Below are 57,671 nucleotides of genomic sequence, written 5' to 3'. Positions count from 1 at the left end.
AGATGGAAGTGAATTTCGCGGCCTCGCCACTGCTGCGTTCGATCCGGAGAAAATACAGCCTACTGTTTCCAATCCCGAAGATTTTGACGCTTTCTGGGCAAATGCAAAAAAAGAGCTCGCCACCGTTCCGATGGATGCAAAAATGACCCTGATCCCCGAGCGATGCACAGAAAAAACGAATGTATATCACCTGAGCTTACAGAATACCCGGCCTGGCGTGCGCGTTTACGGCATTTTGAGTATCCCAAAGAAAGATGGTAAATACCCGGCGCTACTGCGCGTCCCGGGCGCGGGTGTCCGCGCGTACTACGGCGATGCGGTTACTGCTGACAAAGATATCATTACACTCGAAATCGGTATTCACGGCATTCCGGTTACTATGGACCCGTCGGTTTACCTGGACATGGGACAAGGCGTTTTGAATGGATATCCGGCTTATAATCTGGATGATAAGGACAAATTTTACTATAAAAGAGTCTACCTCGGCTGCGTACGCGCAAATGATTTTCTGGTAAGCCTGCCGCAGTTTGATGGTAGTAATCTGGCAGTGACCGGCGGGAGTCAGGGCGGCGCTCTGTCTATTATAACAGCTGGCCTGGACCCTCGGGTAAAATGGCTGGGCGCATTTTATCCCGCATTGAGCGATGTAACGGGTTACCTCCACGGGCGCGCCGGCGGCTGGCCTCATTATTTCGATAAAAATGGTGTCAAAACAAATAATACAAAGGAAAAGCTGGCCACTGTGGGTTATTATGATGTGGTAAATTTTGCACGGAGAGTAAAGGTGCCCGGATTGTACATCTGGGGTTTTAACGATGAAACCTGCCCTCCTACTTCCATGTATTCTGCATATAACGTCACTACTGCCCCAAAAGAACTTAAACTATATCAGGATACCGGCCACTGGACTTACCAGGACGAAAAAGACGCGATGAATAACTGGCTGATCCGAAAGTTGAAAGGGAAGTGAGGGGAGCTAGTGATTGGGTGATGGGGTGATGGGGTCAATGAGTCATTGGGTCATTGGGGCATTGGGGCATTGGGGCATTGGGTCATTGGGTCATTGGGTCATTGGGTCATTGGGTCATTGGGTCATTGGGTCATTGGGTTATTGGGTCATTGGGTCATTGGGTCATTGGGTCATTGGGTCATTGGGTCATTGGGTCATTGGGTCATTGGGTCATTGGGTTAGGAAGTCTTGAATAGAGGAAGAAGTTTCAAAAAAAGCCTAATAATTGATGACACCTAATGACCACTAATGACAATAAGACTACTAATGACTATAAATGACCACTATTGACCACCAATGACCATTATTGACCACTACTAACAATCCCAGAACGCCGTACCTGACGATTAGAACTAAAAATGACATTTAAAAATATGGATCGTAGAACCTTTATTGAAAAATCCGCGCTTGCAGGTGCTGCATTTTCTTCGCTTCCGCTTTTGACCGCACTTAAAAGAGCAGCGCCTTACAAAACTGCGCTTATCGGTGCTGGCTGGTGGGGTACCAATATCCTGCGCTGTGCTATTCAGGCTGGCGAGTCGAAACTGGTGGCGATTTGTGACGTGGATCAGAATCAACTGAAAACCTGTGCGGAAGTATTTTCCAAACTTACGCCTGATAAGCCAAAGCTCTATGGTGACTATCGGGAAATGCTTTTGAAAGAGAAACCCGAAATCGTGATCGTAGCCACGCCTGATCACTGGCATGCGCTTTGTTGCATCGCGGCTATCGAATCGGGCGCGCATGTTTATGTAGAAAAACCGATTTCGCATACGATCAGGGAAGGACGCGCGATGGTGAATGCCACGCGTAAACACGGGAAAATCGTGCAGGTAGGCACACACAGGAGGGTTTCGCCACATAATGTATCGGGAATGGAATTCCTGAAATCCGGCAAAGCAGGCAAAGTTGGAATGGCACGCGCTTTTGTACATTACGGCGGCGGACCAGGCCAGAAGACGCCCGATCAGGAACCACCGCAAGGTCTCGACTGGGATTTCTATTGCGGACCGGCGCCGCTGGTGCCTTACAACAAGACGATCACTCCAAGAGGTTTTCGTAATTATTTGAATTTCGCAAACGGAACATTAGGAGACTGGGGCATTCACTGGTTGGATCAGGTACTGTGGTGGTCGGAGCAGAAATATCCGAAAAAGATTTATTCAACAGGCGGCCGCGCGATCCGGCAGGACAGCACCGACGCACCGGACCATCAGGTAGCGGTTTACGATTTTGACGGATTTACGCTGGAATGGGAACACCGGACTTTCGCCGGCAACAATGCGGAGAAAACGCATCCTCAACAGGCGGTAGGCGTTTATTTTTACGGAACCGAAGGTACATTCCACATGGGCTGGCTCGACGGCTGGACATTCTACCCAACAAACCCGAATAAGCCGATCATTCACGAGGACGCAAAGCTGAACAAGCCGGACGACCAGAACATTCAGGAATTGTGGGCCAACTTTTTAGATTCCATTAAAACCAACAAGCCTCCGGTTTGTGAAATTGAAATTGGTCAGCGCTCCACAAATGTGGCCCTGCTCGGAATGCTTTCTTATAAATTAGGAAGAAGCATTATCTGGGATGGAGAGAAAGAAGTAATCGAAGGAGATGCAGAAGCGAATAAGTTGCTCAGCCGCGATTACAGGGGGGAATGGAAGTATCCTAAGGGGTGACGGGGGTGTCATTGGTGGTCATTAGTTGTCATTTGTGGTCATTTGTTGTTATTCCATGTGAAGCAACAAATGACTATAATGACAACAAATGACTATTAATGACATCAAATGACCAACTCTTACTACGATGACCAAAGCTACCATCACTTTCAATCAGTGGTGTCAGTCAATCTTAACCACTTCTGCCGGAATATTGTACTGGTCGATAATTTCGCGGGTGAAGCGGACGTGACCGCGTGGGGCCATCAGGTATAACTTGGCTCCCTTCATTCCTGCAAGCTCGCTCAGCAGCTTCCACTTTGAGATACTTCCGCGAAGCTGATCCGTTTTCATGGAGACTTCCAGATAGTGCCGGTTAAACATGTTGACTCCCGTAACGTCAGGCGTAAACTTGGCATTATCTGCTGCCCTTTCGTAAGACTTCGGGGTTTCGTATCCTTCCATGTTTGCCTGGATATCCTTAAACCCGTGGGCCTTTGCCCACTTTACCACTTGTGGTATGAATAACTCCTTTTCCATAATGCTGTGCATGATAAATGTTTTTCCGTGCTAAAAAAACAAGGAAAAAATTTTTAAAAAATCGGGCTAAATTGTGATGAGGAAGATTTATAAATGCCGAAAGATAGCTGGCAAAATATAGAACTATGTACGAATATACGGATTTTTAGGGCTCTGATCCAAATTTCCCCGGAAATAAAGTTAGTCATCCAGTTCATCCAGAAAGTTATTATAAGCTCTCAACAGCTCAGAAAGCGCTTTCGCGTTGCCTTGAATTCGCGCTAATTCCACACCCTTCTGATAAAACTCCTCCGCTTTCTCGGGCTCCTCCGCCTCAGCAAAAAACGCACCGGCATGGTAATAGGTTGGGAGATAGCCGGGATGCTCTGTCAGGAGAATATTGAAATAATGTGATGCCTTCGAACGATCCGTTTTAGCGTACTCGATCGCGAGTGCATATATATTGAAAGGATCGTGCGGATCCTCTTCATAAAAAGCCAGTACATTGGGAAGTAAGGTGCCGCTCATTGCCTGATATTATGCTTGCATACTGTTTTGATTTCTTTTAATTTGCCCGCCAATGCTTTTATCACAAACTTACTACAGGTAACCAAATACTCATGAAAATTCTCGTTTGTATTACGAATGTACCCGATACGACTTCCAAAATAACATTCACCGATAGCGATACCAGGCTTAACAAAAATGGTGTGCAGTTTATCATTGGCCCTTACGATGATTACGCACTCGCCCGCGCAGTAGAGCTTAAGGAACAAACCGGAGGCTCATTAACCGTATTGCACGTAGGAGAAGCGGATGCCGAGCCGCAGATCCGCAAAGCCCTCGCAATCGGCGCAGATGATGCGGTACGTGTCAATGCGGAACCGCTGGATTCTTACTTTACCGCGGTGCAGATCGCCCATATTGCCAAACAGGAAAGCTATGATCTCATATTGATGGGCAGGGAGTCTATCGATTATAACAGCGGCGTTGTGCATGGACTTGTAGGTGAAATGCTGGGAATAGGCTCGTACTCCCCGGTCATGAAACTGGATATCTCCGGAAATAAGGTCACGATTGCCCGCGAAATTGAAAGTGGCAAAGAGATTTTAACGGCTTCCCTGCCCCTGGTTTTAGGCTGTCAGGAACCGATTGCCGACTGGAAAATCCCGAATATGCGCGGTATTATGACCGCCAGGACCAAGCCTTTGAAAGTCGTAGAACCTGTTTCCGTTGATGAAATGACGGTCCCTCAAAGCTATGCACAGCCGGCTCCCAAGGGTGCATGCAAAATGATCCCGGCCAGTGAAGCAAGTACGCTGATCCGCCTGCTGCAGACTGAAGCTAAAATCCTTTAATCTTCATCAAACCATTGACCTTTAAGCACAGAAATCATGTCAGTATTAATTTATATAGAACTGGACAACGGTTCAATCAAAAAAACATCCCTCGAAACCGTAGCCTACGGCGCAAAAGTGGCAGCCCAAACTGGCGGAAAAGCGATTGTACTTGCTATTGGAAAAGCTGATAGTGGCGAACTAGAAAAAGCAGGCGACTTCGGAGCCGAAAAAGTTTTGCACGCTTCGGATGAAAAACTCGCCCACGAAAACAGCATGGCTTATGCAGATTTGCTGGTCCAGGCTGCCGAAACGACCCAGAGCAAAATAATCGTCTTGCCGAAATCCGGTCTGGGTGATGCGATGGCGGCACGTGCCGCAGCGAAACTGAAAGCGGGGATCGTGTCCGGCGTGACTGCCTTGCCTGAAACCCAGGGTAGTTTTAACGTTACAAGAAGCATTTTTACCGGAAAGGCCTTCGCAACTGTGGAAATCAAGTCCGACATTAAAATCCTCGTAGTAAAAAAGAACGCGATAGAACTGGATGAATCTTCCGTAGGAACCGTCAAAGCGACGGTTGAAATCTTCACTCCTTCTTTGAGAGATACTGATTTTGAAGCGACTGTTGTGGAAGTTGAAAAAGCCAGTGGCGAGGTATCGCTAACCGAAGCGGACATCATCGTATCAGGCGGTCGCGGCATGAAAGGCCCCGAAAACTGGCAGCCACTCCTGGATCTCGCGAATGCATTAGGCGCAGCAACCGGCTGCTCCAAGCCCGTCTCAGACCTGGACTGGCGACCACATCACGAACATATTGGTCAAACCGGCATTAAGGTGGCCCCCAACCTCTATATTGCCTGCGGAATTTCCGGGGCGATCCAACATTTGGCCGGCGTGAACGGTTCCAAATGCATTGTTGTGATCAACAAAGATCCCGAGGCGCCTTTTTTCAAGGCAGCAGATTATGGCATCGTAGGTGACGTTTTTGAGATTTTACCGAAACTGACGGAAGCTGTGAAGGCGATTAAATAGCACTTTTGCCGGTTTTTTCGACAAAATGAATATTTGCTGAAATAAAACATTCAAGATAACCTTAGGAATCAGACCATTATCGGCTGATATTTTCGGCTAACCAGTCCGGAACCCGTTCTTAACCCGTGCCTGATTTTTTTATGCAGCACGGGTTATTTATTTTTGCATGAATTTTCCGCCCAGACGTAATTCACCACAACTGTTAACCATACTTGCGCATTAGTTTCAACGTGAAAAAAATCAAGTTAGAAATCCTGGGTCTTTCACCGAGCCAATCACAGGCCGGCTCCTTCGCTCTGGTACTCGGAGAGGAATTGGGCAACCGACGTTTGCCTATCATTATCGGAGTATTCGAAGCCCAGGCCATTGCCGTGCAGATAGAAAATATCGTCCCGAACCGTCCGATGACACACGATTTGTTCAAGTCTTTTGCCGACGGGATGAATTATACCTTGAAAGAAATCGTCATTTCTGACCTCAAAGAAGGTATTTTTTACGCCAAAATAGTCTGCACCGACGGTCTGAGAGAGGTTGAAATTGACGCTAGGCCTTCTGATGCAATCGCAATAGGGCTTCGTTTCGATATACCTACTTTTACTTATGAAGCCATTTTGTCAGAAGCCGGAATCGTGTCCAGCTCTTTATCCGATGAAGAAGATGAGGATGAAGACGCCATTAAGGAAACTGTGAAGGCGTCAGGCTCAAAAGATGTCATCCGCGACCTGCCGTTTGACGAACTTCAACGAATGCTGGACGAGGCTCTTTCAAAGGAAGATTATGAAAAAGCTGCTAAAATTCGTGATGAAATGGGCAGAAGAAACTGATTTTCCCGCCGCAGTAAGTTAAAAATAGTTAAGCGGACGCCGGGATGAGCCCCTTTTGAATTATAAATCCTTACTTTTGCCACCGTCCGTTTCTGTTAGATACCATCTAAAAAAGCGAAATCCAGAGCAGCTATGCCTAAAAAAAAGAAGATTGGAAGTTACCCGAATGCGATGATCGTGATGAGCCTCACGGCTGCTCTTTTCCTGATCGGTTTTTGCGGACTTCTCGTTATCCAATCTAAAAAACTGGTTTCCATCATCCGTCAGAACATTGAAGTCCGCATTTTCCTCGACAAAGAACTGACGAAAGCTGGCGAAGACTCGATTTTAAATGTCGTTAAGATCAGACCTTTCGTGCTCAACTCCGCCGACGTCAAACCGATCATTTTTGTCTCCAAAGAAGAAGCTGCGAAGGAATTTATTGAAGGCACGAAGGAGGATTTTGCGACATTCCTCGGTGAAAACCCGCTCAGGAATAGTTACCGTGTCAAAATTCACGAGGACTATTTTGAAGAAGCGAAACTGTCGCAGATCAAGCGTGATCTTGAAAAAATTCCCGGCGTATATGAGGTAGTGTACCAAGAAGATCTGGCAGATAACATTAACCGTAATGTTACCAAAATATACATTGTGCTGGCCAGCTTTGCATTGGTCATGCTGATTATCATTGTGTTGCTCGTCAATAACACCATCAAGCTCGCCATTTATTCGCAGCGTTTTCTGATCCGCAGTATGCAGCTTGTGGGCGCTACCAATGGTTTTATACAGCGCCCCTATGTGATGCGCGGGGCCATACAAGGATTAGTAGGCGGCATTTTGGCTGGTATTATGCTCATCGCTTTGCAGCAGCTTGCTGTCCGCAACGTGGAAGGACTGGCCATGTTACAGGAATATGACAAAATCGTCATCCTCGTGGCGATAGTACTTTCTCTGGGCGTATTAATCGGGGTATCAAGCACTTACCAATCACTTGCGCGGTACCTTCGTATGGCCCTGGACGATTTATATTGATATTCATTTTTAGACAAACGATACAATGATGAACAGCAAAAAAAGTGAACTGCCTTTCGCGTCTTCCAACTATGTGATGATGCTCACAGGCATCGCCGTCATTCTAGCCGGCTTTCTGATCATGAGTTTTGACGCTGAGGAATTTGGTTTCGGTTTTTTGGGATTGACACTAGGCCCTATCGTCACGATCATCGGCTTTATACTCGAGTTCTGGGCGATCCTACGTAAACCATCTGATTCATGAGTATTTGGCAGGCCATTATTTTAGCTATTGTTGAAGGAATAACTGAATTTCTGCCCGTTTCTTCCACCGGGCACATGATCATCGCCTCCTCGTTTATGGGGATCAGCCACCTGGAATTCACCAAAATGTTTACGGTCAATATCCAGTTCGGCGCAATTTTATCCGTTCTGGTGCTCTACTGGAAACGTTTTTTTCAAACTACCGACTTTTATTTCAAGCTGCTCGTGGCATTCCTCCCGGCGGCTGTGATCGGATTTCTCCTGAATGACTTTATTGACGCACTGTTGGAGAATGTTGTTGTCGTTGCAGTTTCACTACTGGTAGGTGGTATCATTCTGATATTCATTGACAGAATAGCAAATGATACGCGGGAGAAGCCAATTACTTTCGGGACTGCTTTGAAAATCGGTTTTTTTCAATGCATTGCGATGATTCCGGGCGTTTCACGTTCTGCATCTACCATTATCGGCGGTATGTTACAGGGCTTGTCAAGGAAACAAGCTGCTGAGTTCTCTTTCTTTCTTGCAGTACCAACCATGGCGGCGGCAGGAGGTTATAAACTTTTGAAAACCTACGATACGATTAAAGCGGAAGATATTCAGACACTATTAATCGGTAATCTGGTGGCTTTTGTCGTGGCAATGCTTGCGATTAAATTCTTTATCAGCTTTTTGACGAAATACGGTTTTAAGATCTTCGGGTACTACCGGATTATTCTCGGGCTGATATTGCTTGGGCTGATCGCTTCAGGGTACAAGCTCGACGTGGTTTAAGCCGCGCTCCTCACTATCTTAAAAAGAAATCTGCTTTGCAAATTGACACCAATACACCAGACGACGGGGAAGTAATCCTGATAAATAAACCTTTGACCTGGACTTCCTTTGACGTTGCCAACAAATTAAAAAGAGCCTATAAATTCAAAAAAATAGGTCACGCCGGCACGCTCGACCCGCTTGCGACGGGATTGCTTATTTTGTGTACGGGAAAAAAAACAAAGCAGATCGATACCTACCAGGCGCAGGAAAAAGAATATACCGGCACCTTTGTCATGGGCAAAACGACCCCTTCCGTTGATCTCGAAACCGAGTTCGATGCCGAATACCCCACAGACCATATCACGCCCGAAATACTTGAAGATGCCCGCGCAAAGCTCACAGGGCATATTGAACAGGTTCCTCCGATTTATTCCGCTGTGCGCGTAGACGGGGAGCGGCTTTACAAAAAAGCGAGGCGCGGAGAAGTTGCAGAAATCAAAAAACGCAATGTAGAGGTATCGCTGTTCGAAATAGATACCACCCTTTTCCCTTCCGTCAATTTTAGGATCATTTGTTCAAAAGGTACCTATATTCGTAGCATGGTTCGTGATTTCGGTGAACTGGCCGGAAGCGGCGCCTACCTGAGTGCATTGTGCAGAACAAGAATAGGCGCATTCGAACTAAAAGATGCATGGGATCTGACCGATTTCATTCATCAAAAACGAATTGCTTTGAAGTTAGAAGTGGACGAATGAAAATCTATCATAGCCTCGATTCCTTTTCCAAACTGGAATATGGCGTAGTCACAAGTGGCACCTTCGACGGTGTGCACCTCGGACATCAAAAAATACTTTCAAGATTGCTGGAAATCAGCCGGCAATCGGGTGGAGAATCGGTTGTACTCACCTTTTGGCCACATCCCAGGACAGTGGTATCGGAAGACAGTCAGGGACTTCAGCTACTATCTACGATTGACGAAAAGATCGAACTTTTTGCGCAACTTGGCATTCACCATTTAGCGATCGTCCCATTTACCCGCGCTTTCTCAGAATTGTCTTCCGATGAGTTTATTCAGCAAATCCTCGTAGGCAAGATCGGGACAAAAAAGCTGGTAATCGGATACGATCATCGGTTTGGGAGAAACCGGGAAGGTAGTTTTGAATTTCTTCAAAAGAACTGCTCAACTTACGGGTTCGAGGTCGAAGAAATCCCTCGTGAAGACATTGAGGATATGGCCATCAGTTCCTCCCGCATCCGTAAAGCATTGGTCACAGGGCACATTGACGAAGCAAACGGGCTGCTGGGGCGATCCTATACACTGTCCGGCACGGTCGTCAAAGGAAAGCAGCTGGGACGAACTATCGGATTCCCTACTGCCAACCTTTTTCTCCACGAATCATACAAGCTGGTTCCGATGAACGGTGTCTACATCATTTACGCAAACCATCAGGGAACCAGGTATGAAGGCATGCTGAACATCGGCGTACGTCCGACGGTGGACGGTACAATGCGAACGATTGAAGCCCATTTGTTTGGGTTTGATAAAGAAATATACGGTGAAGACCTGACGCTGGAATTACTGCATTACCTGCGGCCGGAGCAGAAATTCGACGGGCTGGATATGCTTGTGAAACAAATCCGGATAGATCGGGAAAGCGCGGTCTCATACTTTGCCAGATAGCTAAAATCCATAATATTAAAAGTAAAGCGTGTCGCAAGGCACGCTTTTATTGTTTTCAGCGAAAACGAAAACCCTATTTTATGAAGCAGTACGACGCAATTGTAATAGGCTCCGGCCAGGCAGGAACTCCCCTATCCAAAAAACTGGCTGAATCGGGTTTAAAAACGGCCATCATAGAGAAACGATTCGCGGGCGGCACCTGTGTAAACGATGGCTGCTCCCCTACCAAAGCAATGATTGCCTCCGCGAAAGCAGCCTGGGTAGCACGCAACAGCAGTAAGCTGGGGATTTCTGCGGCTCATGTCCAAATCGACTTCAAAAAGATCCGCGGGCGGAAAGATGAGATTGTAAAAAGCATGCGGACAAATCTGGAAAAAGGATTTAGGGAGACGGACAATCTGGAAGTGATATATGGGGAAGCGCGTTTTTCGGGAGAAAAGAAAATTATGGTGTCCCTGAAGAACGGGGGAAGCGAAGAGATCAGTGCAGATCTGATCTTTATCAATACCGGCCTGAGTCCCGTAATCCCTGATATTCCCGGCGTAGACGATATCGATTATCTGACTTCTACGAGCATGTTGGATATGGAAGAAGTACCTGAACATTTACTGATCCTGGGCAGCGGTTATATTGGTTTGGAGTTCGGTCAGATGTTTAGCCGGTTTGGCTCAAAAGTAACGATCATCGAACCTTCCGAGCGGATTATGAAGCATGAGGACGAAGATGTCGCGACTGAAATCACCGCCATTTTGGGCGAGGAAAATATCGAGATCCTCACAAACTCGGAGGTAACTGCATTCACAAAAAGCAGACAGAAAATTATCGCAAAAATCAAAAAACACGATCAGGAGCATTCCTGCGAATATTCTCATGTATTAATTGCAACAGGAAGAAAACCTAACACTGATAAACTAAACCTGGAAGCTACCGGCGTGGCAATGGATGATAAAGGATTCATTACTGTAAATAACTCGCTTGAAACTTCCGCAAAGGGAATTTATGCATTGGGTGATGTCAAAGGCGGCCTCGCATTCACGCACATCTCTTATGACGATTACAGAGTCGTATCTGCCAATGTGATTGATAAAAAGAAACTTACAATCAGCGGCCGGCAGCAGCCATACTGTATGTTCATCGACCCGCAGCTGGGACGTATTGGTATGACTGAACAGGAAGCGATTGAAAAAGGGTTGGAGATTGATGTTTATATGATCAGGAACGATAGTGTCGCACGCTCCATCGAAACCGGCGACACGCGTGGAATGATGAAAGCGGTTGTTGAAAAAAAGACCGGAAAGCTACTCGGTGCGGCGGTATTGGCCGAGCAAGGCGGCGAAGTAGTAACGATTCTGGAACTGGCGATAATGGGCGATGTCACGTTCGAAAAGCTGCGCGACGGCATATTTGCACACCCAACCTATGCCGAGTCTTTGAACAACCTGTTCATGTCGAAACCGCAATAAAACGCCTGTTAACTGGTAAAAGCGTCCATTTTTTCGCTTCTTGACTAATTGCAATTCTAATATTTTCGCGAGAGACTGTTTAAAAAATATGATCCGGGCCAGCCACATCAGCAAGAATTATGGAGCAATTGAGGCGGTCAGAGATATTTCGTTTGAGGTAAAAGAAGGAGAAACACTCATACTTCTTGGTACCAGCGGCTGCGGGAAAACGACCACGCTGAAAATGATCAACCGCCTCATTGAAGCCAGCTCCGGCAAAATCGAAATCGATGACAGAAATGTTTTTGAGCAAGACCTGCAAACGCTAAGGCGGACAATAGGATACGTTTCCCAAAACAACGGGCTTTTTCCCCACTTCACTGTCCGGGAAAATATTGGTATCGTACCCAAATTGCTGAAATGGGAGAAATCAGCTACTTCCCGCCATACCGACAGATTGCTGGAACAACTTAAGCTTCCTGTCGGGGAATTCGCAGGTAAATTCCCCGACGAACTCAGCGGCGGCCAGAAACAGCGCGTAGCAATAGCCCGGGCTTTAATCGCAGATCCGCCTGTACTACTGATGGACGAACCTTTCGGTGCGCTGGACCCTGTTACCAGAACCAATCTGAGACAGGAATTTCAAAATTTGCCAGAACTGAAAAGCAAAACGATTGTACTGGTCACGCACGATGTGCAGGAAGCATTTGAGCTGGGAGACCAGATATGCATCATGGATAAAGGTCAAATTATCCAATCGGGAAGTGCCGGCGACCTGCTTTTTAACCCCGTTAACAAATTTGTCAGCACATTCTTTGATCACCAGCGCCTTTTGCTCGAACTGAACGCTATCACATTCAGGGACATCTGGATGACTTTACCGAAAACCTGTATTGCAGGCCAGGCGGCGATTTCAGCAGATGAAAGCCTTTGGAAAGGAATGCAGGTAATGATCGAATCAGGGCTGGAAGAGCTGGTTGTTGCGGACGCAGAAGATGCCAGAATCGCAAGACAGTCAGCTATCTTTCAAGCAGTTAACCTACAACACGCCGCCAGATGACCGAACAGCAGAGTCTATTGGAGTTTGTGTCACAGCAATCCGACAAGTTGTTAAGCCAAACGATCGCGCACATTGGCCTGACTTTCGTTTCACTACTGGTTGCCGTATTGACAGGACTTCCGCTCGGCATTTGGATAGCGCGGAAAGAAAAACTCGCGTGGGTTGTACTTGGGATTGCGGGAATTTTACAAACAATTCCGAGCATCGCTTTGCTGGGCTTTTTAATCCCCGTTTTGGGGATAGGTCCTCTTCCGGCGATCACAGCCCTATTTCTTTATGCACTGCTTCCGATTATCCGCAACACCTATACAGGCATTCGCAACGTAGATTCAGCCGTAACAGAATCTGCGCGGGCACTCGGGATGAACCGCTGGCAGATACTGACAGCCGTTGAACTACCACTTGCATTGCCGGTGATACTGGCCGGGGTCCGGACAGCCGCTGTGATCAATGTAGGTGTGGCTACCCTGGCGGCATACATTGCCGCAGGCGGGCTGGGCGAATTTATTTTTGGCGGTATCGCATTGAACAATACCAATATGATACTGGCGGGCGCGATTCCTGCTGCGCTGCTGGCGATTGTGATTGATCTGCTGCTTTCATTAGTCCAAAAAATAAACCTGCAAAAGGCACGGCTGGTATTAGCAGTCTTGCCGCTCCTGATCGTCACATTGTCAGGTTTTTATCTGATTCCTTTCGCTGACGTCAGGCTCCTGGGCGGATTTACACCAGAATTTATGGGGAGAGAGGATGGGTATCTTGGCTTAAAATCGAAATATAAACTGGACATTCCGACAGTGGTGATCAGCGATGCCGTCATGTACAAAGCTGCGTTTGAAAAAAAACTGGATGTAATCAGCGGATACAGTACCGACGGGCGGTTGAAAGCATACGATCTGGTGACGCTTGAAGACGATCAGCATATTTTCCCTCCATACTATGCCTCACCACTGGTCCGCAGGGAAATACTTGAAAAGTACCCCGAGCTCCAACCTGCGCTCGACCAGCTTGCGGGAACGATCACCGACTCCATTATGACGGAACTGAATTATCGGGTCGATTACCTGAAAGAAACGCCGGAAAAAGTGGCTGCTGATTTTTTACGTTCAAAAGGACTTTACAAAAAGCCACGCAATGGAAATAAGGGTGAAATAAGGCTGGGATCGAAGATTTTCGCGGAGCAATATATCCTGATCAGCATCTACAAAATGTTGATTGAAGGAAACACGGAGCTGAAAACTGTGAGCCGCACCGGCCTGGGTGGAACAAAAATCTGCTTTGATGCATTGGCTAATAATGAAATTGATATGTACCCCGAATATACCGGCACCGCTTTGCTGGTGATACTCAAACCCTCCCGCAGGGATATTGGGGAGGTAAGCGGCGACCGGGAGAAGGCATTTGCATTTGTACAAAAGGAATTCGAAAAGCAATATCAAATGCAGTGGCTCAAACCGATCGGCTTCAATAATGCCTATGCACTGATGATGCGAAGGGAGCAGGCACAATCATTGCATATTAATACGATTACCGACTTAACAAATTATCTGGCTAATGACCAACCACCGCATTAGGGACGATTATCAAAGTGTGAGAAAATACAGTGAAGAACTGTGCGCCCCGCTTGAAACAGAAGATTATGTACCACAGCCTGTTCCATTTGTAAGTCCTCCAAAGTGGCACCTCGCACATTCCACATGGTTTTTCGAGACGTTCATTCTCAAACAATTCAAAGCCGGCTACCGGGAATACGATCCCGAGTTCAACTACCTTTTTAACAGCTATTACAACAACATCGGCGACCGCACACTCCGCACAGACAGGGGAAATGTGACCCGACCGACCATCAAAGCCGTTTATGCTTACCGCCAGCATGTCGATCGCTGCATGGAGGAGCTGCTTGAAACGGAAACCGACGACAACACTTTGTCACTGATCCGCCTCGGTCTGCACCACGAGCAGCAGCACCAGGAGTTGCTGGTAACCGATATCAAATACATTCTCGGCCACAACCCACTCTTTCCAGTTTACAGGGAAGGACACAACCTGCTTGCGGGAAAAAATACTGAAACCGGCTTTCTGAAAGCCAGCGAAGGCATTTACGATATCGGTTTTACAGGGAATGATTTCTGTTTTGACAATGAATTGGGACGGCATAAGGTATTCCTTCATGATTTCGAGATCAGCAAATCGCTGGTTACCAATGCCGAATACCTGGAATTCATGAATGCCGGTGGTTATTCGGATTTCAACCTTTGGCTGGATGAAGGATGGTCGTGGCTAAATGAGAACAACATTCAGTCACCCATGTACTGGCACCATATCCAGGGCGAATGGTATTACTATACGCTGGCCGGCTTGCAAAAGGTGGATCCGGACGCAATCATGGGCCACGTCAGCTTTTATGAAGCCGCCGCCTTTGCGCAGTGGAAACAAATGCGGCTGCCGACTGAATTTGAATGGGAAATTGCTTCCGTCAATCTGGACTGGGGCCAGCGCTGGGAATGGACAAACAGTGCGTACCTGCCTTACCCGGGCTTTTCCAAGGCGCCCGGCGCGGTGGGCGAGTACAACGGAAAGTTTATGGTGAACCAAATGGTATTGCGTGGCGCCTCTGTGGCAACCTCCCCAAATCACGCCAGAAGAACTTACCGAAATTTTTTTCACGCCCATGAACGCTGGCAATACACGGGTATCAGGTTAGTAAAATAATAGTTTAAAGCATTATATGTCAGACACTTCATTCGCAACAGATATACATCATGGCCTTTCGGCCCCATTAAAGCATATTTCCTCCAAATATTTTTACGACGATATCGGCAGCGGGATTTTTCAGGATATTATGAAAATGCCCGAATACTATCCTACTGCGTGTGAGTTCGAAATACTGTCGTTACAGGGGGAAGGTATTTTCAAGATGCTTGATTTCAAAAAGCCTTTTAGCGTCGTTGAATTTGGTGCAGGTGATGGCGTAAAAACCAGGCAGCTCTTAAAAAAACTGATTGAAAAAGGGGCGGATTTCTCCTACGTACCCATCGATATCTCTAAAAAAGCAATCGATGAGCTGATCGCCAACATGCATTTGCACCTGCCCGGCTTAAACATCGAACCGAAAGTCGGGAATTACTTTTCAATGATGGAAGAACTGTCGGGGTCGAGTGTTCCCTGTCTCTTTTTGTTTTTGGGAGGCAATATCGGCAATTACGAGCAGCCCGAAGTTGACAAACTTTTGAAAGATTTCAGAAGGAATATGAAGCCGGGTGATAAGTTGCTTACCGGTTTTGATTTGCAGAAAAACCCAGCTACTATCCGTTGCGCCTACGACGATCCGGCTGGCATTACCAAGGCATTCAATATCAATTTATTGAACAGGATCAACCGCGAGCTGGGCGGAACATTCAAGACCCGTCAGTTTGATTTCTATTCACATTACAACCCGCTGAATGGCGAGGTCAGAAGTTATCTGGTCAGCCTGATCCCGCAAAAAGTGTATGTAAAAGAAACCGGCGCCTTTTACGCATTCGAGAGGAATGAACTGATCTGGACAGAGCTTTCAAAGAAATATACTCTCACGGAAATCGAGCATACGGCAGCCAGGAACGGTTTTGCCGTGATGGAGCATTTCCTGGATTGCAAACACTATTTTGCCGACAGTCTCTGGACGGTAGCTTAATAAAAATAGGCAGGCTTTTTCGCGAAAGCCTGCCCGGTTCATTTCATCAAGAGCCCTTTCAACCTGAACCCACACATTCTGAAACCGGCCTTTTGCAGCGTGGCCTGAGATAGCTGGTTATTGATATTGCAGCGGGCGGCAGGTACCCTTTCTATTTTATACGCCAGTTTTTTCAATTCCTGGACGATCAGACTGCCGAAACCCATTTGCCTGTAACCCTCTTTCACGCTCATGTAAACGTCAGCATAAGGAAAGTTGTAATTCAGCATCAGCCCGCCGCCTGCCACTATTTTATCTTGCCAGACAAGTACATATTCACTGTCATCGCCGTCTGCCGGGTCGGAAGCCGACCTTTTTCGAAAAGCCGTGTCAGGCGATGAAAAAGAGGTTTCAAGGTGATCTTCAAAGAGAATTGCCTCGGCATGGATATCGCTGCAAAACATATATAACATGGAAGTCAGCAGCAGGTCGTTGCTCTGCGCTTCCACCAGCGTAGTACCGCTTGCGTTTTTGAATTCTGCAAATATCTCGCGGGCAAGGTTACGGTACTCTGCGATCAGGTAATATTCAAAAATCGTGTCACGGTCCTGCCGCCTGTCGGTACCCCACACCGATCCATAACCAGCTATTGCTCCGTCGACCGTGCAAAGCCAGGTGTCGGCCCAGCCGTAGTCATGACATTTGTTGCAGACGAACTGCATTTCATTCTCCCTCAGGAACATTTCCCGCAGATAAAGAATGTCGGCAAGACCGACTTTTGAAACCGCTACCTCCATCCGATTAGATATATTTTACTGTTTTTCAATGCTTTATAAAAGTTAAAGATTTTTTTTCTGATTTTTTTGAAACGCCTGAAAGCCTGCTGACATACTGCTGTCATTGCGCCATGTTTAGTTTGTAATGTAATCAAACTCTAAACAACCATTGACATGGAAACAAACAGCATTCAGGCCACTGACACCGAACTCACTGCAACGATTATCACCCCTGCGGAGTTGCTGGAACATTGGCAGGGCCATCGCAAGCTCAGCCGTAAGGTTATCGAAGCATTTCCTGAGGACCAGCTTTATGCTTTTTCGATTGGCGGTATGCGTCCTTTTGCCCAGCTGGCAATGGAAATGATCGTGCTCTCGGCACCTGGCATTCGTGGTATCGCATTCGGTGACTGGACATTCGGTGAACCTGCACTCGATTTCGAAACACCTCCCCCTGCCACCAAGGAAGAGCTCCTGACGTTGTGGGACCAGGTAACAGACTATATTAACCTGCTATGGCCACAGATCCCGCTTTCAAGATTTCATGAAGTAGACAAGGCATACGGTATGTACGAAGGTTCTATTTACTCATTGTTGCTCTACACCATCGACAACGAAATCCACCACAGGGGACAGGGCTATGTATACCTGCGTGCCCTGGGCATTGAGCCACCGGCATTCTGGGACCGGTAGTAACTTATAAAGCGTTGCCGGAGAGGTCAGTTTCGCAGCAATGCACAACTGATTTCTCCGGCGCAATGCTGCAATATTAGGAGTGGATATTTTTCTGGAATAATTTTAGTAAGTACCTTCGCAGACATCAATAGTCTGACACTTTTCAAATTAATTCCCGGAAAAATGAAATTCGCACGCATCGCTGGGGTCGTGGGCATCACACTGATCTCAGTAGCAATACAAGGATTCGCTCAGAAAAGACCAGCGCCAACCGGCCAGGTCCCCAAGGCATATACGGGGCAGCAAAGCAGCCCTTACGCAGGCTACCAACCCCGACCGACTGGCCAGATAGCGCCTGCTGCGGTAGGACAGTCACCGGCCAACCTGCCCAGACCGGCAGTCTCTACACAGCCACAGAGTCTCGGTTTTGAGCCTGGAAAAAGTGATATTACCGCAGAAGGTCAGGTGCCGAAAGTGAATTCCAACCAGGATCCGAGAACATTTCCAGAAAGATATCAGTCTACAACCACCACAGCGGTGGGGCAGACGACCACCGCAGTGGGAGAACAATTACTGCCGGCGCAAAATGGCCAGCCTGGCTCCTACCCTGCCCAATCGACACAAACCAATGTAACCACGCAAACCACACAGACAAATGGCGCTGCTGCCGGAACGCAAACCAGTACAGCGAATCAGCAAACTCCAGCCAGCCAGCCCGCCCAGGGTTCACAGCAGGTTCCAGCCCAAAACAGCCAGCCAGCGCAGCAACGGTCTCCTTCTCAGATTTCACCACAGCCTCAGTCGGCTGCACCGGCAGCGGCTCCCGGCGCGCCTAAAAGGATGGATCCCTGATTCGGGAGATAACAACATTATTAAAGTACCGGCCCGGCGGAAATCTCTTTCAGCCGGGTTTTTAATGCGTCACCATGAATGTTCCGGTCAACTACCCGGCCATCCGGGCCGAGCAGTATGGTTGTCGGGTAACCTTTAATTTTATAGGTTTCGACCAACTTATTGACGCTATCTGAAAGGATCTGCGGCCATTCCAGGTTGTTTTTGGCCAAAAATTTAGTCAGCCGCGGGCCGGTATCCTCGCCCACTATTCCTAAAAACTGAACCTGGCTTATATCGACCTCTTTATATATCTCCCGCAGTTCGGGAAGCTGCTGTACACATGGCCCACACCAGGTGCCCCAGAAATCGATGAATACATATTTCCCACTAAAATCCGAAAGTGCAATATCTGCGCCGGTTTTGAAATTTTTTGCCTTGAATGGTCTCATTGCATAACCTCTTTGCAGGGAATATTCGTCCAGATTTGCGGACTCGGTTTGCAATAGCAGAGAGCCGGTGCGCGGGTCGATGCCGAGGTTCCTGAATTTACTTTTGTTAAGCAAGGTGCCGAATTCGATGAGCTCGCCTTTTTCTACGCCATCCATAAATGCAGTCCGCGTCTTTGCATTCATTTCCTTTTGGGTAAAAATCCTGGATTCTTGAAAATTTCCGCTCGTAAAATTGTTTAGCAAAATCGTTTGCTCTTTACCCTTCCATTCAAATTTCGCTTTACCGTAGCGTGGGAATGCGTACCAGAACCTCTTCCACTTCTCGTCATCCACTGCATATTTCACGATCATAGGAATACTGTCTTTGACAATCCTTCCTCTCAGGAAACGCTCGTGTTGTACCATCACAATTTTTCTGTAAGCTCTAATCGAATCCCAGTTATACCTACCCTCATTGAGGTATATTTTTTCAGGATAGAATGCGGTTTCATCACTAAAATCCAGGTTATTATTGGTGTCGACCATTAATGCTATCCGGCCGGTTTTGTCTCTGCCTCTGACGGTATAAACAAAACATTTCAGTGGCTTTTTAGATAATGCAGCCTCATCGGGTTTCCATGCCCAGCTTTCCTGCAAGTCCTCGTACATTTCTTTGCTGATCTTTCCCTCGTGGAAATTCTGATAAACAAGTTGGCGCCCGTCCAGCCATGCCATACTTTTTACAACTGCCTCCCATTCTTTGGGGATCCCCCGGACGGGACGATAGGTAGGAACCCAGGGCGCACCCATTGGATCCTCCATCGTATGTTCAGCATGCAATATTGAAAATGTACCCTTAAACGGCCCAAACCCCTCTTCGATTTCAATAGGTACTTCTATCACCCCGCCTTCTTCTTTTTGGGATTTATTACAGCAAAGTAATGCGGGAATAATCAGCGTAAGCAGGATTTTCTTCATGGGACGTTTTGTTTAATTTAAAACAGAACTATTTGAATAAATTTAAGAAAAAATTCAATCCTAACATTATGATGTAACCGCAAGAGTCAAAAAAGCTGTCACATCTGCACCCTTAAATTGTCGCGTACTGCCTCCCCGATTCTCCCTAGGCAACCGTACTTTTGTATTATCAGAAAGAAATTAATTGAGATTTAAAGATGATGAAGACGTTCTATGCCGTTCTGGTCAATTCTCTCGTGGCTTCGCTGACTAATAATTTTGTCTGGTTCGCAGTTACTTTCTGGGTTTACCTTGAAACCAAATCGGTAATCGCTACTTCGGTGATGGCGGGCGTGTATCTTGCAACCGTGGCTGTTTCAGGCTTTTTTCTCGGCTCCATTGTAGATCGATACAAGAAAAAAACATCCATGATGCTCTCAGGCATTGCGACATTGATCCTGTATCTTCTGGCATTGATCATCTTCATGAGTACGCCGGAGCAGGCTTTTAAAAGCGATTCTAATATTAACCTGTGGATTTTCATTGTCCTGACGCTATTTGGGGCCATTACCGGCAATATCCGCTCCATCGCACTTTCAACGGTAGTGACGATCCTGATACCCGAAGACGGTCGCGACAAAGCAAACGGTCTGGTCGGTACCGCAAATGGCGTTTCATTTCTCATCGCCTCCATTTTCAGCGGGCTGGTGATCGGGTTTCTCGGAATCTTCTGGATGCTGGTGATAGCGATCGGCCTGACGGTGCTGGTGATCCTGCATTTAATGACCATACATATTCACGAAAAGGGCATCGTTCATGTTGAGCCGCATACACAAAGTGTTGATATTAAAGGTACAATACGCGTAGTAGCCCTGGTTCCGGGGCTCTTCGGACTAATCTTTTTCAACACCTTCAATAATTTTCTCGGCGGCGTATTTATGTCGTTGATGGACGCTTACGGGTTGTCGCTGGTCTCCGTCCAGGCCTGGGGAATTCTCTGGGGCGTACTCAGTCTGGGATTTATCGTTGGAGGCCTTGTTGTGGCTAAGAAAGGATTGGGCAGGAAACCCTTACGGACACTTTTTCTCGCCAATATCGTGATGTGGATCGTCACGGTCATCTTTCCGATACAGGCGTCGATCGAGTTACTCACAGCCGGGATGTTCATCTACTTATGTCTGATACCCGTTGTGGAGGCCACCGAACAGACCATCCTTCAAAAAGTGATACCACCGGAAAGACAGGGCCGGGTTTTTGGATTTGCACAAAGTATCGAGCAGGCCGCCTCCCCGGTCACCGCGTTCATGATCGGGCCAATAGCCAAATTCGTGTTCATCCCGTTCATGACCACAGGTGCGGGAGCGGGACTGATCGGTTCCTGGTTTGGGACCGGCGCGCCCCGCGGGCTGGCACTGCTATTTATTGCAACAGGCGTTATAGGATTGATCGTGACGCTGCTGGCCATGCAATCTGCTGCCTATCACGAACTTTCAAAAGTTTATAAAAAGCCAGAACCCGACACGGACGCCGTCGCCGTTCCGGGCTCCTGATCTTGCATTCAATTTTATCAATAACTACAAAACAGGATTATGTTTAAACCATCAAAAGTATTCAGCGGGTTTTCTGTCAATAATCTGCAGGAAGCCAGATCGTTTTACGAAAATACGCTTGGCCTGACAACCGAAGAGTCGGAAATGGGCACACTGGATATTACTGGCCCCGGTAACAATCATTTTATGGTCTATGAAAAGCCTAACCACACGCCAGCGACCTACACGGTATTAAATTTTATAGTTAACGACATTGAGGCAGCAGTGGCCGATCTTAAAAATAAAGGGGCAAAATTCGAAAGCTACGACCTTCCGGGTATAAAAACTGACGATGACAATATCGCCCGTGGAAACGGCCCGACCATTGCCTGGTTCACTGATCCTGCGGGCAATATACTTTCTGTTATTGAGGAGTAAACTGATTTTTCATTCAAACTAACCAAATATGGAAACCGTAGCAAGCAGCAAACTTTTTTCAATTTTGTCTTTGTATGATCTGCAAACCGGCCTTTTTAAGAATTCACTCGCTGGGATAGAAGAAAAAGATACGCATAACCGGCTCAATTCCCAGGCTAACCACATTGCGTGGCTGGCTGGGTCACTGGTGGAGCAGCGTTTCGAGATGGCACGGGAACTCGGCATCGAGAAGAGGCAGCAGGCAGACGATCTTTTCAGGGACAACCAGGGAATCAAAGGCGATGCCCGTTACCCCTCTCTGGACGTTTACAAAAAAGACTGGGAAGAAATTACGCCTATCCTGAAAGACGCACTTTCAAAAGTTTCGGACGAGGAACTGAAAAGGACGATTGACATGGGGCCGGAAATGAAATTCCCGCTTTATGAGCTCATCACGTTCACCAGCTACCGGGAAGCCAGCCTGATCGGACAAATCGCACTATACCGGCGTTTACTGGGTTATCCTGCGATGAGTTACATGTAACTTTGCACGAAACCAACTTTCAGAAAAGCATGAAGATATTTCAAACCGAGATCCGGCTGCGTGAAAAACGGAGAGGATTTCACCTTATTACCAACGAAATTCTTCATGCTTTTCCTGAAATTGGGCAGATCAATGCAGGTATGTGCCAGGTTTTTATCCAGCATACCTCCGCTTCGCTGACGATCAACGAAAATGCCGATCCAACCGTCAGAATTGATTTTGAAATGTTTTTCAACAAGTCTGTCCCGGAAAATGACCCCGATTACGAGCACGATTACGAAGGTTCCGACGACATGCCAGCACATCTTAAAGCGGCTTTGCTCGGAAGCTCTGTGATGATTCCGGTCCGGAAGGGAAAGCTTGCATTGGGCACCTGGCAGGGAATTTATCTGTGTGAGCACCGCGATTCGGGTGGCCCGAGGAACCTGGTACTGACAGCCTGGGGAGAATAGCAGCCGTTTTTAAAACTGGTCCGGCTCTCCCAGAAAAATATCGCTCGAACCACTCCGAGCCATTCTGAACCACTTCGGCTCAATACTGCTTAATTGTCACAATTACCCCCTTTTTCTGTCGCAAAATACATCCCTGATTTAGGGTATTTCCTGTTTAGTTTGTATTACTAAAAAAGCATCGCGCAAAACGCTTTGCGAGGGTTCCAAAACAATGACAGGATATGAACGACACGAGAAAGCCGGAGTTGGTATTGCTGGACAGGATTGTGGGAGACTGGCATACCAGCGGCACATTGAATACCGGAAACGGATCTTTAAATATCAAGGGCACAGACAGCTACCAATGGCTGCCCGGCGGTCATTTCCTCATGCACACAGTGGATGTGATGATGGGCGGCGACCGAAAGCAGAGCATAGAAATCATTGGATTCGATATCCTTTCTGGCACTTACCCTATGCACTTTTATGATGATCAGGGTGAGTCCGGGGTTATGCACGGCAGTTTTATTGGTGATGAATGGAATATCATTTCGCCGGAACTTCGGTTCAAAGGACATTTCAGCAACAACTATAACAAGCTGTCGGGTGTCTGGGAACATTGTACAGATAATAATTGGCAGCACCTGATGGATATACAGCTCCTCAGGGCCACACTTTAATATAATATTTTCGAAAATGGTAGAAGTATTCAAAACCAATGTATCGAAACGTCAGCAGGCGGATTTGCTTGTCGCCCTGATTGCCCGCACTTTCCCGCATTACCACGCATCGTTCGATCTCGAAGATTGCGACAAAATACTTAGAATTTCGTCGGTTGGCGGTGATATATGCGCTGCGGGCGTTGCGAGGTTCATGCAGGATTTCGGGTATGAGGCTGAAATTCTTAAGGACGAACTATGCTATCTTCCATCGATCATGGAACTGGGTTTCCAGCCGTTCCAAACCCACGAAAGCTGATTTTAACTTAAACCTAATCACTTATCACAATGAAAAAGACCAAGATCATTTACTGGGTATTAACCGGACTACTCGCCGCCATGATGGGCATTGGCGCTGTTTATGACCTGATCTCAGCGCCAGAAGCTGTCGCGCACATTACCCGGATCGGTTATCCCGAATACATTGTTCCGTTTTTAGGCGCGGCCAAGTTGTTGGGGGTGATCGCTATTCTGGTCCCCGGTTATCCGAGGATCAAAGAGTGGGCTTATGCGGGGCTGGCTTACGATCTGATCGGCGCATTCTATTCGCACGTGTCATTCGGAGACGGTGCCGACGTTTGGGGTGGCATGATACCGGGACTTCTTTTACTGGCAGCATCGTATTACTACTATCATAAAAGACAAAGCGAAGTATCACGTTCATACTAGCTGCATGTCTTCACGAGGTCATATCAAAAGCGCAGTTCCTAGGCGGACATTGCGCTTTTGTTGTATTTATTGCGATACTCGATCGGCGAAAGCCCGGTAATTTTTTTGAAAGTGCTGCGGAAAGCCTTGGTGTCCGTATAGCCCACTTCGTACATGAGTTCAGTCACGTTTTTACGGGTTACTTCAAAGCTCTTCTTGGCCGCCTCAATCTTTACCCGCTGTATATATTCCACGACTGAATTGGAAGTGGCTTTTTTAAACCGCCTCTCAAAACTCCTGCGCCCGATCGCGAACATTTCAGAAAGCTGGTCGACGGTTATCTTTTCCTGAAAACTTTTTTCAATAAAATCCTGCGCCTTTCTGATCACATCGTCTTCATGCTCTTTCTGGCCTGTGAACATGATAAAGGGTGACTGCGTATTGCGGTCGATCTCGATCATAAAAAACTTGGTCGTGTAGATCGCCATTTCCCTGTCAATGTATTTCTCGATCAGGTATACCAGCAAATTCCAGAAGGTATTGGCGCCTCCGCTGGTGTAGAGCCTGTTCTCATCGGTAATGACCCGGTTATCCATCAAATTCACATCCGGAAACATTCTTTTAAAGTCCGGGGCCGACATCCAGTGCGTTGTACAATTCCGGCCCGAAAGCAGGCCTGTGGCTGCAAGCAGAAAAGCGCCTACACAAAGACTGGCTACCTCCGACCCCTGCCGGTGCTGAGACGCAATCCATGGAAAAAAATCCTTATTGGATTCGATAACCGTATCCCTGTCGCCATTGACGGCCGGAATAATGATCAGGTCTGTACGTTGGAGGCTTTCGATTGTTACTTCGGGAGTCACTGCGAAAACACCGCCGTACTTCTGGACGTCCATGTTTATACCGACCGTTTGTACCTGAAAAGCGGGCTCCCTGCCCATAGCAGCCAGAAAATCGTTTACAAATAAAAAGAATTTGAACGGCCCCTCGATAGTCCCCAGGGCTACGTCGCCTCTTGGAACGAGTACAGATATATGCTTCATATTTCCAAAATTAGAAAATTATCTGTCGCGTTCAACCCCAAATCTGACAGTTTTGCCCCCTCTTTTTTCCTATTTAATCACATAAGTTTGCAATATACTTATTAACAAATGTATTAGACATGGAAACAAAACGTATTGAAGAAGCAATCTTGATCAACGCACCAGCTGAAAAAATCTGGCAGGTCATCACGGAAGACAAATACAACAGAGACTGGCTCATAGAATTCGGTGCAGGGAATATTGCCGATACAGACTGGCACGAAGGCAGCAAGGCACTTTTTATGGATGAATCCAAAAGCGGTATGGCAGGTGTGATTGAAGAAAGCCGGCCTTTCGAAAAAATTACAGTCGCCTACACCGGCATCGTTACCGACGGAGAAGAGGATTATGAAAGCGAAATGGCCCAACAAATGAATGGCTACCGGGAAGTGTATATCCTCGAAGAAAAAGGCGACGCAGTGCGGCTCAGCATTTCCTGCGATATGGATAAAGAGTACTATGACGATATGGCAGCGGCGTGGCGCAAGGCACTTGAAAAAATGAAGGAACTATCTGAAAATTTGTAATAGCCATGGAAATTCTAAGTAACGAGATGCTGGCAGAAGAACTGGAAAAAGCGACTGCCGACTATTTATCCGTCCTGAAATCCTTTAATCAGGAACAGGTAAACATCGTCCCATTCTCCGGCAGCTGGACCGCCGGACAAGTGACGGAACATCTGCTGAAATCCGAAACGGACCTGCCCGCACTGATCATGGGAGAAACAGCCCCCCTCGAACGTCCGCAGGGACAAATGGTGCCGCTGATAGAAGAAATTTTTCTGGATTTCAGTACAAAACTGCAGGCTCCGGATTTCAATATCCCTTCGGACGGCCCGCACGATCTGGCTGCGATAACGAACGATTTCAAAGCAGAAAGAGCCGCAATCACTGCCATAGCCAAATCAGAGGACCTGACACGCTTGTGTACTGAATTTCCATTTCCGGAGGCCGGCGAGTTTACGCGGTACGAGTGGATATACTTCGTGATTTGTCACTCCAAAAGGCACGCGCACCAGCTACGAAACATTCTTGAAAAAGTAACAGAAAAAGTTGCAGGCTAGAAGTTGAAAAGATTAATATCTTGCGGATTGTTACAAAAGAATCCAGACAATGATCCAAAAATTAGTTTTCAGCTTTATTATGCTTGCGTTCTCGTTGGCCGGTTATGCGCAATCCATTCCCAACAAAATTGCCCCATTCCAGATCAGGCTTACCAACGGTCAGCAATATACTTCCAGCCAGCTGGCAAAAGGCCCGACAGTCCTGATCTATTTTTCGCCGGACTGCGACCATTGTCAGGAGTTCACGAAGGATCTGGTAAAGAATTACAGTGTGGTGGCTAACAAGCAGGTGGTAATGGTCACTTTTCAGTCGATGGATATGCTGAAACCGTTTGTAAAACAATACAATCTTGCTGGTTACCCCAATATCAAGGTCGGAACAGAAGGCACTTCCTATCTGGTTCAGCGTTATTACCAGATCCGCTCGTTTCCATACATTGCTATCTATAACAAAGCTGGCAACCTGGTGAAAACCTACGAAGGCGAGCAACCGCATTCGGAGATTTTCAAAACATTGAAACAAACATTATAGGTAACATCCCGGGGGCGGTGGTTCATCCGTTCGCCGGGAACAATGCTTCATAGTGAGCCGAGGGAGCGAGAATGCCGCCACTCTCCGCATAAAATGAAGCGTCGGTAAGGTAAACACCTTTCTGTGTCTTTGTCCAGCTGCTGTTTGCCTTCGGATGGTAGCTCATCAGTTTGTCCCAATTCTTGTAGTACTGATGCCCGTTCGTCTCCTGTAAGCCGACCGTCATGCCCGGAAATGGCTGCAAACGTGCTGCGACGTTTTTGTTCCAGTCCACCAATATCGGGCTCACCGTCAGGTCTGCGCAAAAGCAGGGAACCTTTTTCTCGTAGGCCAGCTGGGTAATTTTCATGGTCATACTGAGTGTTTTGGCAATTGCCTTTACTGCAATGGCCGTGTAGCCGAGTTCTATTCTTTTCGCTGCGTCTTCAACAGTGTGCGCACTTTCATCAGCGGCGACACGAACGCCAATATCACCGACAAAAGCCTCATTACTTTCTTCAAAAGGCTCTTCAATCACCGCAATCTGTTCAAATGCACCAATTTTCTTGGCATGGTCCAGAAAACGGAGCAGCGTTTCCTTTTTCTCATACCGGCCATTTGCGTCAAAGTAATAGGGAATTTTGCCGTTTTTAGTGTAAGGCGTTTCAAAATGACCGATCGCCTTGTGCACCGCGGTCAGGAAAGCAATATCTTTTTCGATCATTTCATGCTGTGAACCGGCTGCGCCCGTTTTGAGCTTCATAATAAAGTACCCCTCCTCCGCAGCCTGCTTAATCCTTTCTGCGGTAGTTCCGACGCTGAATGAAGGAATACTCGCCACTTTCTCGTGCCTGTACGACAAGCCCGGTTTATAAGCTGCCGGCACGAGTTCGTCGAATTGTTTCAGGCCGTTTTCCTGAGCATACAGCAGCCAGGCTGCATTGTCGACGCTCACGAGTGCATTCAAAGCGAATGTTTTACGCAGGTCGGGATTTCCGGTTATTTTTTTCCCATAAGCCAGGACTTCGGGCAGGATATCGTCCAGCAAACTTACAGGATCCGTAAATGTGGTCCCTTTTAACATTTGGAGCGCTCTTTCACTCATTGCGTACATCAATGCATTCCCGGCACTTTCCGAATGGGCGGCAAATACTTTTGAATCAGACCACAGAACACCCTGTGTCCCTAAGCCTATTTTTCTGATGCCCGAGTCGGATTCCAGCATAGATATAGCCTGCCAGCTATCTGTTATCGCGCTTCCTTTAAACCGGTAGGGATTTAATGGCTCTCTTTCGAAATTCGAATCTACACGGCTGATCTTGATTTTCTTCATGTTCTTTTGGTCGGCAGAGAACTGCATTGCGGAAGTCGGTATGGCACCGGCTACTGCCAGTGTGGCTGCGCTTTTGGCAAAGTCGCGCCTGGTCATCAAATGGTTATTATTTTCGGGCATATGGTTTCTCTAATTCGAAAAAGAAAAGCGGCTAACAGGGCTTTGCTACCCTAGCTTCCAGGATACGGCGGCAATTTTTACTTTTTCAGATGCCTGATTGTACTGTTACTTTTTGACGAGTTTCAGGATCTTCCCACTGCTGTGGCTGCACAGGTAAAGCTCCTTTTCCGCATCTTCGCCAAATGCAGAAACCTGGAAAACCTTTTCCAGCAAGACCGCATTTCTTACCAGTTTACCATTTTGAGTTTCCAAAGCAAATACCCGCCCGCTCACATAATCCGCAAAAATGTACTTACCCTGCAATTCCGGAAGTCGCTTTCCGCGGTAAACAAAGCCTCCGGTGACCGAATGTTCTCCATTTGACTGCGGCAGGTCGAGTACCGGATCAATAAATCCTTCCTCGTCACAATCCTTGCCCGGCTTGTAACAATCAATGCTTTCTTTCCTGCGCCAGCCGTAATTACCACCTTTTGTGATGATATCAATCTCTTCTCTCTTGTTTTGCCCGACGTCCCCTGCCCAAAGCGTATTTGTCTCATCGTCAAAGCTGATGCGCCAGGGATTCCGCAGGCCGTATGCATAGATTTCCTCCCTGAATCTTTCCTTATTTCCTCTGAAAGGATTATCGGCAGGAATTCCATAATGTCCTTTTGCTGTCGAATTCACATCTACTCTTAATATCTTTCCCAGCCACGCGCCTTTATTTTGTCCGTTATTATTAGGATCGCCCCAAAACCCACCGTCCCCGGTCGACACGTACAAATAACCGTCTTTTCCAAACTTCACCGCGCCACCGTTATGATTATCCCAGGGTTGCTCGAAACGGAAAAGCACCGCCTCACTATTCGGATTTGCCTGATCCGGATTGGATTGGCTAACCTGAAAACGCGACACGATCGTTTCCAGCTTGCCTGAAACTTTACTTGTATAATTCAAGAAGAAATAGCCGTTTTTCTTAAAATCGGGGTGAAAAGCAATACCCAGCAAACCGGCTTCTCCGCCAAAGCTTACTTTTTTTCTGATATCCAGGAATACCTGTGCGCCGGCTGCATCACTTTTGTTGTCGAACACCCTGACCCTGCCTTCCTGTTCCAGTACAAACAACCGGTTACTGCCGTCATTCGCATGCGTAAGATCAACCGGCGATTCGAATTTTAACTTCGGAAAAGCTTCAACCGCGTGCCACGCCTGCTCCCGCACGGAAGCGCTGCATGCGAACAAAAGGGCCAATGCGGTGATGGTTTTGAGGGAAATTTTGAGCATACGCGGAAAAGCTGTTTAGTTCTCGTAATAAGCAGGCTGGCCCCAATCTCTAACTAATCCACCAAATGCGCATAGGCTGCTATGACCCTTGTGATCTCCTCAGATTGTCCCGGCGAGAGGCTTTCCTTCGGGTTGAGGGTCTGGATTCCTTCCAGCAAGCCCCTGCGGCGGAGTACTTCGTGTACGCCGGTGATGCAGCCGTGAAAATTGTTGGCAGGATCAAAAATGGCAGCATTCATGTCCGTCACTTCAATATTCGTGGTCAGCCAGGGCGCCAGGTCCGGATTGGGGGAGGCTAATGTCGCTTTGATATTTTTCAACAATTCAACGGACTTTCCGGTCCAAACAGCCCAATGTCCCAGTAACCCTCCGACAAAACGCTTTTCGACATGCTGTCCATTGACGTTAAACCGAAAAGTCGTCAACAGGTCTGCCACAATATTGTCGTCATTCCCGGTGTATAAAGCAATTGCATCTCTGCGCGACGAGTGGCAAACCGCCCGCACGACGTCCAGCGTCTGATATCTGTTGAACGCAGCCACTTTAATGGCACAAACATTTGGTATTTCCGCAAATTTCGACCAGAAATCAAAACTGTAAACCCGCCCGCCGATCGCTGCCTGCAAATAAAAACCGAACACGGGAATAATTTCCGACACGGCCCTGATGTGTTCAAGAATTGCTTCTTCCGCCTCGTTCCTGAATGCAGCCATACTGACCAGGCCCAGATCATAACCATATTTTTTTGCAATTTCAGCTTCTTTCAAAGCCTGGGGAGTCAGCCCGCATATTCCTGCAACCTTGATAAATGGTCGCGCAAGGTTAGCTTTCGCAATTTCGTCGGCGGTGACTTCCAGTACTTTTTCAAACAGGTTCACCTCCGGATCGCGGATTTCGAACTGGGTCGTATGCACACCGATCGCCACACCTCCGGCCCCGCTTTCCATGTAATACCTGGTCAGGCCGCGCTGGCGGTTTTCGTCAAATTGCAGAAAACTGTTGAGCGCCAGCGGATGCGCAGGAATAGCTGTTCCTTCCAGCAAAAGGCTTTTTATATCTTCTTTCAGCATGATTTGAGATCTTTTATTTGATTAAAACTGGCCTTTCCTTTCCTGGAAATGCGTCGGCTTGTTAATGGTTGCCCCGCCTTCTTTCAGCCAATCGGCAGTGATACCGATCATTTGTTTCAATGTGGTTCGCGGATAGCCGAACAACCGGAAAGATTCGGCCGCATTACTCAGCAATGCGGTCGGCTGTTCTTCGTTGACGAAAACGGGTACTTTGTCAAATAGCTGTCCGAATTCCATTGCCAGCCAGCGTAATGACACCGTCTCAGGGCCTGTAATGTTCAATAATTTCGCAGGAGCCTCACAATGCAGCAGCGAGCGGATCGCCATTTCGTTGGCGTCACCCTGCCAGATCACATTCACGTGTCCCATACTCACGTCGATCGGTTTGCCCGCAAGCACTGATTTCGCTATTTCAAGCAGTACACCATACCTGAAATCAATCGCATAATTCAATCTGTAAATAAGCAAAGGAGTACCGTAGACCGAGGAAAAGTGCTGGAACATCCGCTCGCGGCCGAGGCACGACTGTCCATATTCCCCGATCGGATCCGCCCGCAATGCTTCCGTGGCGCCGCCGGAAAGTACTGGTGTAAAGGGATAAACATTACCGGTAGAATAAACGACGATATTGGATTTCGCGAACTTTTGCGCAACCCGCCCGGGCAGGTAGGCATTCATGGCCCATGTGTAAGGCTCATTCCCGGAAGTACCGAACTTCGTACCTGCAAGGTAGAGTACATTTTTAACTTCCGGAAGGTCTTGCAGCTCTGCATCGTTCAGCAGATCGGCAGCTATTATTTCTATACCATCCTTTTCCAGGGATGCTGCCAGTCCGGCTTCCTGAAACCGGGAAACTGCTATTACGCGCTTATCAGTGCCGGCGAGGTCGATAGCCTGCTTCGTAAGCCTGGCAATACTCGGCCCGATCTTACCTCCCGCACCAAGGATCAGAATATCGCCATCCAGCTTTTTTACATCTTCAATTAGTGCTTGTGAAGGAGCAAGCCATTTTGCTTCCAGGGATTCAATTGCTGACATTATTTAAATAAGGGATTATTGAGAAATAGTTCTTTTACATTGATGATAGCCAACCCGAAAATGATCAGCAAACCAATCCCGGCTACTACTTTCACGAAGGGGCTGTTCACTTTATCGCCCATTATTTTTTGATCATTCGCGACCATATATAGGGCCGTCCCGATAAACGGGACAACGAAAATCGTGACGCTCTGCGCGAATACGATGAGCTCCAAAGGCAACTTGCCGAACCTGACCGCAATTCCTGCACCGACGATCATCACAACGGCCACGAGGTAACGAACCGGTTTTGAGCTAAAATTACTGCCCAGTCCAAGCGCATCTCCCAGCAGGGTACCTCCAACCGAAGCATTGCCGATCAACGATGAAAATGCCGCACCAAACAATCCCACCAGGAACAGGGTCGAAGCACTGCTGCCGAAAATAGGTTCCAGCGCTTTGGCCATATCAGAAGCAGAATTCACTGTTATTCCTTTCGGATTTAAAACCGCCGCTGCACAAATGATGACAACGCTGCAAAGTGCACCTAGCAGGATAATACCGGTAACACTGTCATTGCGCTGGCCGCGCAGTTCCGGCCGGATCCTGATCCGTTCCTGTATTAAATAGGATTGATACAGCGCACCTACGATAGAAAAGCAGGATGCTACGAAAGCGATGACAAGCCCCTGAGACCCCTCCGGAATGACAGGTACTGCAAAACCTTTCGCAATTTCCGACACATCCGGTTTCGACCAAAACAGGGTGGTGATGAAGCACAGTACCATCATCAGGATCAGGAAGATCATTGTTTTTTCGAGGACCTTATAAAAGCTTCGGAAAAACAGGAGACTGATCCCTATCAATGTAAAAACGATGATCCACGGAACCGGCGAGGTATGGTAAAGTTCACCAACAGCAATACCGACTCCAATCGAATTTCCTGCCTGAAAGGAAGCGGCCACCAGAAATACCCCGATTCCAATTGCCAGAGCAGCAGGCTGGCCCCATTTCTGCCTTACCAAACTGAGGAGAGACTGGCTGGTCGCTGCACCAATCCTGGTGGACATAGCGGTAAATACAGCCATGAAAAAGATAGCCACAACCACCAGCCATAACATGGAGTAACCATACACGGCGCCGAGTTTCGAAGTGATCGTCATCTTGCTTGGCCCGAAAACGAGCGCAGCGGTAATCATGCCAGGGCCCAGCGAGCCCAGCCATTTGAGGAATGGTGAGGATTTTTCTTTCAAAATTAAGTTCGGTCAGGAATAGATAGCGCAACATTTTATTCTAAACGGGTACGCTACCGTAAATATATACAAAGATTTGAATGTGCATCGCTTACAAAGTGTCTAGCCAATAAGAATCGTGCAACAAGAACACGCAATTCCGGTTTTTTTACCCATATTGAGGTCACTTAGCCGCCGCAAAATTTTATGACAAAAACATTTCTACCATTCCTATTACTCCTGGTAATAAACTGCAGCTATGCACAGCAGAGTGCGCCGCGGTTGATCGTTCGGGGAGACGACATGGGCTATTCGCATTCAGGCAATCTGGCCCTGCTCAAATGCTCGAAAGAAGGTATTCAAACCTCCATCGAAATCATTGTTCCTTCTCCTTGGTTTCCCGAAGCTGTTAAAATGTTACAGGAAAACCCTGGGATAGATGTGGGCATTCACCTGGCAATTACAAGTGAGTGGGATCACGTAAAATGGAGGCCGCTTACCGATTGTCCGAGTATCCGCGATGCCGACGGTTATTTCTTTCCAATGGTGCGACCCAATAAAAATTATCCGAAGGGATCCATCCAGGAAAACGACTGGAAACTGGCTGATATTGAAAAGGAATTCCGCGCCCAGATTGAAATGGCTTTGCGCAAACTTCCTAAAATCAGCCATTTATCTTCGCATATGGGCTGCACCGGATTAAGTCCCGAAGTGCGTGAGCTAACCAGACGCCTGGCAAAGGAATACAAAATACCGATCGACCCCGAGCCTGCCGATCTGACCTACACAACTTATGATGGTCCGAAAAAGACCTCAGAAGAAAAAATACAAAGCTTTATTAGTATGCTGGGAAAACTGCAACCCGGCAAAACCTATCTCTTCGTAGATCATCCAGGCCTGAACGACGCTGAATTACAAGCCATCAGCCATATCGGATACGAAGATGTCGCAGTCGATCGCCAGGGGGTGACAGATGTTTTCACAAGCGAGAAAGTCAAAGCTGCGGTTAAAGAAAGGGGAATTATCCTGATTCCTTACCGGGACCTGCCCCACTGAACCGGCAGCCAGCGCACCAGCAGACCTTTTTTCGCAGATATCTTTCATCTGCGGATATCTTGCATTTATCCCCGTTTAATTGGCCTTTATCACAAATCACATTCCGGTCAGTAAATCGTGTCGCATTTTTATGCTGTTAAAAACAATATCATGAAAATGACGAAATTTCTCCTTGCATTCGCCACGTTACTGGCTACACTTCAATCACCAGCTTTTGCACAATTTCCGGTCGGGGGTGCAGCGGCACCAAAAGCAAAGGCATTACCAGGTACAGCGGGAGACCAGACACCCAAAGGATCAGCAAAGATCAGCGGAACAGTCGCAGACTCCGCATCTTCCCAGCCCATCGAATTTGTGAGTATTGCACTTTACAACAAAGCCAACAACCAGGCCGTGGACGGAACGGTAGCCGACGAAAAAGGAAAATTCAGCCTTACGAAAATCGTGGAAGGCGAATACAAAGTGCTCCTTTCCTTTATAGGATATGGCGAAAAAACGATTGCCGGCATCAAGCTTGCAAAAGGACAGGAACTTGATCTCGGCACCATCAAGCTCAGCTCCAATACCAAAACGCTGAACGAAGTAACGGTCACCGGTCAGGCTGCGTTGATCGAGGAAAAGGTTGACCGCCTCGTTTACAATGCGGAAAAGGATATTACCGCAAAAGGTGGCGACGCAACGGATATTTTGCGTAAAGTCCCCCTGCTTACGGTCGATCTCGATGGAAATGTCTCCCTGAGGGGAAGTCAGAATATCCGTGTCCTGATCAATAATAAACCCAGCACGATCATCGCCAACAGTGTCGCCGACGCGTTGAAGCAAATCCCGGCAGACCAGATCAAAAGTGTTGAGGTAATCACAAGTCCCTCAGCAAAATACGATGCGGAAGGATCGGGCGGTATTATCAACATCATCACCAAAAAGAACAGCCTGCAAGGGTTGAACCTGAATGTAGACGCGGGCGTAGGTAACAGGGGATCCATGCTTTCGCTGAATGGTGGTTACCGCAAGGGAAAGGCAGGGTTCACGATCGGTGGATTTGGCCGGGGAATGTATAATACCATTACTAAAACTTCCCTGGAACAAACCAGTACCGTCGAAAATATCACAACGGTGACGCGCCAGACCGGAGATGGAAGCAGCCGCGGCTTGTTCGGTAATTACAATCTGGGTTTCGATTATGATATTGCTAAAAATCAAAGTCTCACAGCTGGTGTAAAATACGGCGTACGTAATTTCAGTAACCAGCAGGACCTGATGACGAGACTGTCCAAGACCGGCTCCATCGACGAAAATTCGCGCCGCGACGTGGATGCGAGAAATTTGTCGGGAACCGTGGATGTGAACCTGGATTACCTGCACACATTCAAACCACAGCAGGAATGGAGCATTTCGACACTTTACAGCCGCAACGATCTGACCAATGATTTTGATGCCAATATCATAGATGGTAACAACCAACTGTCGGAACGCCAGCGCAACCTTAACAAAAACCTGAACCAGGAATTTACTTTCCAGACTGATTATCAGACGCCTATTAAAAAGAACCAATTACTTGAATTTGGTGCAAAAGGCATCTTCCGGCAGGTAAACAGCGATTACAGCTTTTTGATAGCGGAAGCAGCCGGTGATTTCAAGCCGGAGACCGACCAGCCGGCAGGCGAACTTCAATACCAGCAGAATATTGCGGCGGGGTATACATCTTACACTTATACAACAAAGAACCGCTATACATTTAAAGGTGGCGCACGGTACGAGCATACTTTCATTGACGCCAGTACAAATGAAGGTACGGTTGGTGTCGGGAATTACGGCGTGCTGGTACCGAGCTTCAATGCTTCGAAAACGTTCAAGGGAACTACTGTGAAACTTGCTTACAACCGCAGGATCCAGCGGCCGGGATTGCAGCAGCTAAACCCTAATTTTAACTCGGCCAACCCGCAGAATATCACAATAGGTAACCCTGAACTGCGCCCCGAGCTGACCAACAATTTTGAAGTGGGCTTGTCCAAAAACATTAAAAAGACTTTCGTAAATGCCACTTTCTTCGGCAGGATCACCAACAATGCCATTTCACAGGTACGCCAGCCTTCCGACACCCTTGACGGTGCAATCGTGACCACCTACGAAAATATCGGTAAGCAGCACGCATACGGGACCAACATTTTCGCCAATATTGCAGCTACTTCCAAGATCAACTTCGGGATATTCCTGAATGCATTTTATACCAGGCTAACCGGCCAGACGCTGGGCCAGGATCGTAAACCAATTGAACTTTCCAATACCGGTTACAACGTCAGCGGCGGTGTGTTTTCGCAGGCTACCTTTAAAAATGGCTGGGGAGCGCAGGCTTTCGGGTTTATGCAGGGTAACCAGGTCCAGTTGCAGGGTATGCAGGGCGGGTTCGGTTTTTATACAGTGGGTGTAAAAAAGGAATTCGGCAACAAAAAAGGAAGCGTGGGCCTTGCCGCCGAAAACTTCCTGAGCAAACGTTTCAGGATGCATACCGAGCTTAATTCCATACAGTTCAACCAGGTAAACGATATTTATATGTACAACCGAGGTGTTCGTCTGACTTTCACTTACAAAATCGGTAAGATGACGATGGACCCACCTAAACGGAAAGCGAAATCAGTCAACAATGATGATGTGAAAAGTGAAGGCAGCGGTGGCGGCCAATCAGGGGGCGGTGCTCCGGCTGGCGGAGCGCCGAGATAATTTTCCTTTCGATCTGTTTTACAAACCTTTTTAACTTATAACTTTCATATGAAAACTAACAAACTATTCCTGGCCATTGCCGCAACCGTACTTTCGGCAGGCTCTTTTGCGCAGACCGTCGATGAGATCGTCGACAAGCATGTTACGGCTCTTGGCGGAATTGACAAGATAAAAGCGATCAACACACTGGTTATAGATCGTTCACTGGCGGTTCAGGGAATGGAAATTCCGAACAAGACGATACTGGTCGTTGGGAAATCGTTCCGAAATGAATCCACTGTTATGGGGAATTCCATGGTCCAGGTAGTTGATGACTCCAAAGGCTGGATGATCCGTCCGACCATGATGGGCGGCACCGGCGAGCCGGAAGATATGCCGGCAGACGTTGTAAAACAGCAATTGAGCTCACTCGATCCTTTCGGGGGATTGGTTAACTATAAAGAAAAAGGACATAAGGTAGAACTGGTCGGCAAAGAACAGGTGGATAAAAAAGATGTTTTTCACCTTAAAATGACAACCGCCGACGGACAAGTTATGGACGAATACATTGACGCCAATACTTATCTTGTTACCAAGATCAAAACTACGATGAATGGCCAGGAAGGCGAGATCGATCTGTCGGATTACAAGGAGGTGGAAGGCGTAAAATTTCCGAATACGATGGATATTTCAAATCCTCAGATGGGTACCATGTCATTCGTTACCAGCAAAATTGTCGTGAATACGCCTGTGGACAACGCAATATTCAAAAAACCGGTCAAATAGAACCCAAAGTATTCAAGATTAAAGAGCGTTGCCTGAGCAACGCTCTTTTGCGTTCAGGGTATTAAATAATTTGTATAATTGCGGTAAATATTAACTAATTATTACGTAGTTTATGAAGAAATACTACGTAGCTTTCCAGTCCGGATAGTTATTCCCTGTTTCTCTCCGACTGGCCCTTTTTTATTCGTGACAAATGAAGCAGATATTACTGGTTGAAGACCATGCTATTGTAAGGCTGGCTACAAAATACCTGATCACCGACTTGTTGCAGCCGATTACCGTGCACGAAGCTGGTTCCCTCGGCGAAGCGATGATACTTGTCGGAGCCTACCCTATTGATCTTATACTGCTCGATATCAGCATTCCAGACGGAGAAGGTTTTAACATGATACCCAAGATCCGTGAACTAAGCCCGAAGGTCCTGATCCTCGTTTTTACGAGTCTTGAAGAACAGATCTATGCGTTACATTACATAAAGGCTGGTGCAAATGGCTTTCTTTCAAAAAACTCATCCCAAAACGACATCAAAAAAGCGATTCTGTCTATGCTGAATTCCGGTAATTACCTGAGTCCTGCCGTCCAGCAACAACTACTCAGAAATACGCTGGAAACAAAAAATGGCACCGAAAACCCACTGGAAAACCTTTCTCAACGTGAACTCGAAGTAATGGATATGCTGATCGGCGGGTTCTGGACGAAGGAAATCGCCATCCATCTGAATCTGACAGAAAGCTCCGTGAGCACTTACAAGGCCAGGATATTCGAGAAACTGCGCGTAACCACGCTGATCGAAATGTTTAAAAAAGTGCAGTACTACAAAGGACAGCACGCGGATTAATTATCGCCCCTAGGTCAGATAACCCCTGATATTTTTCATAAATTAAATTTCTACCCGGTTTACTTTGTTACGAAATATTCGTAGACTTACGAAAATTTCGTAACGATGGAAAAATTAACACAGCAAGAGGAAGACGCCATGCAGGCTGTCTGGAAAACCGGAGAGGGAAGCATTAAATCCTTCATGGCAGTGATGAGCCCCCCGTTGCCCCCCTACACCACCCTGGCCTCCACGGTCAAAAACCTTGAAAAAAAGGGCTATCTGCTGAGCCGGCTGATCGGCAATGCATACCTGTATGCACCTGCAATCAGCGAAGAGGCTTATAAACAGAAGTTTATGGGTAGTGTTGTGAAGGATTATTTTGAAAATTCGTACAAAGAACTGGTTAGCTTTTTCGTGGAAAAGAATAAAATATCAGCTGACGAGCTCAAAGAAATTATCGGGTTGATCGAAGGAAAAAAATAACATAAAATCTCTTTCCGCTATGACGCCTCTACTCACGTACCTTGTCAAATTAGCTGTAAGCCTGGCATTTACCGGTTTGTTTTACCAGCTTTTCCTGCGCCGGCTGACATTCTATACCTGGAACCGGTTCTTTTTGCTTATATACTCGGCGCTCAGTTTCCTGATACCTTTTATAGATATCAGGAATACAGTTGTTACGATATCAGAATCGGGCAGTTCGGAAATGCTCAGCGCCTTGCCCAGCATACAACAAATGCAGTCGCCGTCAATTTCCCCGACCGGGAATATGCCGAATGAGCAACCGGGAATGGAAAGCTGGATACTCGCCGTGCTCGCTGTAGGAACAGCCATCATGTTGATAAGACTGGCATTTCACATTTACTCCTATCGCAGGATCGTGAAAAAGGCGGAGTTGATATCCGAAGACGATATCAGGATCTACCATGTGAAAAGAAATATCAGCCCGTTTTCCTTCGGCCGCTCTATTTTCTACAATCCCGAAATGCACCGGGAAGATGAGCTCAAAGATATTATCCTGCATGAGTATATCCACGTCCGGCAACGGCATACGCTGGATGTGATCTGGGCCGAAATCCTTTGTGTAGTCAACTGGTACAACCCGTTTGCATGGATGATCCGCCACGCGATCCGCCAGAATCTGGAGTATATCGCCGACGATCAGGTATTGCAGCATGCAGTCGACCCGCGCGATTACCAGTATTTACTGCTGAAAGTGGCCGGCGTACCTGAGTTTCGCATAGCCAACCGCTTCAATTTCTCATCATTGAAACAGCGGATTGTGATGATGAACAGAAAGAGGACTTCCCGTTTGTTTCTGGTCAGCTTTCTGTTTGCCTTGCCGCTGCTGGTCGTGTTACTGCTGTTTTTCAGAAATGATATTGAAAAGGAACCTGACACCGACGTTTTCGTCATGTTTGAAAGAAATGGCGGGCCTGCGGTTATGCAGAAGGACATTTACGCAGCGGGAATGTTGCTCGAACAGAAAACCGGTAAACCATTGAAAAACTTACCACTCGCTATTTCATTTGAAGGCAAAAAGATCAAAGAGATCAGAACCGATGCGGATGGGTTTTATTATGAAGTACTTCCTGTGCGAAAGCCGACCAAACCGATAGATCCGAAACGGCATATTTACCGTTACCCGAGTTCCCACTACGAAATTCGCTATGATGGAGGCGATTACAGTCCGTTTTCGCTCTACGAAGGCGCAGTCTTTGACACCCTGTTTTACGGAGGTTTTGGTATTGTTTTTCAACAGTCAATGCGGAATGACCTAAGGGGAAATTTTGATATGTACCACGTAAGTAAACGGGACTTTTTCAATTCGGATCATGGGCCGGACACGAGATCTGCGCTCAAAAAATATTTGCTGGCTCATCTACCGCCATTCCTGGAAGAACATAATTTGAAGCTGGATTTCCATGCAGAGGTACCTTATCCTAAAAAGGTAATCAACAAATTCAGGAACGGCTATTTCGACCGTCGCAAGCAATTAATAGGATACGAGGGTTTGACTAAATTGTTCCTCGATGGAAAGCCGGCCAGCTATCAGGAGGTTAACGAAGCTTTTTCCAACTACCCGTATATGCTCGGCGACGACAAAGTGCGGAAGGTTTGGGGAGGTAGAGGATTCATTTGCAAGGAGATCTCATACCTGACTTTCGACCTCTACAAATCGCCTCCGCCGGCCGCTTTATTACACGATAACGTGGAATGGAAAGATATAGGCGATTTTGACCTTGCCGAACTGAAAAACATACCCTATTTCCTCGACGGATTCAGGCAGACGTACGGAGCAGGCAGCAATCTGATGCCGGCTAAGAATGAGATCAGAAAAATTGCATTGTTTACCGGGAAGCTGGCCCGCTACTATGATCCCAAATGCGAAAAGATATGGTGGGTGGAAACGCGCCCTGAGAATGAAGTATTCGAACGCCCTGACCTGGCATTAGCAAGATAATCTCCTGATTTACCAGCGCCTGATACGACACTCAGAATTTCGTATCAGGCACTGTTCCGGTTACGCGAGCCCGGGCAGCTTTAATCCGGACGCCCGCAGGCCTTCCATCAGTTTCTCCTGGATTTCCATTTTTGTATCGACAAACCCGTGCGCGTCGAGCCACACATTCACCATAACCTTGTATCCGTCTGCTTCTATTGAGGAGATACCAATGCGCCTTTCGGGGATTTTAAGGGCATTTTGGGCATCATTGAGCACATGCTCGATGGTTGTTTTTACAGTTTGATAATCGATCACATTATTAAATTTCATCTCCACATCCAGCCGGCGCGTGCCCGATCGGCTGATATTGATGATCACCTCGTTGGACAGCTTACTATTCGGTATCACCACTGTGCGATTATCGAACGTCTGCACAATTGTGTAAAAAATTTTAATCGCCTTTACCGTTCCTTCCTGGCCCTGTGCGAGGATATTGTCCCCTACCTGAAACGGTTTCAATATGAGGATCAGGACCCCACTGGTGAAATTCTGCAATGTGCCTGAAAGCGCCAGGCCAGCGGCAACGCCGATCGCTCCGATAATCGCTGCGAAAACGGTCATCTGTATACCGATGATCTGCATAACCGAAATCACAAGCAAAACACGTAAAGTGGTGACGCTCAGGCTAAGCAGAAAGGGTGTCAGCGAGGGATCTATTTTCCGTCTGTATAAATGATTAGTAAGCCAGCGGGACAAGATTTTGATTAGCCAAAGGCCTATTATCAATACGCCGATACCGAGTAAAAAAGAAGGGCCTGTCCTCAAAAGCCACGCGTAAGCCTGGTTATAAAATTGCTGAAGTTTCATTGTTCAGAATGGAGTGTTAATTAGAAAATACCCGGCAGTCGAAAAAATCTGTTCCAGCCGGTAATTTCTGATGCAGTGAAACCATTATTCCGCCCGCCAAACAGGCTCCGGAATCCGGATGGCATATTTTTTGAAACATTGATATAATGCCGGCAAAAAAGTAACAACTAATACCTGGCAATTGGCATTTAACATCAAATAAAAAACAAATGGAACCCGATAATCACAAGAAAAGTAAAATAGGAAAATACATCGTTTACATTCTATTGATCGGCGCTGCCGTTGGCATTGCTATGCATTTCTTAAAACCCGAACCGGTAGACACAGCTTCGAACAGGAACATGACGTTGTTTATTAAAAACAAGATCATCGACATTGACAAAAAATTGAATACGGGCGAGGATGAGACAGATATTGCAACCCGGATTTCATGGCACAAATCGAATACCGCACTTTATAATGAAGTTAAAAACAGCCATGATAAAACGATCGATGGACAGCGTAAAGAACTGGAAGAGAAGATTGTACAGGTACAGACTAAGGAGTTCCCGAGACTCCGTGACGCATATGTAGCGTCCAAAACAGAGGTATTAGGTCAGGAACACATTGCTATTTCGCTTTCGGGAGATAAAAAGGATATACTCACATTCACCGGACAAATGTTCGAGCCTAAAAAAACACAAAAGGATTTCATGAAAAATATCCATGAAATTGTTTACGATCTTCGGTTCAAAAAGATTGTATATAAATGGTCGGAAAGTCAGAAAGATATTGCAGACTATGAAATTGACTCTAAAAAGGACACTGAAATATAGTAGTAATTTTAGCGGGTTGTATTACTGAATATGACCCGCTTTTTTTTCTGTATGCGGTTCGCCGAATTCGGTTTTATATATTTTGATAAATAATAATAAAAGGCTGATCATCAGTGGTCCGAAAATAAATCCCCAGAAACCGAAAAGGCGCAATCCGACAATCAGTCCGAGAATAGTAGTAACGGGATGAACGTCCCCCATTTTTTTCAGGATCGTTATCCGTGCAAGATAATCGATATTGCCCACCGCCACCAGGCAATAGATCGCCAAACCGATCGCTTTCCCATTATCGCCTTTTGAAAACATAAATATCACAATCGGAAGCCAGATCAGCGCAGTACCTATTACGGGGAAAAACGCAAAAAAGCCGGTTATCAAGCCAAGCAGTACGAAATCCTTCACCCCAAAAATCCAGTATCCCAGTACAGCGACAATTCCCTGAATAAGCGAGACGAGCGGGATACCGATTGCATTGGCCCGTACCATACCGACGGTTTCATCGGCAAGAAGATCGATATTTCTCGCTTTAAGCGGTATAAATTTTCTCAGCGTCGCCTCAACGGTATGTCCGTTCAGAAACATAAAATAGGCCAGAAAAAGGATCATAAGCAGGTTTCCCAGCATCATCGCCGAGCTGTTGAGCATGCCCGGAATGAAACTCCCGACTTTCTTTCCGACGTCTCCGATCGCTTGCTTGTTTAGCAGGTCCTGTCCCGTCCATGTCGTCAGCTGCTTCGAAACCGCTTCCATCGCCTGATTGATCTGCTCCGGCTCCTTCAATATCACCTGGACCTTTGAATAAACCATCTGCAATGAAAAATAAACGGGCGCCACAATGCAGGCCATAAACAACACCATAAAAAGCAGCGCCGTAGCGCTTTTGTTCCAGTTCCTTTTCAGCGTGAGGTGCAAAAAGTACTTTCGGCAAAGAATATAGAGCGTAAGCGCGCCGAGAAAGCCGGGAAAAAAGATAAAAAGTTGCTTGAATATGATAATAGCAAACGCTAAAACCAAAAGGAGGAAAAACACCTGCCGCAGGCGAAAATTAAAGTCTATGTTCATGAACGGTATTGCTGCATTTTATGAATTTATAAGAGCATATCAAAATGCACCGGTAACTGGTAAATACGTTTTCCGGTCGCATGAAAGATCGCGTTTGTGATCGCGGGAGGCATACCTACGATACCAATCTCCCCTATCCCCTTCGCCCCCAGTTCATTCACAATGGCATCTTTTTCATCTACAAAGATCACGTCGAGCTCGTGAATATCGGCGTGAACAGGAAGATGGTACTCCGCCAGGTTCTGGTTCATATACTTGCCCAGCGTATCATCCTGGATCGTTTCTTCCCGCAACGCCTTGCTGATTCCCCAAACCATTCCGCCGAGGATCTGGCTTCTGCCCGTTTTTGGATTAATAATTTTGCCCGCCGCCACGGCCGTTACAGCCCTCGTTACATTGATAACACCAAGCTCTTCATCAACTTCTACCTCCACAAAAACGGCGCTGTGCGCTGCCCTGGAATATTTTTTCAGTTTCAAAACAGAAGGTACTGAAAATTTTGAAATGCGGATCGGCTTATTTCCATTTGCTTCAATAATAGCCGAAAATGATACTGATTGCGCGGGGTTGTTCCCAAGAAACAGGCGACCATGCTCGAATACCACATCTTGCAGGTCCGCATCCGAAAATGCATTTCCCTTCATTTTCCTGGCAATTGAAAACAGTTTTTTCCGCATGGCGGCCCCAACCGCTTTGATAGCTGAACCAACCGTGGATACCGTAAAGGAACCGCCCTGAATAGGTGCAAAAGGCTTTTTACTGTCGCCATAAGCAAATTCCACATCTTCTATCGGTAGACCAAGTTCGTCCGCGGCGATCTGCGTCATGACTGTAAGCGTGCCGGTTCCAATGTCGGTGACTGCGCTGTTGATTTTCAATTTTCCATCAGCGGTCAGGATACCTTCTGCTTTTGCCGGCAGCTGATTGGCTTCCCAGATGCCTGTCGCCATGCCGTATCCTACCAGCTTATTTCCGCGCCGCATACTCCGCGGTTCCGGATCCCGCTCCTTCCAGCCAAATTTTTCCGCCCCCTGCAGATAGCATTCCCGCAGCTCCTTGCTGCTGTAAGGCCGGTTCAGGCTGACGTCAATCTCGGTATAATTGGTGAGCCGGAATTGAAGCGGGTCTATTTTTGATTGATAAGCCAGCTCGTCGATCGTGCTTTCAATGGCGTGCATACCGGTGACACCGCCCGGCGCGCGCATGTCCAGCGGACTGTAAACGTCCAGTTCCACCAATTTGTATTTCATCAGCGTATTGGCCGCCGGATACAACATATTCGACCAGTTTACGACTACTTCGGTATAATCTTCGAACCGTGAGGTTTCACTGATCGCCTCGTGGTTCAATCCGGTAATAATTCCATTGTTATCAGCACTGAAACTCGTTTTCTGGAACGTCGGCGGTCGGTGTCCAAAGGTGAACATCTGGCTTCTGTCGAGCGTCACCAGGACTGATTTTTTAAGTTCCAAAGCCGCCAAAACGGACAAAAACAGCTGATATTGAGGCCGCAAGGCTGAGCCGAACGCGCCGCCGACGTAGGGCGAAACGACCCTCACATCCTTATATTTGAGCCCGAAGATATTCGCCACATACAACTGGCTGTTAATCGTCCCCTGGGTTTTGTCATAAATCGTCAGCTTTCCATTTCCCTCATAAATAGTAGTAGTTGCAAACAGTTCCAGTGGGTTATGGTGCTCGGTCCCGTGAAAAAATTCGGCTGTTACCTGGTTGGGTGATGCATTAAATGCTTTTTCAAAATCACCTTTGGGACGCGGTGGTAAAGGTTTAAGCATTGTAGCCAGCCCGACCTTCGGTGAACGGGCTTTTGATAGTTCGCCTCTCAGATTGGTTTCAAAAGGTTCCTGCTCATATTCGATATCCAGCAGGGTAACCGCAAAGCGTGCCAGCTCGAAAGTTTCTGCCACAACCAGACCGATCGGTTGGCCATTATAAAGGATATCAGAATCCTGCAAAGGACGGAACGGTGATCCGGGCGGGGCATCCATATCGGCATATTGCAGGTCAAACCAGGCCAGCGACGGCCGGTTTTCGAATGTAAAGACCTCCGCAACACCCGGCAGCGCTTTCGCGCGGGATGTGTCGAACCGGGTGATCTTTCCCTTTGTAATCGTGCTGTTGACCACATATCCGTAGAGCAGCCCGGGCACCTGGTAATCGCCCGAATATTTGGCTGTCCCTGTCACTTTCGAATGCCCTTCCAGCCGACTGACCGGCTGGCCAATTTGTGATTTGTATGTTTCCATGATCGATGAAGTGTTAAGCAGATGGCTGCGCGCCAGGCAATTGCGTCTCCGGTTTCAATGCCATCATACTGTTACGTACAATCGCTCTTTTCGCCAGTTCTATTTTGAATGCATTGTGCTGGTACCCTGCTGCGCCCTGCAGAATTATATCAGCTGCGTGGGCAAAGTTTTCCGGCGTAGCTGTTTTACCTGCTAAAAACTCCTCTGCCCCGGATACTCGCCAGGGCTTGTGCGCTACGCCGCCCAACGCAATCCTTGCTTCGCGGATCACATCGCCTTCGAGCTCCAACCCGGTAGCAACAGATACCAGCGCGAATGCGTAGGAATTGCGATCGCGCAGTTTGAGGTAGGAATAGTTGTTTGCGAACCCATTGGGCGGCAGCTCAATGCCGGTGATGATTTCGCCGGGGAGCAGGTTATTATCAAGTTCAGGGGTATCTTCCGGCAACCTGTGAAAATCAGCAAACGCAATCCTGCGCCTGCCTTCTCGCCCCTCTACATGTACCATCGCACGCAATGCCGCTAATGCCACGCACATATCAGAAGGAAACACGGCAATGCAGCTTTCACTCGCACCTAAAATTGCCATAATGCGGTTGTAGCCCGCGATTGCCGAACAGCCCGAGCCTGGTTCACGCTTGTTGCATGGCACATTTGCATCGTAAAAATAATAGCAGCGCGTACGTTGCAGCAGGTTACCGCCGTTCGTCGCCATATTCCTGATCTGGGCAGAGGCTCCGGCCAGGATCGCCCGGGAAAGCAGCGGATAACGTGCTTCCACCAGCGGGTGCCAGGCCGTGTCTGCATTTGTCGCAAATGCGCCCAGCATTAGCCCTCCCTCGGGCGTTTCAAAAATTGCATGATGATCGTCAACCCGATTGAGGTCGATCAGCAGGTCCGGCCGGGTCAGATTGTATTTCATCAGATCTACCAGATTCGTGCCGCCGGCAATATAACTGGTGTGCTCGCCCGTGCCTGCCTGAACAAGCGCATCCCTGATGCTGCCTGCTCTTTTGTAGCTGAAATTATTCATGCGCCGACTGGTTTTGAACCTCCATAATCGCATCGATGATATTGGAATTCGCACCGCAGCGGCAAAGATTACCGCTCATCAGCTCCTTCACCTCGGTTCGGCTTTTGGCCTTTCCTTCCCGGATCAAACCGATAGCGCTGCAAATCTGCCCGGGCGTACAGTAGCCGCATTGAAATGCGTCGTGCTCGATAAAGGCCTTCTGCAGCGGATGCAAGCCACCCTCAGGCGCTACGCCTTCAATTGTGGTGATTTCGGACCCGTCTTTCGCGACAGCCAGGGTAAGACAACTCAGGATTCGTTTTCCGTCGCAGATCACAGTGCAAGCGCCGCATTGCCCGTGGTCGCAGCCCTTTTTTGTTCCGGTCAACCCTGCATAATCTCGCAGCGCATCCAGCAGGCTCACCCACGGCAGCAAATCCAGTTGTTTTGGGGCTCCGTTTACACTTAGGTTAACCTGCTCTGTTGCTGTCAGCGTAATAGTAGGTTCGGATAATTCAGTTAGCATGGTGATGAAGTAAATGGTAATTGCGCATGCTAGCTATAAGAATTATGCCAAATTCAAATTCACTTCCTTCCTACGACAGGAAACTGCGAAATGCGGAGTTTTGTGCAACCATAAGGTACTAAAACCACCTCTTCTTCCTCTTTTGATACTTCCATATTGTAAATCATACTGTATGGTACCTGGCCTGCCGTTTCATTGTACAGGCCCCATGACGGAATCCGTCTAGCCTTCGTTTTTATCATGACCGGTGCGTTTTCCAGGTTCCAGGGATAATTTGTTGTAGCCGATTTCTTTTCAAACTGAAAATGCAGATCCATCTTATCGGCAGCGATTTGAAACAGGCTGTAATTCCAAGGAGTAGTAGGTCTTACTTCATAATAATAGCTGCCATATTCAACAGGATCTTTTTTATTTTCGATCCTTTTCATTTCCTGACCGATTTTGAGTGCATAAGTAAGCGGCCCCCGCTCGACAGATATGGAGTTTTCGTGCCATTTGTTTTGATAGATATGCATCGGCAAAGTCAACTCTACCACATCACCCGATTTCCAGTTGCGGTTGATTTTTACAATCGCCGCACTATCCGCTTTCTGAAATTCCTTACCGTTTATTTTAACAATTCCCTGTCTGCACCAGGATGGAATACGTAAATGCAGGGGAAAAATAACGGTGTTCTTTTTGTCATCCATACTTAACGTAAACCTGATCGATTCGTCAAAAGGATAATTGGTTTCCTCTTTTAAAGTTACTTTTTTATCTCCCGCTACAAGAGCAGTAACCTCGCTGGGCGAGTATACCAATGCAGCGAGACCCTTGTCGGCTGTGGTATACCAGAGGTTTTGTGTAAACTTCGGCCAGCCCTGGTGCATATTGGAAGTGCAGCAGGGATAACCTGAAAGCAAGCCGTAACAAACATCCGTACCGCCGTGATTATCAGCAAAATTTCTGACATGACGCGTTGCCATAACCTGATTGGCCTGCTGAAAATACTGCCGCTCCATATAGTTATCCGTCGTTTGGGCCGGTAATGCATTAAATGCAATCTTTTCGAGCCTGTCGGCAAATTCCGTCTCACCGGTGATTTCCAGCATACTTTCGAGTGAAAACATCATTTCTACGGCGCTGCATAACTCTGAGCCCTGCGTTGGATTATTTCCATGCAAGGCCTCGTCACCTCCGTAAAGCCCGTGGGCCATGCCGTTGTATTTATCCAGATCTCTGAAACCCTTCTTTACTGCATCTACAAACCGCTTCTCGGGATGGTGCTGGTAATAAATCAAAGGTTCCTTAATTCCCTGCGCAAGATTCACACAATGGATACTGCCTTGCCTCGACAGCATATCGGTATTCAGGAATGCATTTGAATAATCAAAAGTTTGCTTGTGCAGCAGGTCGCCCAGTTCAAGCAGGAACGCGTCTCCTGTTATGCGGTAAAGCCAGTAGACTACCATCAGGTTATCCCCGGCGCGGAATTTGGCCCAGTACGTCCAGTGATCGAGGGGAGTTTTGGGGAGCTCTTTCAGCTGATACCTGAAATAATTGGTCAGTACGCTGATCACCCGCTGATCGCCCGTGGCGCTGTAATACTGCTTTAAAATTTTGAGCATCACCATTTTCGGCCACCAGTCGCGACTGTTATCCCGCTGCAATCCGCGCTCGCCGGGATAATCTTTTAAGGGCCCGAAATATCCGTCGGGCTGCTGACTGTTGATCGCCCACTCCACCCAGGGTTTCGCCTTGGCGATCAGCCCGGAATCCTGCAAAATATAAGCGAGCGGCAACAGTCCGTCGATCCAGTAAGGCCCCCGCTCCCATTGATCTCCGTCGCCGCCCAGCCAGCCGTTTCTTTCATTCATTACCAGCGGATAAAGCTTGTCAAGACTGCCTGTGGCGCCATTTTTTTGCCTTATCAGCATTTCGCGCAACCAACCGGCAGGCTTGATCGCACCGAGCGGTAGCTGGCTGTATGCATTTTGCCGCAGCTCCGCTTGATCGGAGTGACGGGCCATTGATTTTGATTGAGACGATTGTGCGAAGGCAGAACAGGAAGCCCCTGTCAGCAATACAAACAGGGTAATTTTCAAATTCATGTGCATTGTAAATGGGTAAAACTGATCAAAACAAAAAAGGAGTTTCGTTACCGAAACTCCTTATGCTTATCCTTCAATCAGGTCTTTCTTTGGTTTCCTGCCCCTCGGCTTGCCGGTATATTCCGGTTTCGGTTCTGAGCTTGCAATTGCCAGCTCGTAACCTACAACCCCTTCCTGATAATTAAATAGGGTAATCTCAAATGTGTATTTGGTTTTTTCGAAATCCACTCCGCCTTTCTTCAAAATTACGTCCAGTGGAATCGAAAATCCGCGACCGCTTTTGGTCATTGCAAAAGTACCTTCTGCGTCCGCGCTTGGAATCAAATAAAGATATTTCAAAGTCCTCTTTCCTTCCTGAGTTCCAATTCTAAAACGCGTTGCCAGCGGATCAATGTCCAGCTCTTCCAATGTTTTGGGAGGAAGCACCAACTTACCGGTGCCGGAAATATAGCCGGTTGGTTTACTCTGCGCCTTCGCCTTTTTTGTCACAGGAACATTCTCTTCCGGAGAAAAGAACTTGATAGTGTTTGCTTTCATTTCTGATTTTTTATGGGTTACTTATTGATTGTATACCTGCAAAAATAGAAAGGATATGCTCTTATCAAAATCTTTACCAATATTTATATTAAATAAAGGAGAGTAATGAATTTAAAATCATGAATTAGATTAAAATATAACGAATTTTCAATCAGTAATTACCGTAAAATGAGCGCAATTTTTTTTCGGTTCTGTTAAAATCGGGCGGATTTGTAACTGCTTTTTCAATAAAAATTTGAAAACATTCAGGTGCCAAATAGTAATGCAGACTCTATTTCTTCCAAATAATGAGCCTAGTTCTAATTCTTGCGTCTGTTGAAAAATTCAAGTTTCTACTTGTCGCATTTTACCGGTTATTGCAGCAACAATTCCAGCTCATCCAGGAACGCGGCCTGCTTCTCATTCATTTTTTGCCTTGCCGCCTCAAGTGAAAACCAGCCCGCCTTATCTACTTCGGGAAAAGTTTGTTGCCGTCCCGAACGTGGCGGCCATTCTATTTCAAAGGTATTGCTGAAAATACGATGTGCATCTATATTTCCTTCAACGGCCCATGCCTTTACTTCCTTTCCACCCTTTTGCCTGATAGCGGTCAATGCTATAAAATCTCCTGTAATTTCGCTTCCCGTTTCTTCCAGAAACTCCCTTTTTGCAACCGTCAGCGGGTCTTCCCCAGGCGCATATTCGCCTTTTGGAATAGACCAGCTGCCCAAATCTTTTTTTGCAAAAAACGGCCCGCCCGGATGGACCAGCAATACCTCCACTTCCTGCGCTTTCCGGTACATCAGAATTCCTGCACTTTGACTGCCCATATATGAATGTAATTATTATTAATAGCAGATTTACTTTCCAGGGTGCCGCGTAATTTATTCCCGTTTCTTATTTTTGAATAAATCTCCGTAATCCCGACCTGAACTTCATGAAACCGCAGTTTTTTTCCAAATATGAATGGTGGTACCATTTGACCATGATGCCCGTACTTTTCGCGGTAGGCAATTACTATTTTATCGGCCCTTCTTATTTCATCGACACAAATACTTTTTTTATTGCAACAATAATCGTTTTTCTCCTCTACTGGTTGTCTATCATTACACTAACTGTCGCAGTACGCTGGATAATCAGGCGCTACCCGCAATTTGATCAAACTGTCCGGCGGCTAACTATGATGTTACTCATTGTTGGCAGCATCACAATGCTGCTGGCCGTTTTAGATGTGTGGATTTACAGTATTACGCCCGGCCTGCATGTTGCATTTACCTGGGAAAACATCTGGCCGATCATGGCATTGGGTGCTTTTTTTGATGTGTTCCTGGTAGCAATGCTTGGGCTTTTTTATTCATTGGATCAATGGAAAAAAAACCAGGCGGAAAGTGAAAAGCTTGAACGTCTGGCATTACAGCATCAGTTTGATGCTTTGAAAGGACAGGTTAATCCTCATTTTCTTTTTAACAGCCTTAACACATTATCATCACTGATCGGTGAAGACCAGGAAAAAGCGGAGAACTTCGTGGAAGATCTGGCAAAAATATACCGGTATTCCTTGCAGGCAGCGAAAGTAGAACTGGTAACGCTCCATGCCGAGATCGGATTTATGAAAACCTACCGTAGCCTGCTCGACGTCAGGTATGGCCAAAGCCTGTCTATTTTACTACCCGACGAACTTCCTGCCGATCTGCACATACCACCGCTGTCCCTGCAGATTCTGATCGACAATGCAATCAGGCACAACAGCATGTCAGTAACCAAACCGCTTATTGTTGAAATCAGTGTGCTGCGTCACAGGATCAGTGTGCGCAATAATGTGCAGGCCAAAATTCGTCCGATGGGTACCAGCCTGGCAGGATTTGCCGAGCTTAAAGCAAAATATGCGCCGGTTAGCGACCGTCAGATCAGCATGGAGCAGAGTGAAAACCATTTCACCGTCTCTCTTCCGCTGCTGACTGCGCCGTCGCGTGCCAATGCCTGAATGCCGCAAATACAATTCATGCATTCAAAATAACAATTGATGCAAGTCTTATCTGATTGTCCTTTGGCTTTACCTTATTTTTGAGTTAAATAAAATTTAGATTTTTCCCGGTCACACGCTGGCCAGGCAACCATGAAAAAATCAGTTTTTGAAAAATTCGCAGAAGCATTCAGCTTGTCGAGCCGCTGGTCATACGCGCTGACCATGCCGGTGTTCCTGCTATTTTTCAATTATCTTATGATCGGCCCCGGCGTTTTTGCCGACTGGAAAACTTTCACCGGCGCCACACTGGTCAATCTTGCCATTCTCACGGTGACTTTCTCGATCCAGTCGAAAGTGCAGGCGCGCATTGCAAAAAATTATGCAGGGCTTGACCATACTGTGAAAAGGTTATTTGCCTCCATAGGCAGCCATGCAATATTTTCGGCGATTTTCCTCGCCATTGTCGCGACGATTTACCTCAAATACCGGCTATTCGGCTCAACGCTCACAATCAGCACGGTATTCGTCGTTTATTTCTTTAACCTGGGTGCGATCATTCTGGTGATCGGAATCCAGGAGTCTTTTTACGCACTCAGTCACTGGAAGCAGCAGGAAGTAAATAAAGAGAGATTGATAAAGGAGAATGTCAGCGGCCAGCTGGAAGGTTTGAAAGCGCAGATCAGCCCGCATTTCCTTTTCAATACACTGAACTCCCTTTCCACACTGATAGCCGAAGACCCTGAGAAAGCGGAGGAGTTTGTAGACGAGATGGCACGGGTGTACAGGTACCTGCTGCAAACGAACCACGCATCACGCGATGACGATGCGTTCGGGCAGCTCACTACGCTTCAACGCGAGCTTTCTTTTATTGAATCCTACGGGCACCTCCTCAAAACAAGGTACGGCGAAGGGATGAAGCTCTACATTCATGTCGAAGCCGGCTATCTCCAGCACCGGATCCCTCCTATGACCCTTCAGTTGCTGGTTGAAAATGCGGTAAAGCATAATGTAATCCGGGCAAGCAAGCCGCTGACCATTTTTATCCTGAGTACCCAGGAAGGGCAACTGATGGTCCGGAATAATCTGCAGAAAAAAACAATCACCGCAGGTACAGAAAATTTCGAATCCACGCGGGTGGGACTGGTTAATATCATGACCAAATACCGCCTGCTCCATGCATATAAGCCGGAATTGTCCGAACCCGTGATTGACAGCAACCATGAATTTTTTACAGTAACATTGCCATTAATATCCTGAAAGACATCAATGAACGCATTAATAGTAGAAGACGAAGATCTGTCCGTAAGAAGGCTCAGAAAATTGCTCACCGAAACAGCCCCCCACCTTTTGATCTCGGGGGTTACGGACAGCATTCAGGAAACCGTTGAGTGGCTCCAAACTAACCGGGAGGCAAAAAAACCCGACCCGGATCTGATTTTTTTGGATATAGAACTATCTGATGGTCAAAGCTTTGAAATATTCAATCAAACAGAGGTAACCAGCACGATTATCTTCACGACCTCTTACGATGAATATGCTTTGCAGGCATTCAGGCTCAACAGCATTGATTATCTGCTCAAACCGGTGCATCGCGAGGATTTGCAGAGAAGCCTCCAAAAATTCGAAAAAATGAGGACCCAGCCTGAGGTAGACCCGCTGGCAGGAATCAAAAAGCTACTGGAAGATTTCCGCCAGACATCTGCAGTGGAGTACAGGCAGCGGTTTTTGGTAAAACAGGGCCAAAAGATGCTTTCGATCGAGGTAAGCGAAATCGCCTACTTCTTTACCGACGACCGTTACAGCTTTTTCATGACTGATACCAACCAGAAAATGCTCGTAGATTACACGCTCGACGAACTTGCCGAAGCGCTTGACCCATCGCGGTTTTTCAGAATCAACAGAAGTATGATGGTGAGTCACAAGGCAGTGGAGAAAATCGACCCTTATTTCGGTAACCGGCTAGCGCTCACACTAAGGCCCGGGCATAACAAGGAAGCCCTGGTAAGCCGCGAGAAAGTGGGTGACTTTAAGTATTGGATGGGGAAATAGGTTGACGCCAGTTTTTTATCGAAATATTGCTATATTTCCAGTATACTCTTTTTTACTGAAATATGACAAAACTTTCCTTGTTCCATGCCGGCTCAACACGGCTTTTTAAGAATACCTGTAAAGTAATAGCCCTGCTTGGAATGGCAGCATTTACGCAGCGAGACCAACCTACAAAACCCGACGACAGCCGCTTTACTCCTATTGTAGTTTCGGATAATCTCGACGAACCGATGGTTTTCGAAGTACTTCCGGACGGTTCCGTGTTTATTGCGGAGCGAAAAGGGGCACTGAAAAGATATAACCCGGCAACCAAGTCTACCGACCTGATCGCGACCATACCGGTGAATACCAAATATACCAGCGCAGAGGGTGTTAGCCGCGAGGCGGAAGAAGGATTGATGGGGCTGACATTGGACCCTAATTATGCAAAAAACCACTGGATTTACCTCTACTACGCCCATCCTACCGAGAAAAAGCATATTCTTGCGCGTTGGGAGATCAAAGATGAACAGCTTGCAGAGCGTTCCAAGAAAGTGTTACTCGAGGTAGAAACCCAGCGCGAAGTATGCTGCCACACCGGCGGCGGAATGACCTGGGACAAAGCAGGAAACCTTTATCTGACAGTCGGTAACAATACCGGAAACCAGAAAGCGGCCCAGACCGACGAGCGCCCCGGCAGGGCCAGCTGGGATGACCAGGGGCACGCGGGCAATACCAACGATCTTCGTGGTAAAATCCTCAAAATCCATCCTGAGCCAGACGGCACCTACACCATTCCGGAAGGAAATCTTTACCCGAAAGGAACCGCAAAAACGAGGCCGGAGATCTATTCCATGGGCCACAGAAACCCCTGGCGCATTTCTGTTGACAGCAAAACAGGCTATTTGTACTGGGGTGAAGTAGGCCCGGATGCAGCCGAAGATTCAGAGATCGGCCCGATGGGTTATGACGAACTGAACCAGGCCCGCAAGCCCGGAAACTTCGGATGGCCGTGGTTTGTAGGAAATGATCAGGCATTCCCGGTTTACGACTATGCGGCCAATAAGCCGCTAGCCCGGAAAGACCCTAAAAATCTCATCAATACCTCGCCCAATAACACCGGTTTGCAGGAACTACTTCCGACCGCGCCGAGCTTCATTTATTATCCTTACGGGATTTCGGAAAAATTTCCGATGGTAGGCTCGGGATCCCGCAGCGCTACTGGCGGACCGATTTATCACCGGGCCGACTTCAAAGCACCAAAGCGACCGTGGCCAGCTTATTATGAGGGTAAATGGATTGCCGCAGATTTCTCCCGCGGCTGGATTATGGCCATTTCTATGGATTCAAAAGGCGACTATCTGTCGATGGAACGCGTTGCGCCCAACTATCACCCGGTGCAGCCGATCGATATCAAATTCGGGCCAAACGGGGATCTGTATGTGTTGGAATATGGCAGTAACTGGTTTAAAAAGAGCGACAACTCCCGGCTGATCCGGATTGAATACAATGGCGGTAACAGGAAGCCGGTCGTGCAGGTATCGGTGGATAAAAAGGGAGGTACCGTGCCCTTCCAGGCCAAATTATCTGCCGAAGGAACGAGGGATTTTGACGGAGATCCATTGAAATACAGCTGGAAAATAATGGGCCCGGGTGGCACGATAAAGACCTACACTACCGAGCATGCGACTGCAAGCTTTGACAAACCTGGAATTTATACGGCAAATCTGGTAGTCACAGATTCGAAAGGCGCGAGTAACAGTCAATCTCTCAAAATCATTGCCGGTAACGAGCCACCGAAAGTAGCCGTCAATATTGAAGGGAACCAAACCTTTTTCTTTGCAGGCAAACCCATTCCTTACAGCATCGACGTCGCCGACAAGGAAGACGGCAGCCTTTCCGACGGCAAGATCAGTCCTGACCAGGTAGCTGTAAGCATCGATTACGCATCCGAAGGATTTGATTATGCCGAGGTAATCCAGGGCCAGCGGAGCGTGGATGCCTCAACGCAGTTCGCAGTGGCACAGGTACTTATTGGCAAAAGTGATTGTAAAGTATGCCATCAGCCAAACACCAAATCCATAGGCCCTTCCTTCGCTGACATTTCGAACAAATACAAAGGCAAACCGGGCGTGACCGAAATGCTTGTGAAAAAAGTACTCGAAGGCGGTTCCGGCGTTTGGGGCGAAGTAGCAATGGCCGCCCACCCTGCCTTGCCGGTAGCCGACGCAGAGGTCATCGTGAAATACATCCTCAACAGCACCGACAAAACTTTGAGCACGTTACCGGTAAAAGGAGAATACACCCCCAAAATTCCCGCACGTGACAATGGAAAAGGTACCCTGCTTATCCGGGCGGCATTTACCGACAGAGCTGTAAGCGGCAGCAAGGCAGTACCGGCACAGACTACGGAAGAAATGATCATTTTAAGAAATCCCGAGCTGACCGTTTCCGATGCAGCCACAGTGAAAGGAGCGGAAATGAAAGCGATTGGTTCCCAGGGCGCAGGGTTTCTGGCGATGGCTTTTGCCAACAGTTTCATGACTTTCAAGGAAATCGACCTCACCGGAATCGATAAGCTTGAATTTGCGGCTGCGGCTCAGAAACGGGAGGGCGCCGTTGGTGGGACCATTGAAGTAAGGCTCGACAGCCCAACCGGTACTTTGCTTGGCAAAGAGGAGGTGGAAGTTGCGCCCGAACTGAATATGGCGAAAATCATGGCCGATCTCGAAAACCAAAATAAAAACCTGCAACCTGGTGAAAAACCGAAGACTTTCACGCGCCCGGTTCGCAAGCCGGTAGTTGTGAAAATCGAGCCGACCAAAGGCAAACACGACCTGTATTTTGTATTTAAAAATGACAATGCACAGGCGATCGAACCTTTGATGTCGGTCACTAAAATCAAGTTCCAGCAATAAATCGTAAACTCATACCATCAGGGAAAAGTGATCAGCCAGGTCGGCGTTAATACCCGGCCTGCTGCGCTTTTCGTGAGGCAACGTGTAAAACCCCGCCCTGATCTCTATACCACGTTCCTTTTTCTCAACTGTCACTTTGAGAAAACCGTGCTTGGTGTCACAGTGATTTTCCAGGGTTACTCCGTCAAATAGTGCATTTTCTGATGTAAACCGCGGGTCAAATGTAGTAGCTACCGGATGCAGCTCATCATAACCGCCACCCCCTGCCACTACAAACGGGACATTCCTGCCGTCGGGGTACGTTTTGGAAAACCGCTGGTAATTGTGGACGTGCCCGCTGAAAACCACGTCGGGACGTACACCTGCTTCTTCAAATGCCTTATCCAGAAAATCGATCATATATAGGCTTGATCCGTGGTTGACATCCGCTGAATAGGGCGCGTGGTGAATGCACAAAATGATCGCCTTGTCAGGCCGCTGCCGGTCCGCAGCTTTCAGCTCGTCAATCAGCCAGCTTCGCTGTTCGGGTGTGATCAGGCCGAATTTCGTCACGTTTCCATACATGCCGATGATATTCGCCAGGGGTGTTACCAGCGTCCAGTACACATTGGGCTGCACCATACTCTTCCGTACTGCGTTATTACTGAATGCAACCGTTTGTGATTCAGCCGTGCAGAACACTGCTGAAAATGGCTCCAGGCTCTTATAAGGAGTTCTCCCATAAGGATTTACATCACTGTCATGGTTTCCCGGAATCGCGAAAATAGGACCGGGATATTTCTGAAAAGGCTCAAAAAACTGCCGGTGATACTGGCTCGCTTCCCCAAAATTGTAAACAATGTCCCCCAAATGATACAGGAACCGCGGCTTGTCTTCGGTATCGTCCTGAGCCTCATACTGCTTGACCATCTCGGCAACAACCAGCT

At 47.4% G+C, this 57,671-nt stretch carries 57 protein-coding genes (2 of these 57 only partly in view); 38 read left to right on the top strand and 19 right to left on the bottom strand.

From position 1 onward, the window contains the following. Together FXO21_RS24200 and FXO21_RS24190 are read left to right on the top strand one after the other, a co-directional pair. Positions 1-970 carry the 3' portion of an acetylxylan esterase gene (locus tag FXO21_RS24200; protein ID WP_149642493.1) on the top strand. The gene continues 329 nt to the left of window position 1, outside the view, so 970 of the gene's 1,299 nt are visible here — the last part of the coding sequence; its start codon lies beyond the left edge, outside the window; it ends in the stop codon at positions 968-970. A gap of 413 nt (positions 971-1,383) precedes the next feature. Beyond that, positions 1,384-2,688, top strand: coding sequence for a Gfo/Idh/MocA family protein (locus FXO21_RS24190; protein WP_149642491.1), 1,305 nt, complete (start codon positions 1,384-1,386; stop codon positions 2,686-2,688). Positions 2,689-2,850: 162 nt separating this feature from the next. Here the strand turns inward: FXO21_RS24190 and FXO21_RS24185 are convergent, their stop codons facing one another. Together FXO21_RS24185 and FXO21_RS24180 are read right to left on the bottom strand one after the other, a co-directional pair. After that, on the bottom strand, positions 2,851-3,207 hold the full coding sequence (locus FXO21_RS24185) for a hypothetical protein (RefSeq protein ID WP_149642490.1): 357 nt from the start codon (positions 3,205-3,207) through the stop codon (positions 2,851-2,853). Positions 3,208-3,387: 180 nt separating this feature from the next. Continuing rightward, the gene (locus tag FXO21_RS24180) at positions 3,388-3,714 is read right to left on the bottom strand and encodes a tetratricopeptide repeat protein (RefSeq protein ID WP_149642489.1); all 327 of its coding nucleotides are present in this window, start codon (positions 3,712-3,714) and stop codon (positions 3,388-3,390) included. A 92-nt stretch (positions 3,715-3,806) separates the two neighbouring features. On the opposite strand from FXO21_RS24180, the gene FXO21_RS24175 reads away from it, so the two are divergent. The 13 genes from FXO21_RS24175 (at position 3,807) to FXO21_RS24115 (ending at position 16,245) form a co-directional block, all read left to right on the top strand. Beyond that, positions 3,807-4,544 (top strand): electron transfer flavoprotein subunit beta/FixA family protein, encoded by a 738-nt coding sequence (locus FXO21_RS24175; RefSeq protein WP_149642488.1) that lies wholly within the window; start codon positions 3,807-3,809, stop codon positions 4,542-4,544. 36 nt (positions 4,545-4,580) lie between these two features. Beyond that, positions 4,581-5,555 carry an electron transfer flavoprotein subunit alpha/FixB family protein gene (locus tag FXO21_RS24170; protein WP_149642487.1) on the top strand — a complete coding sequence of 325 codons (975 nt, stop codon included), beginning with the start codon at positions 4,581-4,583 and terminating at the stop codon, positions 5,553-5,555. A gap of 230 nt (positions 5,556-5,785) precedes the next feature. Further along, positions 5,786-6,379: a bifunctional nuclease family protein gene (locus tag FXO21_RS24165; RefSeq protein ID WP_149642486.1), complete on the top strand. Its 594-nt coding sequence runs from the start codon at positions 5,786-5,788 to the stop codon at positions 6,377-6,379. A gap of 132 nt (positions 6,380-6,511) precedes the next feature. Next, the gene (locus FXO21_RS24160; RefSeq protein ID WP_149642485.1) at positions 6,512-7,390 is read left to right on the top strand and encodes a cell division protein FtsX; all 879 of its coding nucleotides are present in this window, start codon (positions 6,512-6,514) and stop codon (positions 7,388-7,390) included. Between the two features lie 25 nt (positions 7,391-7,415). Continuing rightward, a complete protein-coding gene (locus tag FXO21_RS24155) occupies positions 7,416-7,634 on the top strand; it encodes a DUF3098 domain-containing protein (RefSeq protein WP_225865842.1) in 219 nt (72 codons plus the stop codon). Next, positions 7,631-8,407, top strand: a complete 777-nt coding sequence (locus FXO21_RS24150) for an undecaprenyl-diphosphate phosphatase (RefSeq protein ID WP_149642484.1) — start codon at positions 7,631-7,633, stop codon at positions 8,405-8,407. Before FXO21_RS24155 ends, FXO21_RS24150 begins: the two co-directional genes overlap by 4 nt. A gap of 35 nt (positions 8,408-8,442) precedes the next feature. Then, complete coding sequence (gene truB, locus FXO21_RS24145; protein WP_149642483.1) at positions 8,443-9,144, top strand: tRNA pseudouridine(55) synthase TruB; 702 nt, start codon at positions 8,443-8,445, stop codon at positions 9,142-9,144. Continuing rightward, a complete protein-coding gene (locus FXO21_RS24140; protein ID WP_149642482.1) occupies positions 9,141-10,070 on the top strand; it encodes a bifunctional riboflavin kinase/FAD synthetase in 930 nt (309 codons plus the stop codon). The genes truB and FXO21_RS24140 overlap by 4 nt, the downstream gene beginning before the upstream one ends. Before the next feature lie 80 nt (positions 10,071-10,150). Continuing rightward, positions 10,151-11,533: a mercuric reductase gene (locus FXO21_RS24135; protein WP_149642481.1), complete on the top strand. Its 1,383-nt coding sequence runs from the start codon at positions 10,151-10,153 to the stop codon at positions 11,531-11,533. 88 nt (positions 11,534-11,621) lie between these two features. Beyond that, positions 11,622-12,572, top strand: a complete 951-nt coding sequence (locus tag FXO21_RS24130; RefSeq protein WP_149642480.1) for an ABC transporter ATP-binding protein — start codon at positions 11,622-11,624, stop codon at positions 12,570-12,572. Next, complete coding sequence (locus tag FXO21_RS24125) at positions 12,569-14,146, top strand: ABC transporter permease/substrate-binding protein (RefSeq protein ID WP_149642479.1); 1,578 nt, start codon at positions 12,569-12,571, stop codon at positions 14,144-14,146. Before FXO21_RS24130 ends, FXO21_RS24125 begins: the two co-directional genes overlap by 4 nt. Next, the gene (egtB, locus tag FXO21_RS24120) at positions 14,127-15,284 is read left to right on the top strand and encodes an ergothioneine biosynthesis protein EgtB (RefSeq protein WP_149642478.1); all 1,158 of its coding nucleotides are present in this window, start codon (positions 14,127-14,129) and stop codon (positions 15,282-15,284) included. The genes FXO21_RS24125 and egtB overlap by 20 nt, the downstream gene beginning before the upstream one ends. A 16-nt stretch (positions 15,285-15,300) precedes the next feature. Further along, a complete protein-coding gene (locus FXO21_RS24115) occupies positions 15,301-16,245 on the top strand; it encodes an L-histidine N(alpha)-methyltransferase (RefSeq protein WP_149642477.1) in 945 nt (314 codons plus the stop codon). A 38-nt stretch (positions 16,246-16,283) separates the two neighbouring features. Here the strand turns inward: FXO21_RS24115 and FXO21_RS24110 are convergent, their stop codons facing one another. Continuing rightward, positions 16,284-17,021, bottom strand: a complete 738-nt coding sequence (locus FXO21_RS24110) for a GNAT family N-acetyltransferase (protein ID WP_149642476.1) — start codon at positions 17,019-17,021, stop codon at positions 16,284-16,286. A gap of 153 nt (positions 17,022-17,174) precedes the next feature. Here FXO21_RS24110 and FXO21_RS24105 point away from each other — a divergent pair, with 153 nt between their 5' ends. Both FXO21_RS24105 and FXO21_RS24100 read left to right on the top strand, forming a co-directional pair. Then, on the top strand, positions 17,175-17,693 hold the full coding sequence (locus FXO21_RS24105) for a DinB family protein (RefSeq protein WP_149642475.1): 519 nt from the start codon (positions 17,175-17,177) through the stop codon (positions 17,691-17,693). A 165-nt stretch (positions 17,694-17,858) separates the two neighbouring features. Continuing rightward, on the top strand, positions 17,859-18,527 hold the full coding sequence (locus FXO21_RS24100) for a hypothetical protein (RefSeq protein ID WP_149642474.1): 669 nt from the start codon (positions 17,859-17,861) through the stop codon (positions 18,525-18,527). Positions 18,528-18,547: 20 nt separating this feature from the next. Here the strand turns inward: FXO21_RS24100 and FXO21_RS24095 are convergent, their stop codons facing one another. Continuing rightward, entirely contained in the window at positions 18,548-19,915 is a 1,368-nt protein-coding gene (locus tag FXO21_RS24095) for a TlpA family protein disulfide reductase (RefSeq protein ID WP_149642473.1), read from the bottom strand. A gap of 197 nt (positions 19,916-20,112) precedes the next feature. On the opposite strand from FXO21_RS24095, the gene FXO21_RS24090 reads away from it, so the two are divergent. The 7 genes from FXO21_RS24090 (at position 20,113) to FXO21_RS24060 (ending at position 24,203) form a co-directional block, all read left to right on the top strand. Further along, positions 20,113-21,444, top strand: coding sequence for an MFS transporter (locus FXO21_RS24090; protein ID WP_149642472.1), 1,332 nt, complete (start codon positions 20,113-20,115; stop codon positions 21,442-21,444). A 39-nt stretch (positions 21,445-21,483) separates the two neighbouring features. Beyond that, positions 21,484-21,861 carry a VOC family protein gene (locus tag FXO21_RS24085; protein ID WP_149642471.1) on the top strand — a complete coding sequence of 126 codons (378 nt, stop codon included), beginning with the start codon at positions 21,484-21,486 and terminating at the stop codon, positions 21,859-21,861. Between the two features lie 28 nt (positions 21,862-21,889). Further along, on the top strand, positions 21,890-22,384 hold the full coding sequence (locus FXO21_RS24080) for a DinB family protein (protein WP_149642470.1): 495 nt from the start codon (positions 21,890-21,892) through the stop codon (positions 22,382-22,384). 29 nt (positions 22,385-22,413) lie between these two features. Further along, positions 22,414-22,836, top strand: a complete 423-nt coding sequence (locus FXO21_RS24075) for a secondary thiamine-phosphate synthase enzyme YjbQ (protein WP_149642469.1) — start codon at positions 22,414-22,416, stop codon at positions 22,834-22,836. A gap of 221 nt (positions 22,837-23,057) precedes the next feature. Next, positions 23,058-23,495: a DUF1579 family protein gene (locus FXO21_RS24070; protein WP_149642468.1), complete on the top strand. Its 438-nt coding sequence runs from the start codon at positions 23,058-23,060 to the stop codon at positions 23,493-23,495. Between the two features lie 16 nt (positions 23,496-23,511). Then, positions 23,512-23,793, top strand: a complete 282-nt coding sequence (locus tag FXO21_RS24065) for a hypothetical protein (RefSeq protein WP_149642467.1) — start codon at positions 23,512-23,514, stop codon at positions 23,791-23,793. 29 nt (positions 23,794-23,822) lie between these two features. Further along, positions 23,823-24,203 carry a DoxX family protein gene (locus tag FXO21_RS24060; protein ID WP_149642466.1) on the top strand — a complete coding sequence of 127 codons (381 nt, stop codon included), beginning with the start codon at positions 23,823-23,825 and terminating at the stop codon, positions 24,201-24,203. Positions 24,204-24,241: 38 nt separating this feature from the next. Here the strand turns inward: FXO21_RS24060 and FXO21_RS24055 are convergent, their stop codons facing one another. Then, a complete protein-coding gene (locus tag FXO21_RS24055; protein ID WP_149642465.1) occupies positions 24,242-25,225 on the bottom strand; it encodes a GlxA family transcriptional regulator in 984 nt (327 codons plus the stop codon). A gap of 119 nt (positions 25,226-25,344) precedes the next feature. On the opposite strand from FXO21_RS24055, the gene FXO21_RS24050 reads away from it, so the two are divergent. From FXO21_RS24050 to FXO21_RS24040, 3 genes are read left to right on the top strand one after another with little or no spacing between them, the layout of a single operon-like run. Further along, on the top strand, positions 25,345-25,791 hold the full coding sequence (locus tag FXO21_RS24050) for an SRPBCC family protein (RefSeq protein WP_149642464.1): 447 nt from the start codon (positions 25,345-25,347) through the stop codon (positions 25,789-25,791). Positions 25,792-25,796: 5 nt separating this feature from the next. Beyond that, on the top strand, positions 25,797-26,327 hold the full coding sequence (locus FXO21_RS24045; protein ID WP_149642463.1) for a DinB family protein: 531 nt from the start codon (positions 25,797-25,799) through the stop codon (positions 26,325-26,327). Positions 26,328-26,376: 49 nt separating this feature from the next. Next, complete coding sequence (locus tag FXO21_RS24040; RefSeq protein WP_225865841.1) at positions 26,377-26,859, top strand: TlpA family protein disulfide reductase; 483 nt, start codon at positions 26,377-26,379, stop codon at positions 26,857-26,859. 22 nt (positions 26,860-26,881) lie between these two features. Here FXO21_RS24040 and FXO21_RS24035 read toward each other — a convergent pair whose 3' ends face one another. From FXO21_RS24035 to FXO21_RS24015, 5 genes are all read right to left on the bottom strand, one after another. Continuing rightward, a complete protein-coding gene (locus FXO21_RS24035) occupies positions 26,882-28,291 on the bottom strand; it encodes a mandelate racemase/muconate lactonizing enzyme family protein (protein WP_149642462.1) in 1,410 nt (469 codons plus the stop codon). Positions 28,292-28,396: 105 nt separating this feature from the next. Beyond that, positions 28,397-29,554: a PQQ-dependent sugar dehydrogenase gene (locus tag FXO21_RS24030; RefSeq protein ID WP_149642461.1), complete on the bottom strand. Its 1,158-nt coding sequence runs from the start codon at positions 29,552-29,554 to the stop codon at positions 28,397-28,399. Positions 29,555-29,607: 53 nt separating this feature from the next. Then, positions 29,608-30,624, bottom strand: coding sequence for a dihydrodipicolinate synthase family protein (locus FXO21_RS24025; protein ID WP_149642460.1), 1,017 nt, complete (start codon positions 30,622-30,624; stop codon positions 29,608-29,610). Between the two features lie 21 nt (positions 30,625-30,645). Next, a complete protein-coding gene (locus FXO21_RS24020; RefSeq protein ID WP_149642459.1) occupies positions 30,646-31,662 on the bottom strand; it encodes an NAD-dependent epimerase/dehydratase family protein in 1,017 nt (338 codons plus the stop codon). Then, positions 31,662-32,894 (bottom strand): Nramp family divalent metal transporter, encoded by a 1,233-nt coding sequence (locus FXO21_RS24015; protein WP_225865840.1) that lies wholly within the window; start codon positions 32,892-32,894, stop codon positions 31,662-31,664. Before FXO21_RS24015 ends, FXO21_RS24020 begins: the two co-directional genes overlap by 1 nt. A 186-nt stretch (positions 32,895-33,080) precedes the next feature. On the opposite strand from FXO21_RS24015, the gene FXO21_RS24010 reads away from it, so the two are divergent. From FXO21_RS24010 to FXO21_RS23985, 6 genes are all read left to right on the top strand, one after another. Next, positions 33,081-33,929, top strand: coding sequence for a polysaccharide deacetylase family protein (locus FXO21_RS24010; protein ID WP_149642458.1), 849 nt, complete (start codon positions 33,081-33,083; stop codon positions 33,927-33,929). Positions 33,930-34,079: 150 nt separating this feature from the next. Next, entirely contained in the window at positions 34,080-36,647 is a 2,568-nt protein-coding gene (locus tag FXO21_RS24005; protein ID WP_149642457.1) for a TonB-dependent receptor domain-containing protein, read from the top strand. A 48-nt stretch (positions 36,648-36,695) separates the two neighbouring features. Continuing rightward, positions 36,696-37,412, top strand: a complete 717-nt coding sequence (locus tag FXO21_RS24000; protein ID WP_149642456.1) for an outer membrane lipoprotein-sorting protein — start codon at positions 36,696-36,698, stop codon at positions 37,410-37,412. Between the two features lie 193 nt (positions 37,413-37,605). Then, a complete protein-coding gene (locus FXO21_RS23995) occupies positions 37,606-38,250 on the top strand; it encodes a response regulator (protein WP_149642455.1) in 645 nt (214 codons plus the stop codon). 105 nt (positions 38,251-38,355) lie between these two features. Further along, positions 38,356-38,715 (top strand): BlaI/MecI/CopY family transcriptional regulator, encoded by a 360-nt coding sequence (locus FXO21_RS23990; RefSeq protein WP_149642454.1) that lies wholly within the window; start codon positions 38,356-38,358, stop codon positions 38,713-38,715. A gap of 19 nt (positions 38,716-38,734) precedes the next feature. Beyond that, positions 38,735-40,696, top strand: a complete 1,962-nt coding sequence (locus FXO21_RS23985; RefSeq protein ID WP_149642453.1) for a M56 family metallopeptidase — start codon at positions 38,735-38,737, stop codon at positions 40,694-40,696. 60 nt (positions 40,697-40,756) lie between these two features. On the opposite strand, the gene FXO21_RS23980 is transcribed toward FXO21_RS23985, so the two are convergent. Next, positions 40,757-41,545, bottom strand: coding sequence for a mechanosensitive ion channel family protein (locus tag FXO21_RS23980; protein ID WP_149642452.1), 789 nt, complete (start codon positions 41,543-41,545; stop codon positions 40,757-40,759). A 209-nt stretch (positions 41,546-41,754) separates the two neighbouring features. Here FXO21_RS23980 and FXO21_RS23975 point away from each other — a divergent pair, with 209 nt between their 5' ends. Beyond that, complete coding sequence (locus FXO21_RS23975) at positions 41,755-42,360, top strand: hypothetical protein (protein ID WP_149642451.1); 606 nt, start codon at positions 41,755-41,757, stop codon at positions 42,358-42,360. A gap of 21 nt (positions 42,361-42,381) precedes the next feature. On the opposite strand, the gene FXO21_RS23970 is transcribed toward FXO21_RS23975, so the two are convergent. From FXO21_RS23970 to FXO21_RS23940, 7 genes are all read right to left on the bottom strand, one after another. After that, positions 42,382-43,422, bottom strand: coding sequence for an AI-2E family transporter (locus tag FXO21_RS23970; protein ID WP_149642450.1), 1,041 nt, complete (start codon positions 43,420-43,422; stop codon positions 42,382-42,384). Positions 43,423-43,448: 26 nt separating this feature from the next. Beyond that, entirely contained in the window at positions 43,449-45,689 is a 2,241-nt protein-coding gene (locus FXO21_RS23965; RefSeq protein ID WP_149642449.1) for a xanthine dehydrogenase family protein molybdopterin-binding subunit, read from the bottom strand. A gap of 13 nt (positions 45,690-45,702) precedes the next feature. Then, positions 45,703-46,722 carry an FAD binding domain-containing protein gene (locus FXO21_RS23960; RefSeq protein ID WP_149642448.1) on the bottom strand — a complete coding sequence of 340 codons (1,020 nt, stop codon included), beginning with the start codon at positions 46,720-46,722 and terminating at the stop codon, positions 45,703-45,705. Further along, the gene (locus FXO21_RS23955; protein WP_149642447.1) at positions 46,715-47,227 is read right to left on the bottom strand and encodes a (2Fe-2S)-binding protein; all 513 of its coding nucleotides are present in this window, start codon (positions 47,225-47,227) and stop codon (positions 46,715-46,717) included. The genes FXO21_RS23960 and FXO21_RS23955 overlap by 8 nt, the downstream gene beginning before the upstream one ends. 59 nt (positions 47,228-47,286) lie before the next feature. After that, a complete protein-coding gene (locus FXO21_RS23950; protein ID WP_192579314.1) occupies positions 47,287-49,317 on the bottom strand; it encodes a beta-L-arabinofuranosidase domain-containing protein in 2,031 nt (676 codons plus the stop codon). A 66-nt stretch (positions 49,318-49,383) separates the two neighbouring features. Then, a complete protein-coding gene (locus FXO21_RS23945) occupies positions 49,384-49,854 on the bottom strand; it encodes a hypothetical protein (protein WP_149642445.1) in 471 nt (156 codons plus the stop codon). A gap of 353 nt (positions 49,855-50,207) precedes the next feature. After that, the gene (locus FXO21_RS23940; protein WP_149642444.1) at positions 50,208-50,663 is read right to left on the bottom strand and encodes an NUDIX domain-containing protein; all 456 of its coding nucleotides are present in this window, start codon (positions 50,661-50,663) and stop codon (positions 50,208-50,210) included. 107 nt (positions 50,664-50,770) lie between these two features. Here FXO21_RS23940 and FXO21_RS23935 point away from each other — a divergent pair, with 107 nt between their 5' ends. The 4 genes from FXO21_RS23935 (at position 50,771) to FXO21_RS23920 (ending at position 56,745) form a co-directional block, all read left to right on the top strand. Then, on the top strand, positions 50,771-51,817 hold the full coding sequence (locus tag FXO21_RS23935) for a sensor histidine kinase (protein ID WP_225865839.1): 1,047 nt from the start codon (positions 50,771-50,773) through the stop codon (positions 51,815-51,817). Positions 51,818-51,949: 132 nt separating this feature from the next. Then, on the top strand, positions 51,950-53,056 hold the full coding sequence (locus tag FXO21_RS23930; RefSeq protein WP_149642443.1) for a sensor histidine kinase: 1,107 nt from the start codon (positions 51,950-51,952) through the stop codon (positions 53,054-53,056). A 9-nt stretch (positions 53,057-53,065) separates the two neighbouring features. Continuing rightward, positions 53,066-53,848 (top strand): LytR/AlgR family response regulator transcription factor, encoded by a 783-nt coding sequence (locus FXO21_RS23925; RefSeq protein ID WP_149642442.1) that lies wholly within the window; start codon positions 53,066-53,068, stop codon positions 53,846-53,848. 62 nt (positions 53,849-53,910) lie between these two features. Continuing rightward, positions 53,911-56,745: a PQQ-dependent sugar dehydrogenase gene (locus tag FXO21_RS23920; RefSeq protein WP_149642441.1), complete on the top strand. Its 2,835-nt coding sequence runs from the start codon at positions 53,911-53,913 to the stop codon at positions 56,743-56,745. Between the two features lie 9 nt (positions 56,746-56,754). Here the strand turns inward: FXO21_RS23920 and FXO21_RS23915 are convergent, their stop codons facing one another. Continuing rightward, a protein-coding gene (locus tag FXO21_RS23915) for a metallophosphoesterase family protein (RefSeq protein ID WP_225865838.1) crosses the window boundary here: on the bottom strand, positions 56,755-57,671 show its 3' portion. Its footprint extends 214 nt past the window's final position; only the last 917 of its 1,131 coding nucleotides appear in the window; its start codon lies off the right edge, out of view — the gene reads right to left on this strand; it ends in the stop codon at positions 56,755-56,757.

It is taken from the genome of Dyadobacter sp. UC 10 (assembly GCF_008369915.1).
GTDB lineage: Bacteria > Bacteroidota > Bacteroidia > Cytophagales > Spirosomataceae > Dyadobacter.
This window is presented reverse-complemented; position numbering and strand designations above follow the sequence as displayed.

Excerpts from the sequence above, each read along its gene's own strand:
- FXO21_RS24190 (WP_149642491.1), top strand. The coding sequence starts at position 1,384 with ATGGATCGTAGAACCTTTATTGAAAAATCCGCGCTTGCAGGTGCTGCA.
- FXO21_RS24185 (WP_149642490.1), bottom strand. The coding sequence starts at position 3,207 with ATGGAAAAGGAGTTATTCATACCACAAGTGGTAAAGTGGGCAAAGGCC.
- FXO21_RS24180 (WP_149642489.1), bottom strand. The coding sequence starts at position 3,714 with ATGAGCGGCACCTTACTTCCCAATGTACTGGCTTTTTATGAAGAGGAT.
- FXO21_RS24175 (WP_149642488.1), top strand. The coding sequence starts at position 3,807 with ATGAAAATTCTCGTTTGTATTACGAATGTACCCGATACGACTTCCAAA.
- FXO21_RS24170 (WP_149642487.1), top strand. The coding sequence starts at position 4,581 with ATGTCAGTATTAATTTATATAGAACTGGACAACGGTTCAATCAAAAAA.
- FXO21_RS24160 (WP_149642485.1), top strand. The coding sequence starts at position 6,512 with ATGCCTAAAAAAAAGAAGATTGGAAGTTACCCGAATGCGATGATCGTG.
- FXO21_RS24155 (WP_225865842.1), top strand. The coding sequence starts at position 7,416 with ATGATGAACAGCAAAAAAAGTGAACTGCCTTTCGCGTCTTCCAACTAT.
- FXO21_RS24150 (WP_149642484.1), top strand. The coding sequence starts at position 7,631 with ATGAGTATTTGGCAGGCCATTATTTTAGCTATTGTTGAAGGAATAACT.
- FXO21_RS24140 (WP_149642482.1), top strand. The coding sequence starts at position 9,141 with ATGAAAATCTATCATAGCCTCGATTCCTTTTCCAAACTGGAATATGGC.
- FXO21_RS24135 (WP_149642481.1), top strand. The coding sequence starts at position 10,151 with ATGAAGCAGTACGACGCAATTGTAATAGGCTCCGGCCAGGCAGGAACT.
- FXO21_RS24130 (WP_149642480.1), top strand. The coding sequence starts at position 11,622 with ATGATCCGGGCCAGCCACATCAGCAAGAATTATGGAGCAATTGAGGCG.
- FXO21_RS24125 (WP_149642479.1), top strand. The coding sequence starts at position 12,569 with ATGACCGAACAGCAGAGTCTATTGGAGTTTGTGTCACAGCAATCCGAC.
- egtB (WP_149642478.1), top strand. The coding sequence starts at position 14,127 with ATGACCAACCACCGCATTAGGGACGATTATCAAAGTGTGAGAAAATAC.
- FXO21_RS24115 (WP_149642477.1), top strand. The coding sequence starts at position 15,301 with ATGTCAGACACTTCATTCGCAACAGATATACATCATGGCCTTTCGGCC.
- FXO21_RS24110 (WP_149642476.1), bottom strand. The coding sequence starts at position 17,021 with ATGGAGGTAGCGGTTTCAAAAGTCGGTCTTGCCGACATTCTTTATCTG.
- FXO21_RS24105 (WP_149642475.1), top strand. The coding sequence starts at position 17,175 with ATGGAAACAAACAGCATTCAGGCCACTGACACCGAACTCACTGCAACG.
- FXO21_RS24100 (WP_149642474.1), top strand. The coding sequence starts at position 17,859 with ATGAAATTCGCACGCATCGCTGGGGTCGTGGGCATCACACTGATCTCA.
- FXO21_RS24095 (WP_149642473.1), bottom strand. The coding sequence starts at position 19,915 with ATGAAGAAAATCCTGCTTACGCTGATTATTCCCGCATTACTTTGCTGT.
- FXO21_RS24090 (WP_149642472.1), top strand. The coding sequence starts at position 20,113 with ATGATGAAGACGTTCTATGCCGTTCTGGTCAATTCTCTCGTGGCTTCG.
- FXO21_RS24085 (WP_149642471.1), top strand. The coding sequence starts at position 21,484 with ATGTTTAAACCATCAAAAGTATTCAGCGGGTTTTCTGTCAATAATCTG.
- FXO21_RS24080 (WP_149642470.1), top strand. The coding sequence starts at position 21,890 with ATGGAAACCGTAGCAAGCAGCAAACTTTTTTCAATTTTGTCTTTGTAT.
- FXO21_RS24075 (WP_149642469.1), top strand. The coding sequence starts at position 22,414 with ATGAAGATATTTCAAACCGAGATCCGGCTGCGTGAAAAACGGAGAGGA.
- FXO21_RS24070 (WP_149642468.1), top strand. The coding sequence starts at position 23,058 with ATGAACGACACGAGAAAGCCGGAGTTGGTATTGCTGGACAGGATTGTG.
- FXO21_RS24065 (WP_149642467.1), top strand. The coding sequence starts at position 23,512 with ATGGTAGAAGTATTCAAAACCAATGTATCGAAACGTCAGCAGGCGGAT.
- FXO21_RS24060 (WP_149642466.1), top strand. The coding sequence starts at position 23,823 with ATGAAAAAGACCAAGATCATTTACTGGGTATTAACCGGACTACTCGCC.
- FXO21_RS24055 (WP_149642465.1), bottom strand. The coding sequence starts at position 25,225 with ATGAAGCATATATCTGTACTCGTTCCAAGAGGCGACGTAGCCCTGGGG.
- FXO21_RS24050 (WP_149642464.1), top strand. The coding sequence starts at position 25,345 with ATGGAAACAAAACGTATTGAAGAAGCAATCTTGATCAACGCACCAGCT.
- FXO21_RS24045 (WP_149642463.1), top strand. The coding sequence starts at position 25,797 with ATGGAAATTCTAAGTAACGAGATGCTGGCAGAAGAACTGGAAAAAGCG.
- FXO21_RS24040 (WP_225865841.1), top strand. The coding sequence starts at position 26,377 with ATGATCCAAAAATTAGTTTTCAGCTTTATTATGCTTGCGTTCTCGTTG.
- FXO21_RS24035 (WP_149642462.1), bottom strand. The coding sequence starts at position 28,291 with ATGCCCGAAAATAATAACCATTTGATGACCAGGCGCGACTTTGCCAAA.
- FXO21_RS24030 (WP_149642461.1), bottom strand. The coding sequence starts at position 29,554 with ATGCTCAAAATTTCCCTCAAAACCATCACCGCATTGGCCCTTTTGTTC.
- FXO21_RS24025 (WP_149642460.1), bottom strand. The coding sequence starts at position 30,624 with ATGCTGAAAGAAGATATAAAAAGCCTTTTGCTGGAAGGAACAGCTATT.
- FXO21_RS24020 (WP_149642459.1), bottom strand. The coding sequence starts at position 31,662 with ATGTCAGCAATTGAATCCCTGGAAGCAAAATGGCTTGCTCCTTCACAA.
- FXO21_RS24010 (WP_149642458.1), top strand. The coding sequence starts at position 33,081 with ATGACAAAAACATTTCTACCATTCCTATTACTCCTGGTAATAAACTGC.
- FXO21_RS24005 (WP_149642457.1), top strand. The coding sequence starts at position 34,080 with ATGAAAATGACGAAATTTCTCCTTGCATTCGCCACGTTACTGGCTACA.
- FXO21_RS24000 (WP_149642456.1), top strand. The coding sequence starts at position 36,696 with ATGAAAACTAACAAACTATTCCTGGCCATTGCCGCAACCGTACTTTCG.
- FXO21_RS23995 (WP_149642455.1), top strand. The coding sequence starts at position 37,606 with ATGAAGCAGATATTACTGGTTGAAGACCATGCTATTGTAAGGCTGGCT.
- FXO21_RS23990 (WP_149642454.1), top strand. The coding sequence starts at position 38,356 with ATGGAAAAATTAACACAGCAAGAGGAAGACGCCATGCAGGCTGTCTGG.
- FXO21_RS23985 (WP_149642453.1), top strand. The coding sequence starts at position 38,735 with ATGACGCCTCTACTCACGTACCTTGTCAAATTAGCTGTAAGCCTGGCA.
- FXO21_RS23980 (WP_149642452.1), bottom strand. The coding sequence starts at position 41,545 with ATGAAACTTCAGCAATTTTATAACCAGGCTTACGCGTGGCTTTTGAGG.
- FXO21_RS23975 (WP_149642451.1), top strand. The coding sequence starts at position 41,755 with ATGGAACCCGATAATCACAAGAAAAGTAAAATAGGAAAATACATCGTT.
- FXO21_RS23970 (WP_149642450.1), bottom strand. The coding sequence starts at position 43,422 with ATGAACATAGACTTTAATTTTCGCCTGCGGCAGGTGTTTTTCCTCCTT.
- FXO21_RS23965 (WP_149642449.1), bottom strand. The coding sequence starts at position 45,689 with ATGGAAACATACAAATCACAAATTGGCCAGCCGGTCAGTCGGCTGGAA.
- FXO21_RS23960 (WP_149642448.1), bottom strand. The coding sequence starts at position 46,722 with ATGAATAATTTCAGCTACAAAAGAGCAGGCAGCATCAGGGATGCGCTT.
- FXO21_RS23955 (WP_149642447.1), bottom strand. The coding sequence starts at position 47,227 with ATGCTAACTGAATTATCCGAACCTACTATTACGCTGACAGCAACAGAG.
- FXO21_RS23950 (WP_192579314.1), bottom strand. The coding sequence starts at position 49,317 with ATGAATTTGAAAATTACCCTGTTTGTATTGCTGACAGGGGCTTCCTGT.
- FXO21_RS23945 (WP_149642445.1), bottom strand. The coding sequence starts at position 49,854 with ATGAAAGCAAACACTATCAAGTTCTTTTCTCCGGAAGAGAATGTTCCT.
- FXO21_RS23940 (WP_149642444.1), bottom strand. The coding sequence starts at position 50,663 with ATGGGCAGTCAAAGTGCAGGAATTCTGATGTACCGGAAAGCGCAGGAA.
- FXO21_RS23935 (WP_225865839.1), top strand. The coding sequence starts at position 50,771 with ATGAAACCGCAGTTTTTTTCCAAATATGAATGGTGGTACCATTTGACC.
- FXO21_RS23930 (WP_149642443.1), top strand. The coding sequence starts at position 51,950 with ATGAAAAAATCAGTTTTTGAAAAATTCGCAGAAGCATTCAGCTTGTCG.
- FXO21_RS23925 (WP_149642442.1), top strand. The coding sequence starts at position 53,066 with ATGAACGCATTAATAGTAGAAGACGAAGATCTGTCCGTAAGAAGGCTC.
- FXO21_RS23920 (WP_149642441.1), top strand. The coding sequence starts at position 53,911 with ATGACAAAACTTTCCTTGTTCCATGCCGGCTCAACACGGCTTTTTAAG.